40 protein-coding genes and 1 pseudogene are annotated in these 55,590 nt (G+C 42.6%); 18 read left to right on the top strand and 23 right to left on the bottom strand.

The features are described 5' to 3' along the window. Positions 1 to 437 precede the first annotated feature (437 nt). The 3 genes from RMY27_RS25610 (at position 438) to RMY27_RS25620 (ending at position 2,799) form a co-directional block, all read left to right on the top strand. On the top strand, positions 438 to 647 hold the full coding sequence (locus RMY27_RS25610; RefSeq protein ID WP_322667687.1) for a hypothetical protein: 210 nt from the start codon (positions 438 to 440) through the stop codon (positions 645 to 647). Between the two features lie 119 nt (positions 648 to 766). After that, on the top strand, positions 767 to 2,362 hold the full coding sequence (locus tag RMY27_RS25615) for an alkaline phosphatase D family protein (protein WP_322667688.1): 1,596 nt from the start codon (positions 767 to 769) through the stop codon (positions 2,360 to 2,362). A 113-nt stretch (positions 2,363 to 2,475) separates the two neighbouring features. Continuing rightward, positions 2,476 to 2,799, top strand: coding sequence for a hypothetical protein (locus tag RMY27_RS25620; protein WP_322667689.1), 324 nt, complete (start codon positions 2,476 to 2,478; stop codon positions 2,797 to 2,799). 83 nt (positions 2,800 to 2,882) lie between these two features. Here RMY27_RS25620 and RMY27_RS25625 read toward each other — a convergent pair whose 3' ends face one another. After that, positions 2,883 to 3,209, bottom strand: coding sequence for a DUF3140 domain-containing protein (locus tag RMY27_RS25625; RefSeq protein WP_322667690.1), 327 nt, complete (start codon positions 3,207 to 3,209; stop codon positions 2,883 to 2,885). A gap of 9 nt (positions 3,210 to 3,218) precedes the next feature. After that, positions 3,219 to 3,434, bottom strand: a complete 216-nt coding sequence (locus RMY27_RS25630; RefSeq protein WP_094348753.1) for a DUF2945 domain-containing protein — start codon at positions 3,432 to 3,434, stop codon at positions 3,219 to 3,221. 245 nt (positions 3,435 to 3,679) lie between these two features. Between RMY27_RS25630 and RMY27_RS25635 the strand changes: the two genes are divergently transcribed. Then, positions 3,680 to 4,381 carry an ATP-dependent Zn protease gene (locus tag RMY27_RS25635; RefSeq protein ID WP_322667691.1) on the top strand — a complete coding sequence of 234 codons (702 nt, stop codon included), beginning with the start codon at positions 3,680 to 3,682 and terminating at the stop codon, positions 4,379 to 4,381. A 93-nt stretch (positions 4,382 to 4,474) separates the two neighbouring features. Here RMY27_RS25635 and RMY27_RS25640 read toward each other — a convergent pair whose 3' ends face one another. Next, complete coding sequence (locus RMY27_RS25640) at positions 4,475 to 5,671, bottom strand: glycoside hydrolase family 10 protein (RefSeq protein WP_416212366.1); 1,197 nt, start codon at positions 5,669 to 5,671, stop codon at positions 4,475 to 4,477. Between the two features lie 507 nt (positions 5,672 to 6,178). Between RMY27_RS25640 and bchI the strand changes: the two genes are divergently transcribed. Further along, a complete protein-coding gene (gene bchI / locus RMY27_RS25645) occupies positions 6,179 to 7,303 on the top strand; it encodes a magnesium chelatase ATPase subunit I (protein WP_322667693.1) in 1,125 nt (374 codons plus the stop codon). Between the two features lie 162 nt (positions 7,304 to 7,465). Next, complete coding sequence (locus tag RMY27_RS25650) at positions 7,466 to 7,762, top strand: hypothetical protein (protein WP_322667694.1); 297 nt, start codon at positions 7,466 to 7,468, stop codon at positions 7,760 to 7,762. Positions 7,763 to 7,852: 90 nt separating this feature from the next. Here the strand turns inward: RMY27_RS25650 and RMY27_RS25655 are convergent, their stop codons facing one another. The 3 genes from RMY27_RS25655 to RMY27_RS25665 all read right to left on the bottom strand — a co-directional run bounded on the left by RMY27_RS25655 (position 7,853) and on the right by RMY27_RS25665 (position 12,289). Then, positions 7,853 to 8,941: a DNA polymerase beta superfamily protein gene (locus tag RMY27_RS25655; RefSeq protein WP_322667695.1), complete on the bottom strand. Its 1,089-nt coding sequence runs from the start codon at positions 8,939 to 8,941 to the stop codon at positions 7,853 to 7,855. Positions 8,942 to 9,425: 484 nt separating this feature from the next. Further along, a complete protein-coding gene (locus RMY27_RS25660) occupies positions 9,426 to 9,659 on the bottom strand; it encodes a Nif11-like leader peptide family natural product precursor (protein WP_322667696.1) in 234 nt (77 codons plus the stop codon). Between the two features lie 785 nt (positions 9,660 to 10,444). Beyond that, positions 10,445 to 12,289 carry a tetratricopeptide repeat protein gene (locus tag RMY27_RS25665; protein WP_322667697.1) on the bottom strand — a complete coding sequence of 615 codons (1,845 nt, stop codon included), beginning with the start codon at positions 12,287 to 12,289 and terminating at the stop codon, positions 10,445 to 10,447. 536 nt (positions 12,290 to 12,825) lie between these two features. On the opposite strand from RMY27_RS25665, the gene rplU reads away from it, so the two are divergent. Together rplU and rpmA are read left to right on the top strand one after the other, a co-directional pair. Then, a complete protein-coding gene (rplU, locus tag RMY27_RS25670) occupies positions 12,826 to 13,233 on the top strand; it encodes a 50S ribosomal protein L21 (RefSeq protein WP_322667723.1) in 408 nt (135 codons plus the stop codon). A 29-nt stretch (positions 13,234 to 13,262) separates the two neighbouring features. Further along, positions 13,263 to 13,559: a 50S ribosomal protein L27 gene (rpmA, locus tag RMY27_RS25675; RefSeq protein ID WP_322667698.1), complete on the top strand. Its 297-nt coding sequence runs from the start codon at positions 13,263 to 13,265 to the stop codon at positions 13,557 to 13,559. Positions 13,560 to 14,460: 901 nt separating this feature from the next. Here rpmA and RMY27_RS25680 read toward each other — a convergent pair. From RMY27_RS25680 to RMY27_RS25690, 3 genes are all read right to left on the bottom strand, one after another. Beyond that, positions 14,461 to 16,197 (bottom strand): diflavin flavoprotein, encoded by a 1,737-nt coding sequence (locus RMY27_RS25680; RefSeq protein ID WP_322667699.1) that lies wholly within the window; start codon positions 16,195 to 16,197, stop codon positions 14,461 to 14,463. A gap of 50 nt (positions 16,198 to 16,247) precedes the next feature. After that, a complete protein-coding gene (locus RMY27_RS25685; protein ID WP_322667700.1) occupies positions 16,248 to 16,760 on the bottom strand; it encodes a phosphate-starvation-inducible PsiE family protein in 513 nt (170 codons plus the stop codon). A gap of 116 nt (positions 16,761 to 16,876) precedes the next feature. Beyond that, the gene (locus tag RMY27_RS25690) at positions 16,877 to 18,607 is read right to left on the bottom strand and encodes a diflavin flavoprotein (protein ID WP_322667701.1); all 1,731 of its coding nucleotides are present in this window, start codon (positions 18,605 to 18,607) and stop codon (positions 16,877 to 16,879) included. 219 nt (positions 18,608 to 18,826) lie between these two features. On the opposite strand from RMY27_RS25690, the gene RMY27_RS25695 reads away from it, so the two are divergent. Next, positions 18,827 to 19,822 (top strand): 1-aminocyclopropane-1-carboxylate deaminase/D-cysteine desulfhydrase, encoded by a 996-nt coding sequence (locus RMY27_RS25695; RefSeq protein ID WP_322667702.1) that lies wholly within the window; start codon positions 18,827 to 18,829, stop codon positions 19,820 to 19,822. 108 nt (positions 19,823 to 19,930) lie between these two features. Further along, positions 19,931 to 21,712 carry a GmrSD restriction endonuclease domain-containing protein gene (locus RMY27_RS25700; protein ID WP_322667703.1) on the top strand — a complete coding sequence of 594 codons (1,782 nt, stop codon included), beginning with the start codon at positions 19,931 to 19,933 and terminating at the stop codon, positions 21,710 to 21,712. Between the two features lie 42 nt (positions 21,713 to 21,754). Here the strand turns inward: RMY27_RS25700 and RMY27_RS25705 are convergent, their stop codons facing one another. The 4 genes from RMY27_RS25705 to RMY27_RS25720 all read right to left on the bottom strand — a co-directional run bounded on the left by RMY27_RS25705 (position 21,755) and on the right by RMY27_RS25720 (position 26,409). Then, the gene (locus RMY27_RS25705) at positions 21,755 to 22,912 is read right to left on the bottom strand and encodes a cysteine desulfurase family protein (protein ID WP_322667704.1); all 1,158 of its coding nucleotides are present in this window, start codon (positions 22,910 to 22,912) and stop codon (positions 21,755 to 21,757) included. Between the two features lie 5 nt (positions 22,913 to 22,917). Then, entirely contained in the window at positions 22,918 to 23,544 is a 627-nt protein-coding gene (locus RMY27_RS25710; protein ID WP_322667705.1) for a type I restriction endonuclease, read from the bottom strand. A 109-nt stretch (positions 23,545 to 23,653) separates the two neighbouring features. After that, a complete protein-coding gene (bcp, locus tag RMY27_RS25715) occupies positions 23,654 to 24,133 on the bottom strand; it encodes a thioredoxin-dependent thiol peroxidase (protein WP_322667724.1) in 480 nt (159 codons plus the stop codon). A gap of 524 nt (positions 24,134 to 24,657) precedes the next feature. Next, a complete protein-coding gene (locus RMY27_RS25720) occupies positions 24,658 to 26,409 on the bottom strand; it encodes a serine/threonine-protein kinase (protein WP_322667706.1) in 1,752 nt (583 codons plus the stop codon). Between the two features lie 244 nt (positions 26,410 to 26,653). On the opposite strand from RMY27_RS25720, the gene RMY27_RS25725 reads away from it, so the two are divergent. The 3 genes from RMY27_RS25725 to RMY27_RS25735 all read left to right on the top strand — a co-directional run bounded on the left by RMY27_RS25725 (position 26,654) and on the right by RMY27_RS25735 (position 29,281). After that, positions 26,654 to 27,508 carry an FAD-binding domain-containing protein gene (locus RMY27_RS25725; protein WP_322667707.1) on the top strand — a complete coding sequence of 285 codons (855 nt, stop codon included), beginning with the start codon at positions 26,654 to 26,656 and terminating at the stop codon, positions 27,506 to 27,508. Beyond that, positions 27,505 to 27,933 carry a hypothetical protein gene (locus tag RMY27_RS25730; protein ID WP_322667708.1) on the top strand — a complete coding sequence of 143 codons (429 nt, stop codon included), beginning with the start codon at positions 27,505 to 27,507 and terminating at the stop codon, positions 27,931 to 27,933. Before RMY27_RS25725 ends, RMY27_RS25730 begins: the two co-directional genes overlap by 4 nt. 1,027 nt (positions 27,934 to 28,960) lie before the next feature. Continuing rightward, a complete protein-coding gene (locus RMY27_RS25735) occupies positions 28,961 to 29,281 on the top strand; it encodes a hypothetical protein (RefSeq protein WP_322667709.1) in 321 nt (106 codons plus the stop codon). 162 nt (positions 29,282 to 29,443) lie between these two features. Here the strand turns inward: RMY27_RS25735 and RMY27_RS25740 are convergent, their stop codons facing one another. From RMY27_RS25740 to RMY27_RS25765, 6 genes are all read right to left on the bottom strand, one after another. Further along, on the bottom strand, positions 29,444 to 29,788 hold the full coding sequence (locus RMY27_RS25740; protein WP_322667710.1) for a DUF2103 domain-containing protein: 345 nt from the start codon (positions 29,786 to 29,788) through the stop codon (positions 29,444 to 29,446). Between the two features lie 12 nt (positions 29,789 to 29,800). Further along, positions 29,801 to 30,127, bottom strand: a complete 327-nt coding sequence (gene clpS / locus RMY27_RS25745) for an ATP-dependent Clp protease adapter ClpS (RefSeq protein ID WP_322667711.1) — start codon at positions 30,125 to 30,127, stop codon at positions 29,801 to 29,803. Positions 30,128 to 30,413: 286 nt separating this feature from the next. Then, positions 30,414 to 32,444, bottom strand: a complete 2,031-nt coding sequence (locus RMY27_RS25750; protein ID WP_322667712.1) for an FAD-dependent oxidoreductase — start codon at positions 32,442 to 32,444, stop codon at positions 30,414 to 30,416. Between the two features lie 501 nt (positions 32,445 to 32,945). Further along, positions 32,946 to 36,929, bottom strand: coding sequence for a DUF4912 domain-containing protein (locus RMY27_RS25755; RefSeq protein ID WP_322667713.1), 3,984 nt, complete (start codon positions 36,927 to 36,929; stop codon positions 32,946 to 32,948). A 326-nt stretch (positions 36,930 to 37,255) separates the two neighbouring features. Continuing rightward, a complete protein-coding gene (locus RMY27_RS25760; protein ID WP_322667714.1) occupies positions 37,256 to 37,408 on the bottom strand; it encodes a hypothetical protein in 153 nt (50 codons plus the stop codon). Between the two features lie 22 nt (positions 37,409 to 37,430). Further along, positions 37,431 to 38,537 carry a precorrin-8X methylmutase gene (locus tag RMY27_RS25765; protein ID WP_322667725.1) on the bottom strand — a complete coding sequence of 369 codons (1,107 nt, stop codon included), beginning with the start codon at positions 38,535 to 38,537 and terminating at the stop codon, positions 37,431 to 37,433. 180 nt (positions 38,538 to 38,717) lie between these two features. Between RMY27_RS25765 and RMY27_RS25770 the strand changes: the two genes are divergently transcribed. The 5 genes from RMY27_RS25770 to RMY27_RS25790 all read left to right on the top strand — a co-directional run bounded on the left by RMY27_RS25770 (position 38,718) and on the right by RMY27_RS25790 (position 47,802). Further along, positions 38,718 to 40,658 (top strand): heavy metal translocating P-type ATPase, encoded by a 1,941-nt coding sequence (locus tag RMY27_RS25770; protein ID WP_322667715.1) that lies wholly within the window; start codon positions 38,718 to 38,720, stop codon positions 40,656 to 40,658. Between the two features lie 377 nt (positions 40,659 to 41,035). Next, the gene (gene rsmI / locus RMY27_RS25775; protein WP_322667716.1) at positions 41,036 to 41,896 is read left to right on the top strand and encodes a 16S rRNA (cytidine(1402)-2'-O)-methyltransferase; all 861 of its coding nucleotides are present in this window, start codon (positions 41,036 to 41,038) and stop codon (positions 41,894 to 41,896) included. 363 nt (positions 41,897 to 42,259) lie between these two features. Further along, positions 42,260 to 42,538 (top strand): GlsB/YeaQ/YmgE family stress response membrane protein, encoded by a 279-nt coding sequence (locus RMY27_RS25780; protein WP_322667717.1) that lies wholly within the window; start codon positions 42,260 to 42,262, stop codon positions 42,536 to 42,538. 59 nt (positions 42,539 to 42,597) lie between these two features. Continuing rightward, positions 42,598 to 43,512: a hypothetical protein gene (locus RMY27_RS25785; RefSeq protein ID WP_322667718.1), complete on the top strand. Its 915-nt coding sequence runs from the start codon at positions 42,598 to 42,600 to the stop codon at positions 43,510 to 43,512. Positions 43,513 to 44,199: 687 nt separating this feature from the next. Further along, positions 44,200 to 47,802 (top strand): response regulator, encoded by a 3,603-nt coding sequence (locus RMY27_RS25790; RefSeq protein WP_322667719.1) that lies wholly within the window; start codon positions 44,200 to 44,202, stop codon positions 47,800 to 47,802. A gap of 21 nt (positions 47,803 to 47,823) precedes the next feature. Here the strand turns inward: RMY27_RS25790 and RMY27_RS35615 are convergent. The 4 genes and pseudogenes from RMY27_RS35615 to RMY27_RS25815 form a co-directional block, all read right to left on the bottom strand. After that, positions 47,824 to 48,622: pseudogene (locus RMY27_RS35615) on the bottom strand (Uma2 family endonuclease). A 223-nt stretch (positions 48,623 to 48,845) separates the two neighbouring features. Beyond that, positions 48,846 to 49,862: a ribose-phosphate pyrophosphokinase gene (locus RMY27_RS25805; protein ID WP_322667720.1), complete on the bottom strand. Its 1,017-nt coding sequence runs from the start codon at positions 49,860 to 49,862 to the stop codon at positions 48,846 to 48,848. Between the two features lie 1,001 nt (positions 49,863 to 50,863). Then, positions 50,864 to 53,638: a response regulator gene (locus RMY27_RS25810; protein WP_322667721.1), complete on the bottom strand. Its 2,775-nt coding sequence runs from the start codon at positions 53,636 to 53,638 to the stop codon at positions 50,864 to 50,866. A 2-nt stretch (positions 53,639 to 53,640) separates the two neighbouring features. Continuing rightward, positions 53,641 to 55,590, bottom strand: a 1,950-nt coding sequence (locus tag RMY27_RS25815) for an ATP-binding protein (RefSeq protein WP_322667722.1), incomplete at its 5' end; no start/stop codon positions are given.

A 55,590-nucleotide genomic window follows, 5' to 3' on the forward strand; every position in this document is an offset into this window, starting at 1 on the left:
CCCGAATTCAATAAACGACTACCCGAATTCAATAAACGACCACCCGAATTCAATATATTTATTGCATAAATTCTCAAAACCTCACCTGAAAACTGATTTACTAAGGTTTTAGCTTTAGTTTTACCCCACCCTAACCATCACTGCGATTAAGTAGGTAATGTTTGGGATTTAAGAAGAAATTCGACTTGTGTGTACACGGTAGCTCCCAACCTGGGAGAGGGGCTGGGGGTGAGGGCAAAACGTTGTCGCCAAGTGGGTTTCACCTTAAGTTGACACCAATAGGCATTGCCATGCCCTTACCAGCATATTTGTATCATTAGTAAAGTGAAATGGTATTAAACAAAGCGATCGCTCAAGACTTATTTTTCACATTAGCAGATACCACTACAGATTTTTTGGCTACAAGTTCTAATTCCAAGTTTTTTGAATAAACTGGATTGAAAACTTTTTCCTTTACTCTACTAACTGATAATAAATATACTTTAGATGTTGGGGTTGTAGATGTAGGTGAACCAACAATAATTTCAGGGTTACTTGTTGAGCGGGCGCAAGCTATTCCCGAAACAAGTTCAACAATTAGTCTGCTAATTTTGGGAGTTTTAGGAGTATTTCCTGCGTTCAAGCATATCCAAAAATCGCGCTATTAGTTCAGGTAAAACAATTAGGTTTGCGTTTGAATAATCAACCCTTAACCTGATTGCAAATAAGCATTAAAGTTGCGCTGTTACACTTCGCTATGATTCAAACGCGGTAATAAGGAAAATATATGCAAAACTTCAATATTGAGCGCTTGCTATCAAGTCGGCTGAGACGGCGACAAGTTTTAATTGGGACTGGAGCCTTAACTGGTTTTGCGATCGCCAATCAATGGTCTAACAAAGTTCAAGCCCTGCCCCGATTTTCTAATTATCCCTTTAGTCTAGGTGTTGCTTCCGGTGAACCACTTCCAGATAATGTAGTACTGTGGACGCGTTTAGCCCCCGATCCGCTCAATGGTGGTGGGATGCCCCCATATAATGTTCCAGTGCAGTGGCAGATTGCTAGCGACGAAAAGATGCGGCAAATTGTCCGCAGTGGCACACAGATGGCTACTCCAGAATTTGGACACTCTGTTCATGTAGAAGTGCAAGGATTACAACCTGCACGATGGTACTGGTATCAGTTTAGGGTGGGCAATGAAGTTAGTCCAATCGGGCGGACTCGCACAGCTCCTAACCCGCGCGATCGCGTTAATCGCTTCCGCTTTGCCTTTGCTTCCTGCCAAAACTGGCAAAGTGGTTATTATGCAGCCTACAAAAATATGGCTCAAGAGGATTTAGACTTAGTGGTTCATCTCGGTGATTATATTTATGAAGGCCCACCGAGTACAACTGCGCTGCGATCGCACGATGGCAATGGTGAACCATTTACCTTGCAGGAGTACCGTAACCGCCACGCTCTGTACAAGACTGATCCACACCTACAAGCAACTCATGCTGCATTTCCTTGGCTAGTCACTTGGGACGACCACGAAGTTGACAATAATTGGGCGGATGAAATTCCTCAAGATCCAGAAAAACAAACACGCCAAGCTTTTCTAGCTCGTCGTGCTGCTGCTTTCCAAGCATACTACGAACACATGCCACTGCGGGATTTTTCCAAACCTAGAGGTATTGATATGCAGCTGTATCGACGCTTAAACTTTGGTAACTTGGTTGAATTTAATGTTCTCGATACTCGTCAATATCGTAGCGACCAACCTTGTAATGACACTATTGAACCACGCTGTCCAGAAGCTTTTGATCCAAATGCCACTATGACTGGTACTGAACAAGAGCAGTGGTTGTTCCGCAATTTAGAGCGTTCTGGGGCACGCTGGAATGTTCTTGCTCAACAGGTTGTCTTTACCCAGCACGACTGGACAGCAGGCCCTGAGACTGCCTTTAATATTGATGCTTGGGACGGCTATGTAGCTGCCCGCAACCGTATTCTCAACTTTCTTGCTCAACGTCAGCCAGCCAACCCAGTTGTCATTACTGGTGACACACACTCCAGTTGGGTAAGCGACCTGAAAGCTGATTACAATAACCCTAACTCTGCTACAGTCGGTACTGAGTTTGTTGGCACATCGATTACCTCAGGCTTTGGCGCTAGTGACCGAATTGAGAAGGCTTTACCAGAAAGTCCGTGGGTAAAATATTTTAATGGTAGACAACGCGGTTATGTTGTTTGTGACCTCAATCATCAGCGTTGGCGTAGTGACTATCGACTACTAGCTCCATCTCCAGAGACTGGGCCTACTGTGCCTAACCCAAATGCCCCAATCATATCGACAGTCTCGTTTGAATTGCCGAATCAGGGAAAAGTAGAGCGGGTTCAATAGGTTCAAGGCTTTTTTAGATCAGGCTGGCTCCACATGCCAGCCTTTGATGCGATGCCTACGGTGGTAACAGAGCTTGCCATAAAAGCTACGCTTAGGGCGCAGCCTCTCGTAGAGTGGATGGGCAACAAGATACAGGAATAAAGCAAAAAATTATTGAATCAGGGTTAGCAAAGTTTGCAGAATCACAAGATAAAATAAAAGAGCAAATAAACCAATATATTAGTTCAATTTTTGAAAGCAAAATTAAATCGTTTTCTGCTGTAATTGCAGAAGCGATCGCACTTTACGAAAACCTCCTAGAACAGCAGGAAAAAGCTCACAACGAAACTCTAGAACAACGTGAGGCTGAAAAAATGTGGATTTACCAAAAGCGCGAAGAACTTGAGCAGGTACAGAATGGGTTGGAAGTGATTCTCAGTAAATGCACTATTGTTTAATTGCCTTTTTTACAGGCTTCAGTTCTTAACAAGAGCTGCGATCGCAGGAATTTGCCCACCTAGATGGCGGGCTAAAAAGTACTTTACTTAATTGGGTCGTGTCCCCAATTCTTCAAAGAATAGCACCAACGTGTGTGTTCCAAATCACCCGATGGCTTCTGTGCAAGATGACGATGGACGTAACTAATAACTTTCTTCATGTGCGAAACGTCATCGTCGGTGTAATCATCCTTTTTCTGCAATAGCTGGATGATACGCCGTCCAGATTGATGACCGATTGACTCATCGTCGCCATCCTTTTGTCCGACAGTTTGTGACTCATCCGTATCTAGCCAAGACTCTAGTTCTTTAGGTGTCATATTGACAGCTTGATGAAACTCGTCAATCACCGCTTTAACATCTTTACTCATTACTAGGCATTACTCCTCTACTTTCTTCAGAGCATCAGGCTTGTGAGCAGCTTGTTTTCCTGTCTTATCGCTTTCAACTAAGTATTCAGGGTTATCTTCACTTGCAGCAATATGATGTTCTTTAATATCTGTAGGTGAAGTCAGCTTCTTTACAACTTTGCCAGTTGTCTTACCTTGTGAAGTGTTCCATTCAACCCGATCGCCTTTTTTGAATTGTTCAGCCACATTCATCTCCTGTTTGATATTTTATACCTACTAAGGTCACATTATGTCTGCGACTGGAAAAGCAGCCATCATTCTAGTGATAGAGAAAACATCCATTATTAAGCCAGTAGTTGAATTAGGCGTGAGATGAAAAAATTAGGCGATCGCTACAACTATCTTGATACAAAAGCGGTACTGCATCTATGCCCGTCGTAGACATTGCCTCATAATAAAGAAAGATTAAGCAGATTGTCAAAAAACTCTCAATGAGCCAAACTAGCCTAAATTTAGTTGCAATATCTATCTTTCTCATGACCCTATCGGTACTGGTGGGGCCATTCTTCAACTTATCTCCGGCAGTACCAGCACTTGCTACTTTCACCATCTTAGGCATAGCGACATTAGATAGCTTCAGCTTGCAAGGCAAGGGTGGTACTATCTTTGTAGATTGGATTGCTGGTTTTTCAAAAGAACACCGCGATCGCATCGTCCACCACGAAGCAGGGCATTTTTTGGTTGCTTACCTGTTGGGTATTCCCGTTACTGGCTACACACTCAGCGCTTGGGAAGCCTGGAAACAGGGGCAACCTGGACAAGGCGGCGTTAGCTTTGATGATGGCGAATTAGCATCTCAATTAGAAGTGGGTAAAATCAGCGCCCAAATGCTAGACCGCTACTGCACTGTTTGGATGGCGGGTATTGCTGCTGAAACCCTAGTTTTTAATAATGCTGAGGGTGGAACTGATGATAAAAGCAAGCTGATAGGAGTCTTGACAATGTTAGGCTTTTCTGAATCAGTTTATGAGCAAAAACTGCGGTTTCATGCTCTCCAGGCAAAAACTCTACTGCAAGAAAATTGGTCTAGCTACGAGACTTTAGTTAGTGCTATGCGACAACGCGCTTCGGTAGAAGATTGTCATACTGAGTTAGGAGTAGGGAGTGGGAAACAGGAAGTTATATCAAGTTAGTAATGAAGAGTTTGTAGTAAGCAGTTTAGTGCTTAAAAAAGAAGGACTAAAGTCCTTACTACGAACTCATTAACATCATCTTAAACAGAAAAGTTATTCAACTCTGGCGCGGAGTGCAGGAGATGGAAAAAGATTTTCAAATCCAGCTTGTCGCTCAGTTAAAGATTCTAGAGCATCGTTCCAAAGACTTTCATAATAAAAGAAGGTTACGCCTAGACCGCGTTCTTGGGCAGCCCGCACCTGAGACTTAATTTGCTGCATAGGAACAGGGTTATTTCGTAACCCTGTCATAATGCCAACTCCAGTTGGAATTGTTTGTTGCGCTTCTTGAATTTCTGCGCGAGAAATATTGTCCACAAAACTTTTCAGATCCGGACGATAAATTTGCACAATTAACTCGTCCACAATATTTTGCCGCATCCAACCTAGCCAATCTTGCAGGTGAAATTTGTAAGCAAAATCATAGTAATTAGGAGAAACAGAGAAAATCGCCTGGGGTTTTCTCTGCTTCACAGCTTGGTTAAGTTTTACCATGAACGCCGTAATCTTATCTGCCCGCCACTTTACCCATGCCGCATCTTGGGGATTCTTTGGGGGAGCATTTTTCGTTTCTTTGGTGTACAAAGCAACTGTATATTGATCGTAACCAAATTCGTGAGGCAAACTCATGTGATCGTCAAACTGAATGCCATCGGCATCATATTGGGTAACAGTTTCCAGCACAAGATTGGTGATGAATTGTTGCACTTGTGGATGAAACGGATTGAGCCACATCACCTCACCAGCTGCACTGTTTGAAGTTTGGCTACCATCCCGCTTTTGTGTGAACCAATCTGGGTAATTGATTGCTAGTTCTGAGGTTGGGGGAGCCATGAAACCAAATTCAAACCAGGGAATTACTAGCAATCCTTTGCGATGGGCTTGGTTAATCAGGTCTGCGAGAATATCATGTCCATCTGAACCTTTGTAGACAAAAGGTTGAATGCCTGCACTTTGTGCGATCGCACTGGGATGCATTACATAGCCAGAATTCCACACCACAGGATAGATTGTGTTGAAGTTCATCCGTCGTAATTGGCTCACCGCATCCTGCACTTTGTCCCGATTTTTGAGGGTGTCAAAATCATTAGTGGTCATCCAAACCCCGCGAATTTCCTGACGAGGTAACTGTGCGATCGCAGGGGTGAAACTGTCCACCAGCAATACACTAACAAACGATATTAAAATGAGAATGGGAAAAAAAGACTTGAGTAGTCGCCGCCAACTTTGGACAATAAAAGATGATTTCATAAATTTGAATGATGCATTAGCTACCCACACACGCCATTGTTCGCTTTTACGATTGAATCTACTAACCATATAGTCTACAAGTATTTATGCTTAGTACAGAATTGATGAGTTGGTAGTTGTTCGTTCCTTGCTTATGGAACTTTTGCACCAAAAAACTAAAACAGACAAATTAAGATAGTTGACGCAGCTAATAAGCATTTGTGCCCAATAAATATTGGTATGGGAAATGAGTGCTGAGTGCTGAGTGCTGAGTGTTGAGTGCTGTTGGTAGCGGGGCGTTTAGCCCGTGCTGAGTGCTGAGTTAGGAGTTAAGAGTTAAGAGTTAAGAGTTAGAGTTTTGTTTATCTCCTTGTCCCCTCATCTCCCCTGCTCCCTTGCTCCCCTGCTCCCCTGCTCCCCTGCTCCCCTGCTCCCCTGCTCCCCTGCTCCCGATCTTCACATTCCCCCATGCCCTACCTGTGTCACAATAAAGAACTGTAATAAGAAAAATATTGTTAAGGTAATTTAGTGAGTCCAACTGCTCAATCCACGGCAAGTGCGCGTCGCGTAGTATTTCCTTTTACGGCAATTGTGGGCCAGGAAGAAATGAAACTGGCGCTGCTATTGAACGTGATTGACCCCAAAATTGGGGGTGTAATGATTATGGGCGATCGCGGCACCGGGAAATCCACAACTATCCGGGCGCTGGCGGATCTGCTACCAGAAATTTCTGTGGTTGCTAATGACCCATTCAGTAGCGATCCTAGCGACCCCGACTTGATGAGCGATGAAGTCCGCCAACTGTTAGAACAAGGGGCGGAAATTCCTGTAGCTCACAAAAAAGTCCAAATGGTAGACCTGCCGCTAGGAGCTACAGAAGACCGAGTTTGTGGCACAATCGACATCGAGAAAGCTTTATCTGAAGGTGTCAAAGCTTTTGAACCGGGACTTCTGGCAAAGGCTAACCGGGGCATTCTTTATGTGGATGAAGTCAACTTACTAGATGACCACCTTGTAGACGTGTTACTCGACTCCGCTGCCAGTGGATGGAACACTGTAGAAAGAGAAGGTATTTCTATCCGTCACCCAGCGCGTTTCGTGCTTGTGGGTTCTGGAAACCCCGAAGAAGGCGAACTACGCCCCCAATTACTTGATCGCTTTGGGATGCACGCAGAAATTCACACAGTCAAAGAACCAGCTTTGAGGGTGCAAATCGTGGAACAACGGGCGGATTTTGACCAAAATCCCCCAGTATTTCTCGAAAACTATAAAGCCCAGCAAGAGGCATTACAACAGCAAATTGTCAATGCTCAACAGCTTTTGCCAGAAGTGAAAATCGACTACGATCTGCGGGTGAAAATTTCTGAAGTCTGTTCAGAACTAGATGTAGATGGTTTGCGGGGTGACATTGTTAGTAACCGCGCTGCCAAAGCGTTAACAGCTTATGAAGGACGCACTGAAGTTACAGTTGATGATATCCATCGCGTAATTACGCTATGCTTGCGTCACAGACTGCGGAAAGACCCTTTAGAATCGATTGATTCTGGCTACAAAGTCGCCAAAGTTTTTAGCCGCGTCTTTGGCGTCGAACTACCAGAAAGTGATACTGCACAAAAGAACGGCACAGGTCAAAAATTAGGAGCTAGAGGTTAAAAGTTAGGAGCGGAGCCGGAAACGCTCCGCCTCCGGTGAAGAATTAATAGTTAAGAGTTTTGAATGGAAAGCTGCTTCATATCTCACAATTTTATTTAATTCCTCACTCAGCACTGACTATATATAACTCTTAACTCCTCACTCATTACTCAGCACTCAGATATGAGATTTTGGTCTTTTTGGTTCAACAGCTTTGTTCTATCTAGCCAATACAACCCGCCCAGGTTTGTAGAATTATTGATGCTCTTATTAGCGATCGCAATGCTGGCAATAGCCAGTATTTTACCCGATATGCCCTATTTAATCTTAGGCTTGAGCTTAGTAGTTGGGGCATCGATTTCTATTTTAGTGCGGGAAGCGATCGCACCCTCACCCCAAACACGAATTACCCAACTAACAGCATCCCTATTACTCATCATCAGCCTCTATGGTTTTGCTGATTTAATGTACACTCTTTAAAATTTAGTTAGGAGTTAGGAGTTATGAGTTATGAGTGAGAAATTAATTAGAAACTCCTAACTCCTAACTTTTAACTCCTAACTTTTTAAATCACCAATTCTGCATTTCCACCAATTCCATACATAACTCATTAATTTGCTCCAAATCAGGTTTATGAGGTAGGGCAGATTGTTCGCAAACAAGTTCCATTTCAGCGACCAAATCTTCTGCTATTTTCATCACCTGTTCATAAGAATACTCACCTTTTAAAATAGCTTTTAAATCTTCAACATCACCAGCTATTCTCCTATCTACAATCACTTCACCTCGCCGCAATATTTCTACTCCACTGCGTAACAATCTAATGCAGTGCATTCCATGTTTGAGGTCAAAACCCGACTTTCTTTCCATTTCTGCTCTAGCTGGATTTCTATTCTCCTGCCAAGATAAGTAAGCCTTCCATTCTCTTAAAGCTATTTGATAGCTTTGACTTTTCTGAAGCAGACGGATAAAATCTTTACGGCTATTGGTTAACTTTTGGGTATATTCCAAAGTTTCATCTGGTAAAGTATATTGTTTTAACACTCCTTTAAAATCAATATCTCCTGTGAGCAATTGATATAATTGTTCTGCTTCTTCCAAAAACTCAATCCGTCCTCTGATTAAGTTATAAAGATACTCCAGAAAAGCATTTAGCTCATCTTTGCTCAGAGGTGCTTCGTCTTCTATAGCGAAGTCAGATGGTATCGGTTTTTTTTGCGGTGGCTTTAACAACCACTTCCGATGAGTTTCCATCTTTTTGATTTGAGCAAAGGCATAACCAGTGTAAGTATGTTTTACCTTCTTGCTCAAAAATAACTGTTTATGATTAATTAAATGCTGTCCGACAGCGCTTAAAAAAGGATAATTATTTAACCAGAGTAATTCTAAAACATTGGGGTTCGCGCCAGCTAATAACTGGAGGATTTTTCTTAATTCATATATAACCGTGTCTTTGTTACCATCAACGAATGGAAATATCCCTGGTTCATCCCAACCAGTATCTTTTTGTTCTATCCGATCAAATCCCAAATAGTACCTTTTGGGTGCAATAAATACTCCCCGATAATCAAAGTCGGAATCAGGACGATTTAAACCATAGCCGTGGCTACCAGCCAAACCAATTAAAATAGTTCTTTGCTCAACTTCTATTCTTTTCATATCACCTGATTAAAATATAGTCATCCTAACTCATGAGTTAAGCAGGTGGCGAGATGGAGAGTAGAGAAAGGGTTTTTAACTCAATACGGTTCAGTTAAAGAAAATTGTAGGTTGGGTTAAGCAAAGCGCAACCCAACAAAGCCCCGAAAATGTTGGGTTTCGTTTCTCAACCCAACTTACACATTTCAAGGTTTTTGGCACTAACTGAACTGTATTGGTTTTTAACTATCTCAGATATTACATATTTCCAGAAATTATATATCTTCCAAAACTGGATGCTCCCCAGATAGATGACGATTAGTACATAACAGATTTGCTTAATCATTTGCAAACAATAAGATCCCCGACTTCTCTAGGAAATCAGGGATTTGAGCCTTATGTTTAACAAAAATACCTCTAAAGGAGATGATGCAACAGTATCCCCTTGAGGAGCAAAACTTGTCAATTCAGTTGTTTCTATACTTTCGGTTTCCTAGAACAGAAATTATCTAGGATTAATGTGGCGTCTATTCCCCCATCCTGGGTTGACAATGGCAGCTAAATCTTCTTCAGATAATTTGCTGATTTCACTATCCAGTTCTTTAGCGTCGAAATCATAGCCACGCTCATGAGCAATTTTGATGAAGGCTTCTGGATCGGCTGTTGCTTTGAGTCTTTGCTGTAACGCTTGATCTTGTTTTACAGCTTGAAAAAGTCGGGCAGCATTTTGCTGTGTCATGATAATCAATCTCCTGTTTGAAATATCACGTTTTAATGTGATAGTTTAACTCTTGAGGATTCACTAACTTTTGTAAAGAATTTCTAAATGAGACACCTGTATATTTCATCTTAAAACAAAGAAGAAAAATGTGTTGATTTTGATAACAAAATATAACTTTTAAGCTAATACTAACTAATGTTAATTTTTGATAAATTCAGTCCTAAGAGAGTAGCAATTTTTTGTAAAAAGTATCTTTTCTGACTTTTTGGAAATACAATTTACATTCGTGCGAGTGGGCGATGTCTACGACGGGCTACGCCTATACTGAATGGCACTAAGTTAAGCTGAAGGAATAATAACTTTTATCTCAAACACGAGAGCAGTAAATAACGTGAGTTCGACAGACCTCTCCCTCCCAGCCTCCCTCTCCTAAAAGGCGAACGCGTTGCGTCTCCGTAAGGAGAGGGAAGAGTAACGAAATTAGAGGGTTTTTGCTCCCCTCTCTTCTCTTTTAGAGACGCTAACGCGAACGAGACGCGCAAGGGACGTCGGAGAGGAACTGGGGGAGAGGTCAAAATAGCACTCGTCGAACTCAGGTTAAATACTTCATTGTGGTCGATCAAGGACGCTATTTCGCAAATTAAGTCGAAGAATATAGTAAATTAGCTAGTTTTTTCATCTTTAAATCCGCCAGACGCAATACTAATGACCGATACGGTGTTAAGTGCATTTTCAGTATTTTTCACTTCAACTCCGTCATTCCCAGTCTATCAACGCTCAATAGCATTGAAATTGGTATCAGATCAAAGCTTAATACCAATTTTTTTGCAAGTTCCTAAAGCTTGCCGATACAAGTTTAAGGATCTGGGATTTTGATTATAGTTAGTGTAAATTGCTCCAATGTTTTTCAGGGTTATGCATTCACTCCTAACAGAACCGGTTTGTTTGTAAATGACTAAAGCTTGCCCAAAAAACTCTAAGGCTTTTTTGTACTGACGCTGTTTATAGTAAACTGCCCCAATACTGTTGAGAGTTATACCTTCTTTTGACTTGCTGCCAATTTCTTTATTAATTGCTAAGGCTTGCCCAAAAAACTCTAAAGCTTTGGGATACTGACTCTGGCTGTAGTAAAATGCCCCTATATTATTGAGGGTTGTACCTTCCCCTACTTTGCTGCCAATTTGTTTGTGAATTGCTAACGCTTGCTCAATAACCTCTAAGGCTTTAGGGTACTGCTTCTGTCCATAATAAACTGACCCGATACCGTTGAGAGCAGAGGCTTCCTCAGCTTTGCTACCGATTTGTTGGTAAATAGTTAAGGCTTGCTGGTAAAACTTTAAGGCTTTGGGATACTGACTCTGACTATGGTAAAATCCTCCCATCCTTGCCAGATTTGCACCTGACCCCTGTTTGTCGCCAATTTGTTTGGTAATCTCTAAGGCTTGCTGGTAAAACTCTAAGGCTTTGGGGTATTGACCTTGAATGGAGTAAGCAGCCGCAATGTTATTGAAGGTTTTACCTTCTCCGGCTTTGCTGCCGATTTGTTGGTAAATAGCTAAGGCTTGCTGGTAGAACTCTAAGGCTTTTTTGTACTGACGCTGGCTAGAGTAAACTGATCCAATACCTTTAAGGTTTGCACCTTCTCCCTCTTTGTCGCCGATTTGTTTGGCAATACTATTTGCTTGCTCAAAAAACTCTAAGGCTATGCCATACTGGCTTAGGTCGTCATAAACTGCCCCAATACTATTGAGGGACTGAACTTCCCCTTTCTTGTTGCCGATTTGTTTAGCAATGCCATTTGCTTGCTGGTAAAACTTTAATGCTTTGGCGTACTGACTTTGGCTAGAGTAAAACTTTCCAATACTATTGAGGGCCTGACTTTCCTCTTTTTTATCGCCGCTTTGTTTGGCAATGGATAAGGCTTGTTGATAGAACTCTAAAGCTTTGGCATACTGACTCTGCCTAGAGTAAACTTCTCCAATACTATTAAGGGTTTGAATTTCCCCTTTGTTGTCGCCGATTTGTTTAGCAATAGTATTTGCTTGTTGATAGAACTCTAAAGCTTTGGGGTACTGACTTTGTTTATAGTAAAGTTCCCCAATACCATTGAGTATCTTACTTTCCTCTTTGTTGTTGCCGATTTGTTTGGCAATGGATAAGGCTTGTTGGTAGAACTCTAAAGCTTTGGGGTACTGATCGATGTTGTTGTAAACTGACCCAATACCTCTAAGTGTTGCACCTGACCCCTGTGTATCACCGATTTGTTTAGCAATAGTATTTGCTTGCTGGTAGAACTCTAAAGCTTTGGGGTACTGACCGATATCGTTATAAACTTCCCCAATGTTATTAAAGGTCTTCACTTGGTGAGAGCGATCGCCAATTTCTTGATAAATAACTAAAACCCGTTGAAATGTCTCTAGGGCTTGGCTCAACTGACCTTGATTATACTGCTGTTCGCCTAGTTGGTAGAGACGTAAAGCTTCTTCTGTGCGCTTCTGGAGTGTTTGTGTCTGTGCTGATGCACTTAATATTCCTGAATTGGTTACAAACAATGGTGAGATCAAAGTTAGAGAAACTAACACACTTGCACTCAGTAAGCTCTGGCGATGAAGTCTATTTTGCAACCAAGTGCTAAAAAAATAATGCATAGAAATACTCCTTGCTCATTTCAAGCAGAGATATTTTCCTTTAGTTTTATATCACTCTTTTTTTGAAAAAATTACGCAGATATTGCAATATCAATAAGTGTTATATATTGGTTAAAAATATAATACAGATTCTGAACACAAGAATTACCTTGACTTGCAATTACGGGAGTAACGACAGCATGGAAGTATTGGGTTGTCCCGTTTTTGAACATTCTACAAAAGATGGTATGGACAGTGAATTTGCTGACAAGGTTGTCATGAAATAAGCAGAGCCAACCTTTGCTAACAAGATACAAAAGCCATACCTTTATCTAAAAATTTTACATAGTCTACACTTAAATTAATAATTATTCTCATGAGGATAATTACCAAAAAATCCTATTAGAGCTTGACTTGACGTCTATTAATAAAATATTATGTTAGATTGTCTGTCTAATTCCTGCTCGGATCAGGTAGACATATTACAAAAGCTGGCAAAAGCATCTCTACAGGAGATAAAAACCAGCTACCTGTACGGCAACCTCAAGGACAATTCCATGACCTACGCGATTATTGAAACTGGCGGCAAACAAATACGAGTAGAGCCAGGGCGGTTTTACGACATTGAACTGCTGGCGATCGAACCAGATGAAAAAGTTACAATAGATTCCGTATTACTCGTGCAGCACGATGGCGAAGTCACTATTGGACAGCCATTAGTAACAGGTGCAACTGTAGAAGGGACTGTACTGCGACATTACAGAGGTCGTAAAGTCCTGGTATACAAAATGAAGCCGAAAAAGAAAACCCGCAAAAAACGGGGGCATCGTCAGGAAATTACCAGACTTATGATTGACTCCATCACCCTCAACGGTGCAGTATTTGCTGCCCAAGGAGAACCGGAGAAGGAAACCCCCGTTCTAGATAACACCGCTGCTGAAGAAGTTGAAACTGCTGCTGAATAGTAAAAGAAGTAGATACACAAGAGGAAATCATGGCTCATAAGAAAGGAACAGGTAGTACACGCAACGGTCGTGATTCTAATGCTCAACGTCTGGGTGTCAAGCGTTATGGCGGTCAAGTTGTACGTGCAGGAAACATTCTCGTGCGTCAACGCGGTACCAAATTCCATCCTGGTAACAACGTCGGTATTGGCAGCGATGACACTTTGTTTGCCTTAATTGACGGTGTTGTAACGTTTGAAAGAAAGGGCAAAACTCGTAAAAAAGTTAGTGTTTATTTACCTATAACTGCTGCTGAGGCAGCCCCTGCTGAAGCAGTAGCAAGTTAGAGTATTAGAGTGGGCATCTGCCACTGGTGTCAAGTGGAGGCATCAGCCCAGATGTCAACAAAGTAAGCAGCCGTTCGTCAGTAATTTTGACGGACGGCTTTAACCAAGGCTATCGAACAATAATGTTCGACAAGGCTCAAAATATTTTCAATGTGATATCCAATCCCCAGTCTCCAGTCTTCTAGAAAGTAAAAGTAGTGCGAAGTGCGCCTACAATTGCTGTGTTATTAGCACTAAAGCCTTCCGGGCTAAAGATGAAATAGACATCATATCATGTCCGCCAAATTACCCATAATAAAAGAACCCCACCCCCAACCCCTCCCCGCCTGCGGGGAGGGGAGACAAAGCACAGCTTTGGCGGGGTGGGGTTCTTCGGGTTTAATAAGCAATCAAGCGGACATGATATCAGGGGTAATGGAGATAAGTAGGTTGGCACAATTAAACCGAACTATACAAAGTTTTGTATGGGTAAAGGGAAAAGGTTAAAGGGTAAAGGTTTTTCCCTTTTACCCTTAACCTTTACCCTTCTTAATTTAGTTGTGTTTTTTAGCACCTACTTACTTATTGTCATTAACCCGATAGTTATAAAACGTTTCTAAATGGTAGGGAGTCGCGTCTTCTGGACGAGAAGCAATTCCTGCTACAGATTGTCGCTAAAGTGGCTGTCCAAAAATGACGGCGGCGGTGTTTCCTTTATGGAATATATCTCTAAGATGCAACCCAGCCGACCAGCTACTAAAGGTTGTAGAGGCATCTACATTAGACATCTTGCAAAAGTAATAAATACCAAGATGTTGGGGTGCATGTTAAAGGTTACTGGGTTTGGGAAAATTCCATACCTTTACTCCTTTAACCCTGCCCCTTATCCCCACTTCTGCAAGAAGTCTAGTGAACAGTCAGATTAATAATAGCTGCCAGATTTCCGATGTTCTAAAGCAGTGACACCTTCATTTTCCAACACTTCACCGTGATCGATGACGGCATAAATTAACCATCGATCGCCACATTCAAGCTGATTTTGCACCGTACATTCTAAATAGGCTAATGCCTCATTCAAAATCAAACAACCATTAAGAGCAGTTTTTGTGTCAAGATTCGCAAAGGGATTATCGCCTAAAGTGCTGTGACGAGAAAAATACCGTCGGACATTTCTTCCTTCTTTAAGGATATTCAGCACAAATTTATCACCAGGATGATGCATTAAATCTGCATTCTGCTCGTTAGCGATCGCAATCATAATTCCTGGCGGGTTAAAAGTTGCCTGCGATACCCAAGAAGTTAAAACCCCTTTGTGAGTTTCTTCATCACGAGTTGTCACAACACACAAAGAACCAATGATCCGCCCCACCGCTTGTTCAGTACGATCTACATGGGCTTCTGTCACAATCTGGCGGGAAGAACGCAGTTTTTTAGTTTTCTTCAAGTTTTGGGCAAAGGAAGCACCTGCTTCTTGACACTGCTGAAGAATCTCAGGAGTAGGACTGAAACGCACCCGAATTGTTTCAAATCCTAGTTGATAATTAGCATCTTTAAGCTTGCTTTCTATTGAATCTATCGCCTCTCCACTCCAACCGTAAGAACCAAACACCCCTGCTAACTTAGTTTTAGCGGCCACCGAGAGAACTATTCCTAAAGCAGTTTGAATTTGAGTTGGTGCATGGCCGCCTAAAGTGGGTGAACCGATAATCAAGCCATCGCAAGTTTCTACAATGCGGTTAATCTCCGCAGAATCGGCTAGTTCACAGTTAATTGATTCTACATTAACTCCATTTTGGATCAAACCTTGAGCGATCGCATTCGCCAGAATTGCTGTATTTCCATAAGCAGAAGCATAAAGCAAAGCGACACTCAATTCTTGAGATTTTTGCCCTTGACACCATTGACGGTAATCATAAGTAAAACGGCTGAGGCTGTAACGGACAACTGGCCCGTGTGCTGGGGCATAACATCTAGCTCCCAAAACTGACAGTTTATCTAAGGCTACTTCAACTTGTTTAGCTTGGGGCGCATGGAGACATTCAAAATAGTAGCGACGTTCCGCATCTAACCCCTTCCAATCTTCATCAAACAAAGTATCTTCGCAAATATGAGCGCCAAAAAGTTTATCTGTGTAGAGAATTTTTGTTGCAGCATCATAAGTACAAAGTCCATCTGCCCACCGGGGAGTTGGTACGGTAATAAATGATAGATGATGTCCTTGTCCTAAATCTAGAGTATCCCCCGATCGCATCGCTTGAATAGGTGATTCAAATTCGGGAAAGGCAGTTTTGAGAGCATTAGCAGCGGGGCGAGAACAAATTAAAGTCGCTTGAGGAACCAGAGAGAGTAATACTTGCAAGGTTGCTCTGCGGTTCGGATTGACATGACTGAGAACAATGTAATCGAGGGAGATGAAATCTAGACGTTGTGCAAGTTGCTCAAGGTAAATTTCGGTAAAAGATTCGCCGGGAGGGTCAATTAAAGCCTTTTTATCAGCTTGAATCAGATAAGAATTCGCTGTAGTTCCCCGTTGACGGGAATATTCAACCTCAAATTTTAATCTGTCCCAAGTTCGCGAGCGTAGAATTAGAGTATTTTTACCAATTTCAGCAACTTGTACATCTCTAGGATGGCTGGTAATTAAAGTATTTGCAGACATAATAACCTCTGTTAATCATTGAGCATGGCGGAAGATTCTACTCCCTATTCTTAATGGCTATTGGTTTGTGTTAATTCAGACTTAACTCGGCTTCTATAGCGTTTAGATACTTCTTGTTCAGGATCGATACCTTCAAAAGTAGGGGGTAGCCAAACTCGGAGAAATAGTAGTACTCCCAGCACTAATAAAAAGGCACAAGTTGCTAAAACTTGACTCCAACTTGTTTCTAGAACACCTTTAACAATGACTTCTCGCAAGGCGGAAACGATGGAAACTTCAACAGCTACCCCAATAGATACTCGATGTTCTTGCAGGTAAATAATCAGCAGTCTGAATAGCTCAACTAAGATAAGTAAAAAGAGAATATCGGCAGTAACAGCATGAAAATCTAGAGGCGGAAGTAAGGAGAGAAACATATCTCTCACCTGAAGCACCATGAAGCTAAATAACCCGATACACAAACAAATCACAATCACATCTTGGATAAATTCCAAGGTTCGCACGACGCGCCCACGATTGATTTCGTACATTGTAATCGGGGTATTTTCAACAGATTTATACATAGTTTTTTGGGAGACGCGATGAATTGCGTCTGTACAAGAGTGGGTAAAGACGCGATTCATCGCGTCTGTAGGAAGCAGGGGAAAATAATGACCAATGACAAATGACAAATGACTAATTAGTAATGATTGCCAATTTTGCGGTGGTGAGCGGCAGTAAGTGCATGTAAATTAGCAACTCTTCCAGTTTGAACTGTGCTATAAATTACCCAATGATCGCCACAATCCATGCGGCTAGTAATTTCACATTCCATGTAAGCTAGAGCTTCAGCTAAAACGGGCGATTCATTTTTCGCTGGATATGTTTTCACACCAGCAAAGCGGTCTGCACCAGGAGGAAAACGTTTCAGGAAATGTTTCATTAATCCTTGATATTTGCCTTCTTCTAAAACGTTTAAAACGAAGCGATCGCCAACGTGCATCAAGGATTCAATTGCCCGATCTTTGGATACTGCGATCGCTACTCCTAAAGGCTCAAGACTCGCTTGTGTCACCCAAGAAGCCAACATAGCACTCTGAATTTCTCCTTTTTTAGCGGTGATAATATACAATCCTGTGCTAATCCGCCCTAAAGCTTTTTCTAGCTCCGTATTAATAGATTTGATTTGTTTTATAGTGCGATCGCGGGTCAACCATTGACCCATATCCGTCCCTGCTTCATCACAAAGCTGTTCCGTTGATTGAGTAGGAATTTCCTTAACTAAGATAGGAGGAAAAGCTTCAGTTAACCCCAGCTCTTGAAACTTATTACGTAAAGGATAAACAGGTTCATCTTCTCCCCCTCCTGACTCTAATAAACCAATTGCCTGCTTTTTGTGAACAGCAGCCAAAATTGTACTTAAAGCAGCTTGAATCATCACCGAAGATTGGGGTGGCATTGCAATTACTAAACCAGAAGCTTGTGCAACTAATTCTCGAACTTCTTGAGGCTCGGCACTATTGAGGTCTACTAATTCTATTGCCACGCCTGTTTTCGCGCATCCATGAGCTATTGTACGGACTAAATGTTCGCTATGCCCGTAATCTTCAACATAAAATAGAGCCACTAAAGTCTCTGTTTTTGTTTGTTCTAAACTCCAGTTTTGATATCGTCCGAGCCATTCAGAGATATAGTGTTTTAATAAAGGGCCATGTCCTGTAGCAACAGTTGCTATTTCTAACTTTTCAATCCGCTTTAAAGCTGCCAAGACAGACCGAGCATTTGGGCCCATGAGACAATCATAGTAATAGTGAAAATCTTCCTCTATTAAAGTAATATTTTCATCATAGGTGTGGTCATCACAGTAGTGCATCCCAAACACATCACAGGTGTAGAGAGTGGAAGTTTTGTGGTCATAGGTCAAGATTGTGTCTGGCCAGTGTAAGTTTGGTGCAGAGATAAATTCTAATTCGTGTCCGTTACCTAAATCTAATCGCTCTCCACTTTTCACCTGTATTGATTTAAAAGGCTGGTGAACCATATTTTCTAAAAATTGAATAGCCACCTTTGCACCAACAACAGTAATGGAAGGAGCTAATTGCAAAATATCTTTCACTAAGCCACTGTGGTCTGGTTCTGTGTGACTGATAATTAAGTAATCTATCTTAGCCGGATCAATTAATCCCGCCACCACCTCAAGATATAATTCCTCAAACTTGCGGTGAGATGTGTCAACTAAGGCAATTTTTTCTCCTTGAATTAAAAAAGAATTATAGGTTGTTCCATTCCGTAAACCAAACTCGATATCAAAACGTTCTCTATCCCAATCGAGACAACGTATAGCAGTCGTTTGAGGAGCAATTTCAACAGTTTCAATCGTCAAACGTCCAGGATTGGAAATAACTTGAGTAAGCTGTGTGAGTGCAACCATTTCTTTTCTCCAAAAGAATATTATCTGGAGCGAGTGTTATGTTTCTTATATTTACCTGAAACACTCAATTAGTAAAATGCCAATTTCTAAAGCTAATCATTAGAAAGATTTATTTATCATTTAGCTTGACTTACCATTGAATTACTCAATGTTTATCATTACTTTTATATTCGATAATGAACGTGAGAAAATGCAAATTCTAAGTTAAAATCTTGACAGATGTCGTTAACCTTTATTGCTCCACCTCTACAACAAATCAACAGCGAAATTGCCCGCCACGCTGGTGTTGATTTGTATGTGTTGCGCCTCGATCTCATGCACCCGTGGGTGAACGGCAACAAGTGGTTTAAGCTGAAATACAATCTTTTAGAGGCTAAAGAGAAAAATTTCACTACGCTGTTAACCTTTGGCGGCGCTTATTCCAATCACATCTATGCAACTGCGGCGGCTGGTAATCTTTTCGGTTTTCGCACCATTGGCGTAATTCGTGGCGAGGAGAGGCTACCATTAAACGCAACGCTGAGTTTTGCTGTACAACAGGGTATGCAGCTTGTGTATCTGAACCGTGAAATGTATCGACAGCGCAACACACCAGCGTTAGAAGAATATCTGCGACAAAGTTTTGGTGAGGTGTTTATCATTCCCGAAGGTGGGAGTAATTTAAATGGTGTGCGCGGTTGCACAGAAATAATTAGTAATGCGATGCCTACGGCAGTCACTGAGCCTGTCCTGAGCGTAGCCGAAGGGCGCAGCCGAAGTACTGGCTACGCCTACGCATTTGATCATATCTGCGTAGCCTGCGGTACAGCTACCACTCTTGCAGGTATTGCGCTTTCGTTGCATGAAGGACAAAGAGCGATCGCTTTTCCCGTATTGAAGAACGGCGCATTTCTCGCACAAGAAATCGAAAGCTTATTGACAAATTACCTCGCCTCTGGTTCACCCACACCATCTAACTGGGAATTAATGTGTGATTACCACTTTGGCGGTTATGCAAAAGTCAACGATGAGTTGCTACTGTTCAGCCAACAGTTTACACAGGAACATGGCGTACCCCTCGATTACGTATATACCGCCAAAATGTTTTACGGAGTGATGGATTTACTACAGCAGGGATTTTTTTGTAAAGGCGACTCCTTGTTGCTAGTACACACAGGCGGCTTACAGGGCAACGTTGGCATGGAAGAAAGGTTGCAGAGGTTTGCTAAAATCTGAGTTGCCACTTAATTAAATATCAGTTACCTTTGTATGGAATTTTACTGAACTAAGTAAAATTCACATATCAATCTTGATATTTACTCAACGTTAGGTAAAGTAAAGTTAATGTTTACATACGCTGATCGCATTAAGCCAGATGGTCACAGTATTACTACCTATTTAGAAAATCTCCTAGCTAAAAGGTATCAAATTCCCACTTTTCAACGAGATGTTGTTTGGGAGAAAGAGAATGTAAAAAAACTCTGGGATAGTATTTATAAGTTTTACCCTTTAGGAAGTATTTTAATTTGGAAAACCAGTACTAAGCTAGAAAGTCATAGGCAAATAGGAGGTATCAAATTTGCTGATGATTTTCAGTCTAATGAATATCAGTATATTTTAGATGGTCAACAAAGAACGACTACTCTTTTAACATCAATCTATGGAGGAAAAATTGAGAAAAAGGAGAACTTTGATCCAACGCTATATATAGATTTTACAATTGAATTCACTGAGATCACAGATAATACAAGTTACACAAAGCGATTTTTATTTTGGGCTGAAATTGATGATAATGATGGTCAAATAAAAGCAAATAGTGGCAAGAAAAAACGTCACGAAGAAAAACTCATTGTTAGTTTAAGAGATATCATTAAAAATCCTGTGGAAATAGAAAGAAATCTTCACAAAAATGGATATGGTGACTTTGAAAATCCTTATATGCAACAATTCAGAAGGATTAGGGAAGCCTTATATAGTTATCAAATTTCCTTTATTGAGTTAAGAGGTATTGAAGTTGCAGAAGTGTGTCAAATATTTGAGCGGATTAATCAAGCTGGTAAACCCTTGGATATCTTTGATATTGTGGTTGCTAAGACCTTTCGTTCTGAAAATAAGACAAATAATATCTCTGGATTTTATCTTCGTGAATTATTTGATAAATTTAAACAAACTATTTCTAGCAGTCAATATGTCAATATTGATAATTGGACATTGCTACAGATGCTAGCTGTAGTGGTAAAACTTGAATTTCCCGAAGCTGGGATACAAAATATTACTGATATGTATCTTAATAAGCTAAAAACAGAACATATTGAAGCTGTATGGTCTAATTTTAAAATAGCCGTTGCTAAAACTTTTGATTTTTTTGATAATATTTTGCATATTAAAGGTGGAAGATTAATCCCTTACCGATATTTTTACCTGACTATTACAGCATACTTTTATCGAAATGAAAAACCAGATTATAGTTTTTTAAATAAATATTTTTGGTATTATAGTTTTCATAATGCAGATTTACTAACAAACACTACTCATCTCTGGGAACATATATACTTTGTTAATCAACAAAAGGCTAATAATACTTACTCGTTCAATAAATTTGATATTGATAAGAATTCTCTCAGGAAATCTTTCTACAGTTATAGAGGTCGCTTATCCAGAGCAATACTATCACTTTATGCAAACCACAAGCCGCAAGATTGGGCAAAACCCCATAGAGATATTTTGTCTGATGTTTATTATTTGCTAACAGACAAACCTAATTTACATCATATATTTCCAGTTAATTTTATTAAGCAAAGTTGCATTGCTAGCCAAATAGAATGTGACAGCTTGATGAATATTGCCTATCTGTCTCAAATAACTAATTTGCAAATTAGCGATAAAAATCCGTTACATTATCTCAAAGAATATGACGACCCTAGTTTAGAAACAGTGTTAAGTTCTCATCTTATACCGAAGATCATTCTTGAATGGTCAAGAGCCGATGCACTTCCTGAACAGGCCCTAAGCATTTTTATTGAAGAAAGGATAAACCTATTATTAGAAGCTTTGAGGCTGAAGTTAGAAGGAATTGAATTTAATGTTTTTGATATGGGCAATCGTACAGATAATATCTCTTCCTAAATATACGATTGCCCAAAAAAGAGGCTTTGCTGGCTTTTATGCTTACCGTTTATTTTGTAAACTTTGAATAGTAGCGATCGCATGTTTCGCCACAATATCAATTTCCTCTTCTGTATTAAACCTGCCAATGCCAAACCTTATTGAGGCATAAGCTAGCTGTTGGGGGTGTCCCAAGGCTGTGAGAACATGGGAAGGAGCAGTATTTGCCGACGAGCAAGCAGAACCAGAAGATATAGCCATTACTGGCTGCAATCCTAGCAAAAGTGCGGCTCCATCCACTCCCTCAACACTGATACTCAAGTTTCCCGCCAATCGCTGTTGGGGATGTCCGTTGAGATGAATTCCTTCAACTTGCGAAAGCTGTTCCCATAATCTTTGTCTTAATTGGGTGAGGCGTTGGGTTTCTGTTGCTTGTTCAGCCAAAGCAATGTCTACAGCTTTGCCAAAGCCGACAATTTGCGGTGTATACAATGTACCAGAGCGTATCCCCCGCTCATGTCCGCCGCCGTGCTGCTGGGGAGCCAGTTGTACTCTGCGATCGCGTCTGCGGACGTATAGCGCTCCAATGCCTTTGGGGCCATATACTTTATGTGCTGTTAGCGACATCAAATCAATTTTCATCGCTTGCACATCTAAAGGAATTTTACCAATAGCTTGGGCGGCATCGGTGTGAAAAATAATTTGGTGTTCATGGCACATTTCCCCAATTTCGGCTATTGGCTGTAACACGCCAATTTCGTTATTTGCAGCCATCACCGATACCAAAATTGTCTCAGGACGTAAAGCTTTTTTTAACTCAGTTAAATCAATCAATCCATCTTGTTTAACGGGGAGAATAGTAATTTCAAAACCAAGACTTTTTAAATAATTATAAGGATCGATTACTGCACTATGTTCAGTGGCAACAGTAATAATATGCTGACCTTTTTTAAAATAAGCTTCAGCAACACCTTTAATAGCTAAATTATTCGCTTCTGTTGCCCCACTGGTAAAAACAATTTCTTCAGGAGTGGCGTTAATTGCTGCTGCTAAAATCTCTCGCGTTTGTTTGACACCAGCTTCTGCTTCCCAACCATAAACATGACCGATACTTGCTGGGTTGCCAAATTTTTCTGTGAAGTAGGGGAGCATTGCTGCTAATACTCGTTCATCTACGGCTGTAGTAGCGTGGCAATCAAGGTATATAGGACGAATAGACATAATTATTAACTCAAACTTTGACTCAAATTTTTTAATACACTTAGAACTTGATACAATTCACTTTCTCGTTTCAAAAGTGTAAATTGGTCAGATACACCATACTTTGGCTGATTATCTTTGGTAAGTTTCAGGAAAATAAAATCACTACCATTGGTTACTAATCCAAAAGTAGGTTTGTCTTGAGTAGGATTAGCCAACAGATAAACAAGTGCTTGAGGTATGGCTTCTAAAAGAGAAAAGCTAGACCTTTTAGATTCAATTACTAATAACCAGAATTGTTCTTGAATCACTAAAATATCAATTCTACCTCTAGTGATTTCTCCTTCATCTTCCGCAGAAATTTCTATTGATTCCTCGCCTCTTATATAAAAAGGCTCATCATAAAACCCAGCTAAATTAAGTAAAGGAGATAAAACTACTAATTTAACCGTTTCTTCTGACGAAGGAGGACGCTTGACTAAACGGAGAAAATGAAGTTTTATTCTGTCTAAATCTTGCTTTTCTAAATTTGTAATTTCCGGTAAATTTTCAAACCATTCTGTGAAGAATGCCTCATCTTCGGTTAGCTGTAGGCTAAATCTTTCTTCCAAATAGGCAAGCCCGACATTTTGTGCTTCGATAAATTGAACCATGTTTATTTAAAACTGCAAAAAGTATAATTATTTACTTTAATCATCACGCTGGCAGTTTCTAGAGCAATATTATGTAGCATTGGTGTAACTATACCTGCATTCAGTTGCATTAGGTAGCTGCTAATTCCCGTAATTTAGTTAAAACTGCTTGAGCGTGACCTTTGGTTTTCACATTAGGCCAAGTATAGACAATAATTTTATCAGGTGAAATTAGAAAAGTTGAGCGAACAACACCCATATATTCTTTGCCCATAAATTTTTTTAAGCGCCAAGCACCGTAGGCTTCTGTCAAAATATGTTCTGGGTCACTTAAAAGGGTGATTGACAAGTTATGTTTGTTGATAAATTTACAGTGGGATTTACCTGAATCTGGACTTACGCCTAAGATTTTTGCTCCCAGTTCGCTGAAGTCTTGATACAACTCGCTGAAATCTTTCGCTTCAGTGGTACAACCGGGTGTGTCATCTTTAGGGTAGAAGTAGAGGACAACCCACTGACTGCTGAGGTCGTCGAGAGTGACTGCATTACCATTTTGGTCAGGTGTGGAGAAATCTGGCGCTGGTTGTCCGGCTTGGGGAATGTTGCTCATGATGGGGGTGTAAGAGATTGTGTAGGCGTAGCCTGTCCTAGCGATCGCTTTAGAATTGTACATAAATTAGGCTATGCTTTTTCCCATGAGCGATACTGTGCATATATATAGGAATCATATTTGATTATTGAAAAAATATAAGTACCAGTAGGATGTGTTAGACGGAACGTCGTAACGCACCATAAACTTGGGATGATGCGCTACGCTAACGCAACGCCAGTTGCTACAACAGATAGCGCAGCGTAAAACCTGCGGCATGGCAACTCTTAGAGACGCTACGCTACGCTTGCTTCTCCGTAGGAGTACGCTTAGAGCGAGTCAGACGCTACGCACAGTCGCTAACGCAAAGCTTACGAGCGTCGGGACCTCCCTTCGGGTTCACCAGTCGCCTACGGCGGGAAACCCGCCTACAGCGCTGGATTCACCGCAACGCACTGGCTCCCCTACGTATATTTCAAAAATCAAATAGGAGTCTTATATTATTCCTACACTTGAACAAAGAAGACAATACTTTATACAACAAGCTAACGCTTAAATAAAAAGGTTTGGATACTTGCTTCAAAAGCTGGTAAATTCTGTTCAAATTCATCTGTACGAGCAGAAAATAATACAGTCCAAAGAGTACCATCATCTTTAATCATATATTTTAGCTGTTTGCTGTTTTTACCTAACTGGATTATTCTTCCTATATGGTAATTTTCAACTTTATAGGTCTTCGTATCTAATAAACTAAACTCATTAGGAACAGAGTTGTACAGTATTTTTTTAAAGTTAGTACTAGGAGAAACTTGCTCATTTATTACGAGAACCATATTACCAAAAGACCTGGAATTAGCAGTTTTTGTGTCAAAAGCCCAAATGGAAAATGCTGAAGGATTTTGTTTGACTATTTGAGCAAATCTCTCAAGGTCTAGATTATTATTTCCTAAACTTGTCCTGAATTCGTCTAATCTTTCGCTTAAATTACCACCTTCCCAACTTGGAGGCAACCACAATTCTGCACCACCACCCTCAAACTTATTCCAACCAGATGGAACACCTAAAGATATATTTTCCTGGGGTATAAAAGGTTGTTTACTCGTTGAATCAGTACTTGCTTGCTTAGAATTACTTGCTTGTAGCTCAGTTGGTGTTGAAGTTACCACTGGCTGACTTTGATGAGAATCAAATAACTTATAAATTCCGCCACTACCGAATTTAATTAAAAAAAGTATAACAAAAGCAATTATTCCGCCTGTGAATTGAGCAGTCTGGCTAGAGAATATATTTGTTTGAGTTTTTGAAGATTGAATTTGAGTAGTCGCTAACGTTTTAACTGGCCTACTGTATTTAGGCTTTTCTATTTCGGTAGGTGGTAATTGTGATGCTGAAGAAGGGGAATATGACTGTACAGTTGAATTAAGCTCTGATAGACACCTCAAAATCATTTGGGCATTTTGAGGACGCTTGGCAGGAAATGCTTCCATCAGGTAATCAATCAAACCAGCTACCTGCTTAGATATTTGTGAGGCACTGTCTCGCCACATTAACTTACCAGTTCGCGGGTCTTCAGAAAATTGATCTGGAGATTTGCCAGTAAGTAAATAAACAAATGTGCGACCAAGAGCGAAAAAATCTGATTGTGGTACGGCTTTACCATTGGCTTGTTCTAGTGGTGTATAACCAGGTGAAAAAATCCCTGTTATATTCTGCCCTGCTGCTTTTTGATGATAGGTTGATGTAACTTCTCTTGCTGTACCAAAATCTATCAAAGCCAGATGTCCATCGGCTTTGAGCATAATATTTGGTGGCTTGATATCTCGATGAAAAAAGTTCTGCTGATGCACTTCATGCAAAATATTTGCCAACTGAGTTAGCCATAAAAGTGCTAACTTTTCATCAATGGGGCGATTACTTCGTTGTTCCATATATTGATACAAGTCCAACCCCTCGATTTTCTCCATTACCAAGCAATGCAGTGGCGCTTGGCTATTTTTGGGACAAAAGGTAAAATACCCATCTCCCTTTGGAATCCCTGGATGATTGAGATGGCTTAAAACTTGTGCCTCTTGCTGAAACAGTGATACTGCCTTGGCATCATCCAGCATCAGAACTTTTAAGACTTTGAGGGTGTTAGCGTGGTTGACTTCAAATGTCTTGGCAAAACCACCAGCACCTAATTGGCGAATCACTCGATACCGTCCTTCCAAGAGCAATTCTGAGCCACAGGCTTGACAAAACAGTATATTTTGAGAATTTTGGGGTCTTGGGCAGTGGGGATTAATGCAGAGGTTCATGGTGTTTTTTGCAACACAGTTTGCCCTGACAGTCTAGCCTTACTGGGATATTCACGTCACCAGTGAAAATTAGGACAATGAACACTGCTTGCGATTATTGCTAGGCTACGCACCCATTCATCTTTGCTTACCACGAAAAAAGTTCTCTCATAAGGTTGAGAGCGATCGCTTATATTTATTCGCGATAATAATGACTTAACCTACAGGTATTTTTGTTTATCTATTCTTACTCTTCAAAGTTCACATGCCTAAAGATATGCAACGCGAATTTACCAACCGCGATGAGTTGGTAGCCTACCTGCGCGAACAATTCCCAGGTGCAGCAGAACGCGATGACCACATCAGCGAAACTCTAGGGGGACGCAAAGCGGCACAAACAGCGCTGCAAAAAATCGATCCTCTTCGCTACGCCCAAACACGTAATTTCTTCGCAGGTGCAATCACGCGTCTTTCGCCTTACATCCGCTATGGCGTTTTGAGTTTGCGAGAAATTCGAGATTATGTCCTTGACCAGGTACAGCACCAAGATGATGCTACGAAACTAATTAACGAGTTAGGTTGGCGCGACTATTGGCAACGGTTGTATATAAAGTTAGGGAATGAAATCTGGAAAGACCAGGAAGATTACAAAACTGGTTACACTGTGGGCGAATATGCACCCGAATTGCCGCAAGATATTAGAGAAGGAACTACAGGCAGAGTTTGCATTGACAGCTTTAGTCATGATTTGAGAGAAACTGGCTATTTACATAACCACGCACGAATGTGGCTAGCGGCTTATATTATTCATTGGCGGCGTATTCGTTGGCAAGCAGGAGCCAAGTGGTTTCTTGAGCATCTTTTAGATGGAGATCCTGCTAGTAATAATATGTCATGGCAGTGGGTTAGTAGCACTTTTAGTCAGAAACCATATTTTTTCAACCGTGAAAACTTAGAACGCTACACTAAAGGCCTTTATTGCCAGAAATGTCCTCTTTACGGTCATTGTGATTTTGAAGGCAGTTATGAAGAATTAGAACAGCGACTTTTTCCCAAAGGGGAATTTAGCAAACAAGCCAATAGCCAAAGTTGGCAGCGTGGAAAGAAAGGTAAAAAATGAATAAACCAATTGTTTGGGTACATGGAGATTGCCTCAGTCCAAATAATCCCGTATTGCAAGAATACCCTGATGCTCCAGCTATCTGGGTTTGGGATGAGGCTTTGATAGAAGAATGGCAATTGAGTCTTAAACGTCTAACTTTTATCTACGAATGTTTGCTAGAGTTACCTGTTGTTATCCGCCGTGGCAATGTGGCACAAGAAGTTTTAACTTTTGCTCAAGAACATGATGCTAATTTAGTTGTCACAGCCGATAGTCCCAGTCCCCGATTTGATGATATCTGTAATCAAATCGAGCGTTCTATAGCAGTAGAAGTGTTAGAGGTAAAACCATTTTTTGACTATGACGGCTATATTGATTTGAAACGCTTCTCGCGCTACTGGAAAGTGGCTCAAAATTATGTTTATCAAAAGCCCTCACCCTAAATCCATCTTCTAAGCTTGGGCTACGGTGTGTACACATCTTGGTACTGAAGCGCAAACCCTGGGTTTTCCCCCTTAATCCCCCCGATGCATTGGCTACGGTGTACACACATCTCTATGCCAAGTGCAAAATGTGGTTTGATCCCCCTAAATCCCCCGATAAATTGGGAGACTTTGATTCTAGTTCCCCCCTTTTTAAGGCCACTGTGTATACACAAGTTTGAAGTAGTTGATAAATATCGATTTTACCCCACCCTAACCCTCCCCTTGCAAAGGGGAGGGAACCAGAAATCTTATTTCCCCCCTTTCCAAGGCTACGGTGTACACACAAGTCTGGAGTCGTTTACGAATCTGGTTTTTACCCCACCCTAACCCTCCCCTTGCAAAGGGGAGGGAATTAGATTTCCGGCTTCCCCCCAATGCATCGGGGGGATTGAGGGGGGTAATTCGACTTGTGTGTACACCGTAGCTTGCAAAGAGGGGAAATATCCGGTTCTCCCCCTTGCCAAGGGGGAGTTAGAGGGGGTGCAGCCCAAATCGGAAGAAGGGGTTGGGGGATGAGGGCGGTTAATTTTACTTCAAAAATTTTGATTGATTTTTTAAGTAAGATTAACTCATAAGTGAATTACAACAAATGTTGCAATCATTTAAACGTTTCTTATACATGGAGGAGCAATTGTTGCAAAGTATTAAGCCTTTCCAGCAATTGTTTATATATTTCTTAGAAAGACTTAAACCTTTCTTATACATGGAGGAGGAATTGTTGCAAAGTATTAAGCCTTTCCAGCAATTGCTTATATATTTCTTGGAAATACTTAAACCTTTCTTATACATGAAGCAGTAATTGTTGCAAACGCTTCAATTTTGGCAACTACTGTTGCAGATTAATGGAGTTACAAATGCTAAGTTGCAAGTGAGATTTTTCACTCAGCACTCTTCAATCTATTGAGGTTTGTAAATAATTTGTAGCTCCGCAAGGAATATTCCTTTAGACTGAGTTTCAACTGAAAAAATGTGGGAATAAACACAAATGCATTCGTTAAATATATTTTGTCACGAATCTGTAGTTGCTGTTTCCTTTGTCGCTTGCATTATTGGACTGTTGTTACTGTGGGATTGTAAGCAGCAAACAAATGAGATGGAAGAAACAGAGCGAATTCTGTTTAGAATGAGCTTTAGTTACTGGCTGGTTTACTGTGTAGCTTTTGGCATCGAAAAAATGGTTTTACCTGGCTGGGAATCTGTAGCCATGACTTTGAAAATAACTACAGCTCTGTCATATTTCTTAACTTTCTCTTGCATCGTTAGTCTGCCGCTACACAAATTTGCAGTACATCGAGTTGAGGAATAGTTATTGGGCATCCCTTCGGCTTCTCTACGAGACGCTACGCGTAGCTTCCCCGGAGGGGTACGCTCAGGGCAAGCGGGCATTGGGTAAAAAAGTGAGATTCCCAACTCAGCACTCAGCACTCATAACTCCTAACTCAGCACTCAGCACTCCTATCAGGTATGATTAACATCTCATGGCGATCGCTAATGCAGCTTCTAGTTGATCCTGGGATAAAGTCGTTAAAATAAAGACCTCTTGTACCGTTTTCCCCTGCCGTGCAATGACTTTATAGCCGCCGCGAATGGGTACTGAGACGCGTAGTTGCATTTTTGGACAGTGACCCTTCGATCGCCCAATCACTCCCGGCGTCACAGTTTGGATACCGTCTTGCTGACAAAGACGTTCTAAAATGGGGATAAGGCCAGAAAGGTGTGTTGAGTGATTCCAAACCAGCCTGGCAGCTTTCTGTGTTCGCGTAGCGTCTCGTAGAGAAGCCGTGCGGAGGGGATCTACGGAGGGTTTGCCCATAATAATTTAAGGTTAAGCTGCTTCTAGAGGTGCCATTGTCAAACCTGCTCGCCGCAGCTGCTGGTGATAGAGTTCCGCAGGTTCTTGGGGCCCGACCCAGACGATCGCTTGACCTTCATAGTGTACCTGATTAGTCAGATCCCACGCGCGATCGCCACTCATTCCCGGAATATATTTCATCAAACATTCAGACACGTGTTGGAATGTATTAAAATCATCGTTTAATACAATCACTTTGTAATTCGGATAAGTCTTACGGATAACTTGATTAGACCGTTCAGGAGCTATAGTTGGTGCCGTGGACATCCCGTAAACATCTGCTGAAAGTGTGATAACCATAAACCAATTGGTCAAGATAATTTTACAAAACTACACTACAAATAATTAGTTTAGTTCATTGTTTAGTAGTCTGTTGTCATTTGTCCGTTGTCCGTTGTCATTTGTCCCTAACCAACGACCAATGATATCGTGTCCGGCTAAAGACTTATCATTTAGACCTCAGTTATTGCTGGGGGAAAAGGCTTTTGGGATTTTTGCACAGATTCGGTAATCATAAGTGATTAACCGGACTTGATATGACAAATGACAAATGACAAATGACAAATGACCAATGACAAATGACAATCTATTTCCAATTATCCCAGTTTTCGTTAAAAATAGATGTATCTGGGAAGGCGGTAGGATTACCATTTTGTTGCAAAAGCCGCTTGAGTGCTTCTAGTTGTGGCTCTTGTTTAGGTAAGTCATCAACTAGTTGGTAAGGTGCGATCGCATTTTTGAGTGCAAAACTAGCAATAGTTCCCGCAGCTGCGCCAGCCGACCATTCAAAGGAGTGTACCCGATAGGCAGCAGCGGCAATATGACTAGTCGCAATACTTTTGCCACCTACAAGCAAATTATCAATTTTCTGGGGAATCATTGCTCTCAAAGCAATTTGGAAGGGATAAGCAAGACCCGCACCACGTCTTTCACCTGGACGTTCTGTGTTACCAGGGGCTTCTGGGGGACTATTCACCATGCAAGGATGGAAATCTATGGCGTAGTGACCAATACCCACAGCATCGGGGAAGATGGTAGAACGAGTCCGTCGCATTGCTTTGTCTGGTGGAACTTTACCCTCAATTACTGATACTGCTTCTAAACCTGCAACTGCTGCTCGTAGGCGACGATACATATCTGCTGGCAGAGTCTTGGAGTAATACTCGTCATTATAATCTCGGCGGGAAATATCAATTTCCCAGATACCAAAACCTCCGGTTTGTCCCCAACTAGGGCGGCCAATAATCCGCCGTCCTTCTCGCATATAAGGATATTTTGATAAACCATGCGCTGTCCCCATTGGTGAATTTAAACCGGAAACAAAGCGGTTATTAGTTTGTGGCTGCTTGACACCATCCCCTAGTTGAGAATCCGTAGTTCCAGCTACCAACCAGTAATAGAAAGATAAGGCATTTTCCTCAGCCTTGCGGAGCGCTTCTGTCCGCAGTCCTCCCATCCAACCCCCTGGTTCTAACTGTCCAGTACCTTGTAACTGTTGCCGAGTATAAATTAGGTTATCCTGGGCTGTTCCGGGGCGGTAGTCGTTACCCCAAGTCCAGTTTTGCATGGAGATATCCCCTGGTGTAGCCGCAGTAAAGCTTACACCGCCAAATTTTGCTGGTTTCCCTTTGTTTGGACTCCAAATGCGACGATAGGTAAAAACTAAATCAAAGTTAGCCAGTCGCTTCAATTCATAGCTGAAATATGGCGCATATTGTGGATAAAATGCAGGCATTGTCTGCGGTTGCGGTTCCTTAGTGGCCTCCATTGCAAAGGTGTAGGTAAAGCCTTGAGGACAATAGGGGTCATTATTAGCACTGGAAGCAGAAGGTTCTAAGTAAGAACGGGCATCAATACCTAATCGATAAGGGACATCAGCAAGGGCAATAATTTCTCCAGTTTCGCTAGCGTCTATGACATACCATTTAGCAGCATCCTCTTTCGCTGGCTTAGGGATGAAACGGACAATAGTTTTAGTAAACCGAGATGAGTTTTCGTAGCGATAGGCATCTTCAATACTTTGAGATAACGTAAAAGTATTGAGAGGTGGTGCGCCTTTTGGTGGTTGAGATTGAATTGCGATCGCACCATTAATTATTTTGCCATCAGCAGCGATTTCTAAATCCTTAATTACTGTGTTGGGAAACCATTGCAACTTCCCTTTGCCCTGCTTTTCGGCATCTTTAAGCATCTGGGTCAAAATAGTGTGAGCATCGCGGGGAAGAAAACACGAGTCACTTACCCAGCAATCACCAGGGTTAAGCTCACCGTATTTGCGCTCAATGCGGTTTCGCAATTCCAGATAGCCACGAGAATAGAATTGTTTAGAACGTTGGGTTGGTCGTTCATCTAACGCAGATGTCCCTTGAGCAGAAATTTGTCCTCCCAGCCAGTCAGTAATTTCTGTAAGACAAACTGTTCGTCCTGCTAGCAAACCCTCGTAAGCTGTGGCTACACCAGAAAGTCCACCACCCACAACTAAAATCTCGCAATTTACACTTTTGTCTGGGGTTCTCGGTGGCGCTGCGATGGCCTGATTAAATGCGACTAAGCTAGAGATTAAATTAAGACCAATCAACGATGTTAAGCTAAAAGCTATTTTGTGTCTATGCTTCATAGTTAAAAAAACCGTTCCAAATCCTGTGTCACCTTGTAGACGTTAGCATTTAAAAAATCTCTAACTCAAGAAATTTTTCCAGAGCAAGAGACGCGATGAATTGCTGTCTTTACAATACAGACGCGATGAATCGCCGTCTCTACAATACGCGATGAATCGTGTCTTTGTGATGATTTATCAAATTTTTGCGATCTATAATTTTCATTAAAAAACTTTAATCGAATCGTATTGTAATCACTCCCTCTAACAGGGATGAAAAGGAAAGTTGGCATAATAAAATCCCCTCTTCCTACACTCTCTCAAAACGGAGAATCGGGTTAGAGGGGAATGCCATTGCTTTGACTGGTTCCCAGCCTCTAGGCTGGGAACCCATTCTGGGAGGCTCCGCCTCCAGTAGCCTGACAAGAGGCAGAAGCCCACTTTAAATACATTCCCAGCCTCCAGGCTGGGAACAAGATGACACAAGCCTTTGGGCTTTTATTGGGATAACTCAGCGTAATGTTAGCTTTCGGAAGTTTCCTGAGAGAACTTTTTATGAATAGTTCTTGTGGATTCCCCATCAGCAGCTACCGTGATCAGATAGTCCATTAAACCATCTGAAAAGGGGAGACGTAGGTGGAAAGTACCATCGGGTTTAACTTTGATGGGATGTCCGCCAATGTTTACGTTGGTATTTGGTTGAGTTGCTCCGTGAATAATTAATTCAGCATCAGCGACAAACCAAAAATCTCCGTGGGGACGACTGAAAACCCGGACGTTAGCGGAACGAGCGATAAGTAACCAACGATCGCCATCAGCAATATAGCCAATTTCAACCATGTAATCGCGATCGCTCACGGGAATCGCCACAAAGCGATCGCGTGCTACTTCTTCAGATTCATACTGCTGGACAAGCTGGGGACTTTGATAACTCAAGTCAATGCCGGTGACATCATAGAGCCGCACTACTAATTGGAAACCGCCCTGTTGTCGCAGTGCTTCCGCCTGAGTTTTGGAAATGTGCCAAGAAACATAAGCCCACTTGGGAGTGCGGGGTGTGAGGACAATACTGCTCTCTTCTGGGGCAGTTTCTGCTTCTACATCTGCCAAAGCAATAGCGGTTTCGCTTACTAATGCTACATTTTCAACGACGGGATCTTTTGTCGTCGGCTCTGTAGGCACTGGACTAAAGACACGAACGATCGCAGAACGGGCAATGGATAACCAGCGTAGTTTACCGTCGTAGACATCGCCATCAGCGACATAGCCAATTTCAGCTATGTAGTCGCGATCGCTGATGGGAATTTCTACAAAGCGATCGTGTGCTGTCTCTTCACATTCATACTGCTGGACAAACTGAGGATTTTGATAACTCAAGTCTATTCCAGTCACATCATACAGCCGCACTACCAATTGAGAGCCGCCCTGTTGTCGCAGTGCTGCTTTCTTCGCTTCGGAAATCTCCCAAGAAACTTCAGCCCATTGGAAAGTGCGGGGTGTGAGGACAATACTGCTCTCTTCTTGGACATCTACCAAATCAACATCTGTTTTATCCGCGATTGCGACATCATCAACTACGGGATCTGGATTCACCGGACTGGAGACATGAATGATCGCAGAACGGGCGATGAATAACCAGCGTTCGCCATCAGCGAGATAGCCAATTTCAGCCATGTAGTCGCGATCGCCCTGGGGAATGTCCACTAATCCTTCGTTTTCTGTTTCCTCAGATTCATACAGCTTTACAAGCTGCGGAGGTTGATAACTCAAGTCAATGCCAGTCACATCATACAGCCGCACGATCAATTGAGAACCGCCTTGTTGCCGCAGTGCTGCTTTCTTGGCTTCGGAAATCTGCCAAGAGACATGAGCTGATCCATCAGTATCGGGTGTGAGTAAAATACTGCTTTCTTCTTGAGTATCTACCAAACCAATAGCTGTTTGGGCTGCCATTGCCACATCATCAACTATCGGATCTGGATTCACAGGACTGAAGACACGAACAATTGCAGAACGAGCGATGAATAACCAGTGTTCGCCATAAGCGATATAGCCAATTTCAGCTATGTAGTCGCGATCATTGAGGGGAATTTCTATAACGCGATCGTGTGCTGTCTCTGCACATTCATACTGCTTTACCAGCTGCGGGGTTTGATAACTCAAATCAATGCCAGTCACATCATACAGCCGCACTACCAATTGAGTACCGCCTTGTTGCCACAGTTCTGCTTTCTTGGCTGGGGAAATTTCCCAAGAGACATGAGCCGATGTATAAGTATGCGGTGTGAGTACAATACTACTTTCTTCATCTGCATCAACCAAACCACTAGCTGTTTCGGCTGCGATCGCTTCATTTTGAGTATCCGATCCGAAAGTGCTAGCCCAAGCGCCAACTCCTGCACCCGCTGCTAAAGCTGCGGCTGCGGCCAAATCTGTGGAGTTAGCTTCCCCAATCGGCTCGGCGGGAAGTTCTGACTCTGGCAAAGTTAAAGTGGGTTCGGCTGCGTCCGCTACTACATTCAATGCATCTTTACTCAATAAATCTTCTGGAAATTCCGGTAAATCCAGCAGTGAGGATGTATCTGTCTCTGATGCTTCCACATCGGCTGTCACTTCCTCAGACTCTGCTAAGGGCAATTCATCTACTGAAGCTGTATCTTCAGTTGAGGTGATACTCTCTAGCCAGTTCAATTCTGCCTGAAGTTCCTCATCTACCTCATCTTCACTAATTGCTGTGTCCCAATATCCAAAATCAGATGATGCTTGTGGCACATCTGGTAATTCCGGGAGTGGGGCTGTCACCTCAGATGAAGGCAGTTCCACATCAGATACCTCTTCTGGAAGATTACCTGGGTAAGGATATGAAGTATTTACTACAGCCGCCGGGGCTTCTATATCCCATGCAACTTCATCAGGCTCAGGAGTGTATGTTTCCGTATAATTACTGTGATTTACAGTCTCATCAATGGCGTCTGTTTCTGTTTCTTTGTTGTTAAAGGTAGACCAAGTAGCTGCCCCGATGCCTGTTGCTATAGCTGCACCACCTAAAGCTGCGGCTCCCAAATTGTTATTTTCTGAGCCATTAGCTACGCCCGATGTCGCGCCTTCATAGAGGTTAGAAGTACCATTACTTGTCTCTTGTACTAAATTTGCTGCCTCCTGAGTACCATTTTGGTTCAAGTCAGATTGTGTTTGAGCATAGATGTTGAAAGGAGTGCGATCGGGGGTTTCTTGCTCTTGAAAGTGCGGTACTGCCTGCTCTTCCAGCGTCGCTCCATTCAGGGAGGAAGTTGTGCTAGCATCAAGCGCCGCCGTTTCTCCATTGGGTGGATGAGGATTTGATTCTGGTAAATTGTCTGTTTCCTCGGTGGGCGATGGGCGTTTTTTCACAATCCACCACAGTACAGATCCACCTACAGTTAGAAAAAAGACAGGTAGCAGCAACCACAGTGGTGTTTCTTTATCTACAATTGGAGCGCTTTGTGCAGGAGCAGCCACAAAAGGCTGTTCGGCAAATGCAGAACTAGTGGCATTAGGGGAAGACGTAGGCGCTGGTGTCGTTTGGACACCTGGTGAAGCCGCAACAGCAGGTTGTAAGACGCTGGCTGCGATCGCCTCAGCTTCGGCAGCTCTACCTTTTTCTATAGCCTGTTGTCCTGCGGGTGCTAGGGTAAAGCCCAGAAAATCTACTGTGGTTAAACTCTGATCTTTTTTGTAAACGTAAACTAAAGGTTGCGAGAAGGGATATCTCGCATCAGCTGGCAAGGCTTGATGTAATTGCAGAACTCGCACACCTTTCAACTTCGACACCTGATTAGCTAACACATAGCTAATGCCATCTTTGCCCAGTTGTTTGATGATTTCTGCGGTATTGTCTTCACTTACTTGGGTAGCATTAGCCCCTGTAGCAAATTCAGCAGTTTTAAAGGCTGGATAAGTACGAAAAGTATTGCGAGTTTCACTCGTATTCGGGTGATCAATTAACCGAATCTTGGCTGAAGGCCCTCCCAGTTGTGACCAATTTGTAATTTGCCCCCGGAAAATCCGGGCAAATTGCCTACTAGTCAAGCTTCCTTTGAAAGGATTGTCTGCACCAACCACGATCGCAATCTTTTCACGCTGCAAACGAATTTGCTCTAGTCCTTGAGCTTTTTCTGCTGGCGTCAACCCGCGCCCCATTGCGACTATATCGATTTTGCCATCTAGTAAATCTTTCAGTGCTGTCTCAGTGCCGTTTGCAGCAACTTCAACCTTTTTACCGACAAACTGTTTTTCAAAACTTTCTTTCAGGCTTTGGTTGATTGCACTCAAGCTACTGGAACCGTCAATCCGTACTATCGGTTCATTCTGCACTGTTTGTGGCAGTGGCGAAGAGGTAGTTTCAGGTGTAGATTGTGCCAGCATCGGTGCTGATACCACCAGAGATGCTGCCATTGGGGTTGTAGCTAAAGCAACCCATAATAACAGCTTGACTATCGAAGTATCTTTTTTTTCTTGTTGCCACATAAGCCCCTTAATTAAAGTCAAAAATAGAAAGCCTGCCAGTCCTAAATCGCGATCTTTATAAAGATTATGGAGGAGACGGGCTAATTATACATCTGAGTTATCTTTAGTTCTAATTACTTCAAAGCACTTATGCTGATTTATACTTCGCTGCAACGTGGATAGCATGATAATTTATACTCTAATTGCCAAAGTCTGTTTACTATAAATTTTTCTAAGTTATATTGCAACTTATACCAAGTTGGTAGTTTATGACCGCGATTATGAATTATTGAATTACTAAAACTGGTAAAGTGTAGCAAATTCAATATTATTTAACAATATTATTTTTAGTAGTGCTGAGTTGTTAGTGCTGAGTGCTGAGTGCTGAGTGCTGAGTTGTGAGTTGTGAGTTGTGAGTGGTGAGTTGTGAGTTGTGAGTTGCGAGTAAATATCCTAGTTACTAGAACATTTTCATGCAAGGCTTTTGAAACTCGTTTCATTAAGACTGGTTTAAGTGAATACTTATTTGAGATAACAATGACAATCTGGCTTATCTATTAGTGACTCAACCAAAGCATTTAAGGCAGTGGCAGCTAATGCGCCACCTCCCAAAGTTCCTTCAACTGTAATATAAGGTATCCCTTGTTGCATCAATTGCCGCTTGGCTGCGGGAGCATGGCTAAAGCCAATGGGCATTCCAATTACTAATGCAGGCTGAATTTTTTGGTTGGCAATGGCTTCGCAAGTTTCCAGAAGTACTGAGGGAGCATAACCAACTACCAGCACACAACCCTTACTTACTTGCAGCAATTTTGTTCGCCATTCTTGATGTTGCCAAAAGGCGAGTTCTGCTTCAGTGGCAGTAGTAATATGGGGATTATCAATCAAGGTTTCGGTGCGGCATCCTAAGTGAAGTAATCGGGTTTGATCTAAAGCAGCAGCAACCGTTTGAGTATCGACAACAATTTGACAACTTGAAGATAAAGCTTCTCGACTAGCTGCGATCGCATCTCGACTCAATTTCACAAAGGATACTAAACTGACATCGCCACAAGCCAAAACCAACTGAGAAATTAAATGTTGTTCAATTTCCGAACGGTGAGACAAATCAGGTAGTAAGCGTTGTAGCGATTCGGTAAAAGCTTCTGAATGGGTGTGAATTTCAGCATCCAAGCCACTCCAAAGATTTTCTAATCCCCCCAATCCGGCTTGGGTTTCAACATCAAGTAACTTCAGTTGCGCCAAAACTTCTGCTTGGATAATTTGACAATGGCGATCGCGCCCCAACAATCCTTCTAATGCTGATGCTGTTTGCCGCAGTTGAGAAATTTGTTGCATCACGGCGCGATATTGCTGCTGGAGTTGCCCCATAAGGTTAACCGTTGTATCCGCTTCTGGTTCCACCTCCAAAATATTGCGGATATGGTTTAGCTGAAACCCTTGCTGCTTAAGTGCGACAATCCTTTGCAACCGCAGAACATCTTTTTTGGTGTAGAGACGATAATTGCTACGCGATCGCACTGGTTGCGGTAGCAATCCCAACTGATGGTAATGTCGCACCATCCGCGGAGTTAAACCACCGCCAACTGCATCAGTGAGTTCTTTAATAGTTAAGCAACCAGCATTCATCATTTACTCCAAAAACAACACAGATAAAGATTTAACTTTGCGTACCTCCGCGCTTCCTAGCCTGCGGCAAGCCGCAAAAGCGTCTACAGCGCCCCTCTGCGTTTCAAAATTATTATAAGGCTTGACATTAACATCAATGTCAAGGTTTAGCGTGAGAGAGTCCTTCTTAATTCATCTTTCATGCTCTACCCCCAACGTTTGGGCCAATTCACCAGAGAACACGCAGATACTGTAGCCGCCCTTTTATGTGGCTTACTGTTACTTTTCGGATGGTTTGCCTTGCATCTCGGTTGGTTGGGATTGGCGTTCCTGCTGCTACCAGCTGCTTATGTAATTGGCGGTTACGAAAGTGCGCGGGAAGGATTGACTACTCTCTTTAAAGAAAAAGAACTCGATGTAGATTTGCTGATGATTGTGGCGGCTATTGGTGCTGCTAGTCTCGGCTTATGGCGAAGAGAATATCATCTAATTATTGATGGGGCAATTTTGATTCTGATCTTTGCTATCAGTAGCGCATTAGAAGGCTATGCAATGGCGCGAACTGAGCGGAGTATCAGGAGTTTGATGAGCCTGACGCCAGATACAGCAAGGGTTTTACTTCAAGGAAGGGAAGAAGAAATTCCGATCAATCAGCTAAAACTGGGTGATGAGATTGTCGTTAAACCTGGAGAGCTAATTCCTACTGATGGGATAATTTTATCTGGTTACAGCGCCCTCAATCAAGCTGCAATTACAGGCGAGTCTTTACCTGTAGAGAAAACAGTGGGCGAAGAGGTATTTGCTGGAACACTCAACGGCTATGGTGCATTGCAAATTCAAGTACACAAACCAGCCCAAAGCAGTTTGATTCAGCGTGTGATTCGTTTGGTAGAACAAGCGCAGACAGAAGCACCACCTTCCCAAGAGTTTATCGATCGCTTTGAGAAAGGATATGCCAAAGTCATTGTAGTAGCTGGAATATTACTGGCAACTTTACCGCCATTTCTTTGGGGCTGGGATTGGGAAACAACAATTTATCGCGCTCTTACTTTCCTTGTAGTGGCTTCTCCCTGTGCGCTGATGGCTGCAATTATGCCCACCCTGCTTTCAGGAATCGCCAATGGTGCAAGACAAGGGATTTTGTTTAAAAATGGGGCGCAGTTGGAGAAGATTGGCAAAGTCCGAGCGATCGCATTTGATAAAACTGGTACTCTAACAATAGGACAGGTGCAGGTATTCCAGGTAGTTTCAGTTAGTAAATACACTAATGATGATGTATTAAAAACCGCCGCAAGTATCGAAGCATCTTCCGAACATCCCATCGGTAAGGCAATTGTGCAGGCGGCTGGTGATTTGGATTGGATTGCTGCAATGCAAGTGCAAGCTATACCGGGACAGGGAATTGTCGGAATTGCTCAAGAACAACAGGTAATTGTTGGGAATACAATTTTTTTACAAAAGTATGTAACAAATTTACCTGAAGAATTGCGAGAAATAGTTCAATCTTGGGAGCAAGAAGGTAAAACTGTGGTTTGGGTAGCACAGGAAAGAAGGGGAGCAGGGGAGCAGGGGAGCAGAGGGGCAGAGGTGATGGGTGTAATTGCGATCGCAGATGAGGTGAGAGTCGAAGCAGCCGCAACCATTAGCCGATTAAAGAAACTGGGAGTTGAACAAATTGTCATGTTAACCGGGGATAATGAAGAAACTGCTCACAGTGTCGCCAAAGCAGTCGGAATCGATCGGGTGTATGCTCAACTTTTACCAGAAGATAAGCTGAATGTTATCCGCCGTTTACAGCAACAATATCAAACAGTTGCAATGGTAGGCGATGGAATCAATGATGCACCAGCTTTAGCGCAAGCATCTGTAGGTATAGCGATGGGAGTATCTGGGAGTGATGTGGCATTGGAAACCGCAGATATCGTACTGATGGCAGACAGACTAGAAAAAATTGCTGTAGCGATGCATTTGGGCAGGCGATCGCAACTCATAGTAAAACAAAATATAGTTGTAGCGTTGAGTTTCATTATGTTGCTTTTAATCGGCAACTTTCTCGGAAATATTAACCTACCCATCGGTGTCATTGGTCATGAAGGTTCCACAGTATTAGTTACCCTCAGTGGACTAAGATTATTGAAATAAGATAGCACGCCAGATCAGCCCAAAACCCAGATGTAGAGACGCGATTTCTCGCGTCTTCAAAGACCATAAATACCCGAAATCGCTGAAAATTGATGAATGATATCATGTCCGCTTGATTGCTTATTAAACCCGAAGAACCCTACCCCGCCAAAGCTGTGCTTTGTCTCCCCTCCCCGCAGGCGGGGAGGGGTTGGGGGTGGGGTTCTTTTATTATGGGTAATTTGGCGGACATGATATTAGAAACTCTCATCGGGTCAAAAAACAAAATTTGAGTATGGAGTGTTACCAATACTCAATTCGTATTAGACGTAAATTATTATTTTGACTTCTTAACTCTTAACTCCTAACTGTTAACTCTTAACTCTTAACTCTTGCTCATGCAAACCGATCCAAAACCAGGAACACTTTACGTTGTCGGCACACCAATTGGCAACCTGGAAGATATCACCTTTCGGGCAGTGCGAATTTTGCAAACTGTAGATATCATTGCTGCGGAAGACACGCGTCATACGGGGAAACTGCTACAGCATTTTCAAGTTAAAACACCCCAGGTAAGTTACCACGAACACAATCGTACTAGCCGTATTCCAGAATTATTAGAGCATTTAGTTAATAAAAAAGCGATCGCTCTGGTGAGTGATGCTGGGATGCCAGGTATTTCCGATCCTGGATATGAACTGGTGAAAGCCTGTATTGAGGCGGGAATTCCAGTAGTTCCCATTCCTGGGGCTAGTGCAGCAATTACCGCTTTGAGTGCAGCCGGACTACCAACGGATCGGTTTGTCTTTGAAGGCTTTCTCCCGGCGAAAACCCAACAAAGACAAGAACATTTAGAATCTCTGCAAACAGAATCTCGCACTTTGATTTTCTATGAATCGCCGCACCGTTTGCGAGATACTTTGCAAGACTTAGCTCTGGTTTGGGGAAGCGATCGCCAAATTGTGCTAGGGCGGGAGTTAACTAAATTGTATGAGGAATTTTGGCGGGGGACAATTGCCGAAGCGATCGCTTACTACAGCCAACGAGAACCCCAAGGTGAATATACATTAGTAGTCGCGGGAATTCCAGCCAGTCAGCCCCAACTGACAGAAGAAGAATTGAAAGCCGAATTGAAACAGTTAATTAGTCAAGGAATATCGCGATCGCAAGCTAGCCGTCAGTTAGCAAAATTTACTTCCCTTCCCCGTCGCCAATTATATCAACTAGCTCTTTCTATAGTCTCCAGTCCTGAGCCTTGAACGGCCGATATCGCTTTTTTGAAAATCAAAAATTTTCTTTCTTCTTTTTGTGTCCTTCTCTACGAGATGCTACGCATAGCCATATAAGGACACAAGCTACACGTAGTGTCTCATATAGAAGGCGGTTAGCTTGCTTATTTAGATTTTTTATGATGTCAAATAAGACAGCTATATAAATACTTCAATGTACAGAATGTTACTAATTTGTATATTCATCCTCAAAGACGACTTGGTGAATATTCAAATAATACCTAAAGATTTTTGATATTAGTTCTCTAGATAGATCGGAAACTTTGGAGGCAAACTTTAATATGAAATAGTCAAATGCAAACAAATACAGATTTTCAGTGAAGGAGAAATTCGATGACTAGCATTATTGCTTGGTTGGTTTTGGGTTTAATCGCAGGTGCGTTAGCTAAGTTATTTTATCCTGGAACCCAAGGTGGCGGTATTATCTCTACCATTATATTAGGAATCCTTGGAGCCGTATTCGGTGGTTATTTGGGTCAAGTATTGCTAGGAAGTGGTTCAGCAGCAGCAGCTGCATCTGGAGCTTTATCTCTAGGAAGCATTTTATTTGCTGTTATTGGTGCAATGATACTAATTTTCCTTTGGGGTTTAGTTACTCGTCGAGCTGTGTAATTACCTCAATTTGAGGTAACAATTTTGGGAATCACTTCTAACTGCAATAAACCAGTAAAATGACATTAGAAAAAGAGCGAAGAACTATAGGAGTTTTCGCTGGGTATTCCGATGCACAATTGGTACTTCAAGAACTAAAAGCTTCTAATTTCCCAATGCATAAAGTTTCTGTTATTGCACGGAATACAGAAGAAAAAACTGATATTGCTGGTGTTGAAATCATCGAAAACACTGGCAATACATCCTCTGAGGAGGATACTGCTGGAGCCGTTACTAGTGATGCCTTAGGCGGTCTTACTAGTTTATCAGTCGATCTAGTCCTCTTGGTAATTCCTGGTATAGGGCCAGTAATCTTAGCCGGAGCGGAAGTAACTGCGATCGCTACCACTTTAACAGGTGGTTTGTCTGCTTTGTTCCTAAGTTTAGGAATTTCTGAGAAGCAAGCACAGGGTTATAGCGATCTTGTCTGTAAGGGTTACTATTTGGTGATAGTAACCGGTATAGACATAGAAATTCGTCTTGCCAAGAGGATTTTTAATCGCCGTGATATTCAACAATGGGGAGTCTTTGAACCATACTCGACCCCAAATAATCGTTATAAACACGCGCTTGGCGTTTTTTATCGGCGTCAAGACGCAGAAAAAGCGCTTACTGAACTGAGAACTGCTGGCTTCCCAATGAGTCAAGTATCAGTAGTTGCTAAAAATACAAGTAACCTAAGTGAGATATCTGAAGTAGACATCAGCAGTTTCCAAAATAAATATACTTCTTTAGGAATTTCTGATGAGTTAGCTAGAGATTATGAGCATCATTTGACTCTTGGTCATTACTTATTAGTACTCAAAGGTACTGATATCTATGTAGCAGGCGCCAGAGCTATTTTAGAGAGTAACAAGATTCAACATTTTAGTATTTATAGTCAATCCGAGCTTGATGTAGCTAGAAGCGATCGCCAGGTAATTACCAACTTCTAGTTAATCCTCAAGTTAAAATTAATAGTTTTTACGACACATCATTATTGTGCATATTACTAATAATTTATCGTCCAAGCAATACAATTGTACTATAAATTATATACTTCTATGGATATAGGTTGTGTTTTGAAATCTTAACTTTCATGTGGAATGAATGCTGCTTGCAATCCCCAAGGTTACGATTGCTCTGTAGATTGATGTACAATGGCATAGATGTTATGTCCAACCGCAAAAGCCACTATATTTTAGTATTTAAATAAATTGTGTTTTCATTAATTTAATTTTTACTATTCGGCTGTTTAATTTTACTATCCAGCCTTTTTGTGAAGTTCAAAGAACTTTGAACTTCACAAAATAATTTTAAAAAATATCATTTTGTGGTAAAAATTAGTAGTTAATAAAATTATAATTTCAGCATAATTTATTAATTATTCCCGGCGAGATTTAATTACAAAATTAGGTAGTTGCTTATTAAGTTATACTATCAAATATTTTGTTAATAAACTTATCAAAGTTTTCAATAAAAATATTATTATTTAAACTAACGTTACATTGGGAAAAATGTTGGTATGCAAAAAACTGTGCATATTCTAACATAAATTAAATATCCTCCATTGATTTGGGATAGCCGAAACATAATCAAAATAGTCTCAAAAACAGAAATAATTTGAATACCTGTTTGGAATAATGTTTAACCGTTTGAAGATTGGAACCAAGATTGGAGTAAGTTTTGCTTTGAGTTTGGCAACTCTGACCACCATTGGTCTAATCTCCTACCAAAGTACCAATGAGCTAATTGAAACTTCGGGTAAAGAAAGCCATACTTACCAAGTGTTAAGTAAGCTTGAAGACCTCAACTTGCAACTGACAAATGCTGAGACTGGGCAACGCGGTTACATTATTACTGGAGAAAAGCGCTATTTAGAACCTTATAACGCTGCCATTCAAGTACTGAATCAAAAAGTTAGGGAGCTTCAAAGATTAACGGCAGATAACCCCAATCAACAAAATCGGCTTGATATTTTGCAGCCACTACTAACCGAGAGAATGGCTGTAATGAAAGAAGTCGTAGAGCTACGCCAAAGCCAGGGTTTAGAAGCTTCTCAGAAAGCTATTTTGACAGACCAGGGTAAGCAGCTGATGGATAATATTCAGAAAGTTCTCCAGGCGATGAAAAAAGAGGAGAATGCACTGCTAAAACAGCGCTCTGAGAAGGCACAAGCAGCTGGTCGGCAAACGCTCGCCAGTATTGTCTATAGTATTCCCTTCTTTTCTTTGCTCTTAGCTTTAATCGGATTCACACTGACCAGACATATCTCAGTACCGCTGAAGCAAGTCTCTGATTTGGCAGAAAAAATGGCGGATGGGAATTTATCGGTAAGTTTACCAAATAGCGATCGCCAAGATGAAATTGGCGTGTTGACGCGCACCTTTAACCAGATGATCGTTAATCTGCGAAACACAACTCAAAAAAATGAGGAGCAAAACTGGCTCAAATCTAACTTAGCTGAATTTACCCAGATGCTCCAAGGGCAGCGAAATCTGGAAAGCGTTTCTAATCTAATCTTGTCGAATTTAGCACCACTAGTTGGAGCATCACAGGGCGTTTTTTATGTGATGGACTCCATAGACGACCAGCCTGTGCTGAAGTTGCTGAGTGGTTATGCTTATAAAGAGCGGAAAAACTTAGCAAATCAGTTTCGTTTGGGTGAGGGATTAGTGGGACAATGCGCCCTAGAAAAACAAAGAATCCTCCTCACAAAAGTTCCCAGTGACTATATCCGCATCAGTTCCGGCTTGGGAGAAGCACCACCGCTAAATATTATTGTGTTGCCCATACTATTTGAGGGGCAGGTAAATGCTGTAATTGAACTTGCCTCTTTTGGGTCATTTAGTGAGTTACACCTGACATTTCTAGAACAATTGAGTGAAAATCTAGGTGTATTTTTAAATAACATCGCCTCACAATTCCAAACCCAGCAACTACTCGAAGAGTCTGTTGCTTTAACAGAAGAACTGCAAACCCAGCAAGAAGAACTACAGCAAAGCAATCAACGCTTGGAAGAACAGGCGCACGAGTTGGAGGAATCACAATTTCTTGTTAAGCAATCTAACGAAGAATTGCAACAACTAAATGAGGAGCTAGAAGAGAAGGCAGAATTATTAGAAGTTCAAAATCGAGAAGTGGCTCGCAAAAACCAGGAAGTTGAGCGGGCGAGGAAGTCTTTTGAAGAAAAAGCTGAACAACTGGCCTTATCTTCCAAATATAAGTCAGAATTTCTGGCGAATATGTCCCACGAACTACGGACACCGCTAAATAGCCTGTTAATTTTAGCAAGGCTACTAGCAGATAACTCTCTCAACAACTTGACCGACAAACAGGTAGAGTACAGCCGAACTATTTACTCGGCTGGAACTGATTTGCTGGAATTAATCAATGACATTCTAGATTTAGCAAAAATTGAGTCGGGTACTATGTCGCTTAATATTGAGCAAATTGCTCTTGCAGATTTGGAGACATCTCTAGAGCAGACTTTCCGGCAAGTTGCCCACAATAAAGAACTCAGTTTTACTATTGAACGGGACAAGAACTTACCACCGACAATTTATAACGACTCCAAACGTCTGCAACAAGTGCTAAAAAATCTCCTAGCTAACGCCTTTAAATTTACAGAAGAGGGAGGCGTGAAGTTACAAATATTCCAAGTTGATAATTCCACGATCGCTTTTGCCGTCAGCGACACGGGCATAGGCATTGCAGCCGAAAAGCAGAAGGTTATTTTCGAGGCATTTCAGCAAGCAGATGGTACCACCAGCCGCAAGTACGGCGGGACTGGCTTGGGCTTGTCCATCAGCCGTGAATTAGCTCAACTGTTGGGAGGGAGAATTGAACTACTCAGCCAACCAGGACAGGGAAGCACCTTCACCCTTTACTTGCCCAGGCAACAGGAAAAGCATGGGCAAAATATCACTACACCACCCCTTGAGCCAAATACCATAAAAGAAGTGTCACTGGTGGAAAACAGACCCATAACTGTGGACATCTCTCCATCAGTAAAAGTGCTTCCCAGCTTACCCCACGATATTCCAGATGACCGGGAAATAATTCAACCAGGCGATCGCATTTTGTTAATTATCGAGGATGACGATAAATTTGCCCGTATCTTACTAGATATGGCACGTCAGCAAGGCTTTAAAACCATCGTTGCTTTACAGAGCAAACAAGGTCTAGCACTAGCAGAACAGTTTAAACCCAATGCGATTATGCTAGATATCCACATGCCAGAGATGGATGGTTGGACGGTGCTGGATCGTCTGAAGCATAAACCAGATACCAGACATATACCAGTACACATACTTTCTGTTGATGAAAGACAACAACGGGGATTACAGCTAGGAGCAATTACTTATCTACAGAAACCTGTATCTCCAGAAGCGCTAACTCAGGTATTGACTGAGATTAAAGGCTTTATTGAGCGTCAGGTAAAAAATCTCCTAATTGTCGAAGATGACCCCGTACAAGCCCAAAGTATTATCGAACTGATTGGTAATGGCGATGTCCAGAGTACAGCAGTGGGTACGGGGGCAGAAGCCCTCTCGATTTTGCGATCGCATCATTTTGATTGTATGGTACTCGATCTCGGTCTGCCCGATATGAGCGGGTTTGCCCTAATTGAGCAGATAAAACTTGAACCCAGGCTTTTGAAACTGCCGATCATTGTTTACACCGGCAAAGAACTCAGCCGGCAAGAAGAAACCCAGCTGCGGGGACTTGCTGAGACAATTATTATTAAAAATGTGCGATCGCCAGAGCGATTGTTAGACGAAACTGCCCTGTTTTTGCATCGAGTGCAAGCAAATTTGCCCACACCAAAGCGGCAAATGTTAGAGCAACTACATCAAACTGACCCGGTGCTGGCTAATCGGAAAATTTTGATTGTAGATGATGACCTGCGAAATATTTTTGCCCTGACCAGCTTTTTAGAAAGTTATCAAATGCAAGTGCTGTTTGCCGAAAACGGCAGAGATGGTATAGAGAAGCTGCAAACTAATCCTGAAATTAATATAGTTTTGATGGATATCATGATGCCAGAAATGGATGGTTACGAAACCACCCGCGCCATCCGCCAGCAACAACAGTTTCGCTCACTACCAATCATCGCTTTAACTGCCAAAGCTATGCCAGGCGACAAGGAAAAGTGCATCGAAGCTGGAGCCTCTGACTACATCACCAAACCTGTAGATACTGAGCAATTGCTTTCACTACTCCGGGTTTGGCTGTATCGGTGAGATTATAGAAAACTGCTGTATTTATTCCCTCTTTCCCATATTCTCATTCAACTTTTGCATAAACTCTTGATGTTCAGTGGCAGCTAAACCTGCTTGCAGGACAGATAACACCGTTTCCATTTCTCCTGACAGCAAGGCAGATATTGCCAACCACAACCCCGGAAACACCTGAGAGCGAATAATTCCCTGCTCATCGGTTGGTAGCAAAACATATTCATCTGCTTGCAGCCTAAACCAATCCAACTGATTATCTAATGTTCGCCAGACAATATACTCCTGTACTCCATTCCGTCGATAGCTGCGTTTTTTATCATGTATAGCTAAGTGCTGAGTGCTGAGTGCTGAGTGCTGAGTAAAAATCCAGTTTTTTCAAGACTTTGAGCAATCAACACTGTCCTAATCTGTGTGACTACGGCTATAAATCGATGGCTGCACTGCTTGCTGCCACTTCTATCACTAGTTCGGGTGCGCCTTGGATATAATCATCCTCACTAATCAATGCCTGTCTGCCCGGAATAAATAGTACCGCGTCAGGCTGTGGTTCATTATCCGGATCTAAACGCACTGTGGGTTCAATTCCCAGAACAAGGCCAGGCGTTGCCGTTTTATAATTCCACAACCACCCGATCAGGTTTCCATGTGGTTCCCCATGACTTTTAATTCTGGGTGGGGATGCCATAATATACACAACTCCTTCAACCAGTTCAGCTTTTCTTAAATGCGGCATTGCCTGATAGCGCCGCTCAAATTCGCAGCGAGATAAGCGATCGCCATTTTCCAGAGGTAAAACTGAAATCATGTTTTTAGGAGTTGCAACCATCCTTTTGTCCTCTTTACCCAAATTGTCCAAACTTAATCAAAGCATTCTAATTTGGCAGTGCTGCATCCATTTTACTACTGCACATCAAAAAGGTCTTGGGCAGCGATTAGGGGTTTCGCCGACAAGGGACATTAGTGTTGGCGTAATAACTAAAAGCAAAAGCCCACACTGCACCCGATCAAGGAGTCAATGTGGGTAATTTATCCCTGTAACGGGAATGTAGTTAGCGGAACATACTACTTACTGAAGTATCTTCATGAATTCGCCAGATAGTTTCTCCCAACAGATTAGCTACTGACAGCACCACTAGTTGTGAAAAACGATTATTTTCTGGTATGGGAATGGTATTGGTGACAATAACTTCCTCAAACAAGCCACTAGACAACCGCTCCATCGCTGGTGGAGAAAATACCGCATGAGTTGCACAGGCATATACCTGACGCGCTCCTTCTTCACGCAGTAATCGCGCTCCTTCTGCGATCGTTCCCCCAGTGTCAATCATGTCATCTACTAACACTGCCGTTTTGCCTTTAACATCGCCGATGATATTTAACACTTCGGCAACATTATGTGCCTGACGACGTTTGTCAATAATTGCCAGTGGGGCATCATTAAGTTTTTTGGCAAATGCTCTGGCACGCGCTACACCGCCAACATCGGGGGAAACAACCACAAGATCGGGCAGTTCTTTGCTTGCTAGATAATCCAGCAATACTGGCGAACCGTAAACATGGTCAAAGGGAATATCGAAATAGCCTTGAATCTGAGCCGAGTGTAAATCCATTGCTAGAACGCGGTTGGCACCGGCTTCGGTGATCAAGTTAGCAACTAGCTTGGCGGTTATTGATTCTCTTCCTGCCGTTTTGCGATCGGCACGAGCATAGCCATAGTAGGGAATTACTGCCGTTACCTGTCGCGCAGAAGCCCGACGACAGGCGTCAACCATAATCAATAATTCCATCAAATGATCGTTGACGGGTTGACAACATGGCTGGATTAAATAGACATCACAACCCCGAATTGATTCTTGGATTTGAACGTAAAGTTCTCCATCCGCAAATCTTTTGCGAATCATTGGTCCCAAGTCCATGCCCACATAACGAGCGACTTCTTGAGACAGCTGTATATTAGCAGAACCCGAAAACAGCCGCAGGCGATGATTCTCGTTCAGCCCTGTTGTAGATGGTTGCACTTTGAAAGTTGCAGAACTGAGCACAGCAGATCCTTTATGTGCATTCATAGCAATATTATCATTAGAGATTTAATAGATCTAACCAAGAAATAGCCTAAAAAAACATCTGTAAGTTTTATTGAAGCTTCCATACAAAATTTAAACATTTTTGCATAAAATTACTATCCGCTAACTACCTAGTTTTCTTGGCAAACAAGCTATTGATAGCTTAACTGACATCAAGTTCATACACTAGGTCTGTAGTTAAATTTTTTGGTTGAGGTAAATAACCCCAATCGCTTAAACATTATTGGTGTGGTAGGTTCTTCTAGTTACCTCATTGATAGCTGATAGTAAGCATTGACAACTTTAGTGATATTAAAGAGTTTGTTCTCACACAGTATAGCACCTCTAGCTAAGTAGTAAAAATGTAATTTATTACTCCACACCATACGTATTGACAAAAATGATAATCATACAGCCTAGAAGCCGCTAGCAGTGGACAAAATTATTCCACCTGCGTACAAGCACGTTTTTAGACAAAGTTTGAATAAATATTAAATAAACATATTTTTTTGATACTAAAACATTGCTCAAAAAAATACTTCTCTCTAAGTAAATTTATATAAGTATTTTGACTTAATTTTTTTAATTAAATCTAGAAAAGTTATATCATGTTTGCATAATTAGTTATGATTTCCACAGTCATTGCACCCCACACGCCAGATGCTCCACTTGGGGAGACCCCAAGACCGCACTGGCTCCCCTTAATCCCCTCCCCGCTCTTCGGGAGGGGAGACGAAGCGTAGCTTTGGCGGGGTGGGGTTCTTCGGATTTAATTAAGTAATCAAGCGAACATGATATTATTCAATATCAATAACATTGTAAATGCTTAACCTGAACCTGAGCATTCTGTCAAGTGTAAGCTCCCAATTGCCGCTGAATTAGTTAGCATCCGTATTGCTGCCGGAATAAAATTATTACTGTTGGGTGTACTCTAATCTTTGGGTGGTTGCAGCACCTGCCTAAATTCATGCCCCTGTTCTGCAACGCCGAATTTTGAATTGGTATTAGTTGTGTTCTAGCAGCTTGACAATCTTACTCACTAACTCTTCTGGTTCTAATGGCTTGGTAATGTGAGCTTGAAACCCAGCAGTTAAGGCTTTTTGCTGGTCGATATCTGTGGCATAACCAGTAAGTGCGATCGCCGGAATCGTTCCTCCCTGATTCGGTGGGCGCAAACGAATCTGCTGAATCAGCATGTAGCCATCCATATCAACCATACCTATATCACTCACAATTACATCGGGAATGAAACTATCAAGTACTTGCAATGCTTCTAGCCCAGATGCAACAGCTGTCACTTTTGCGCCATTTTGTTCTAGCAAAAATGCTTCAAACTTGCGTGAAAACTTATCATCATCCACGAGCAAAATTTGCAGGTTGCTTAAGGGAGTCTGGGCGCTTGATGTTTCAGCCTCGGTTTGCTCAAGTACAATTTGTGCTGATTGGTTCAAGATCGGTATTTGAACTGTAAAGGTTGCGCCCTGATTCTCACCCAAGCTTTCTGCCTTGACTGTGCCACCGTGCAGTTCGACAATTTGGCGGACGATCGCTAGCCCCAAACCCAAGCCACCAAATTTGCGTGTCGTTGAGCTATCCTCTTGTCGGAAATAATCAAACACATGTGGTAGAAATTCCGGTTGAATGCCAATGCCTGTATCGCTCACCCGGATCTGAGCCTGCCCTGCAATTTGCCTTAATTCAATGATTACTTGCCCGTTATTTGGTGTAAATTTGACGGCATTGGTAAGCAAGTTCCACACCACTTGCTGCAAGCGGGCAGCGTCACCAGAGATAGGTGCAGGCGGATCGAGATCGATCTGTAAGCTAATATTCTTTGCTTCTGCTGCTAAACGCACCGTTTCCAGGGCAGCAGAAATAACAGAGATTAAATTAAGGGGAGCCACCTTTACGGACAGCTTGCCCTGCATAATCCGCGAAACGTCGAGTAAGTCTTCAATTAATTGTGATTGCAGTTTGGCGTTGCGCTCAATCGTTAGTAGTGCTTCGCGTTGACGGGCGGCATTGAGCTTGCCTTTTTGCAGCAGTTGTGACCAGCCCAAGATCGGGTTGAGGGGCGATCGCAACTCATGAGATAGCACCGCTAAAAACTCGTCTTTAATTTGGTTAGCTCGTTGCAACTGTTCTGCCTGTTGCTGAATCGAAACAATTAGGTTGGCTCGGTCGAGGGCGATCGCTATTTGCTCAGACATTAATTGCAGCAAATCAATTTCTTCTGAGGTAAAGCGAGTCCGGGTGCAGCTAGCAAAGCAGATAGTTCCCAATAACCGTTCTTGGACAATTAACGGTTGACCGACATAAGCGGTGGCACCCAGGTGGCGGTGGGTTTGGGCATGAGGATGAGTGGCAATTTGGGCGCGATCAAGAACGACAGCAACTCGTTCTTGAGCTACCCATCCACAAAGGTCTTCACCGAACTCAAGCCACTCGATCGCCTCTGCCATTTCTTGACTAATGCCCTCATAGTTTTGCAAATGCAGTCTGGGGTGGTTGTCTTTTGACTCGACGATGTAGTTGTAGTAATAGTCCAACCCTAGCTGGGGTGAGAGTTTGCTAAATAAATTGTGCATCAGCGTCATCGGTTGCTCAACCGCAAGTAAATTGCTGGTGATGTCATAGAGCAACCGCAAGCGTTCATCGGCTTGCCTCTGTGAGGTTACGTCGCGCATGATTTTGATAAATCCTTGCACGTCGTCGGCTTCATCGCGTAAGGGCATAATAAAGCCACTACCCCAAAAGCGGCTACCGTCTTTTCGGATATGCCAGCACTCATTTTCTGCCTGTCCTTGAGTTTGGGCGCTCTGCAATTCCCTCCCAGCGCGGTCTTGTACGTTGTCTTCGGGGCTGTAAAGGCAGCGACTGTCACGGCCAATGATTTCTGCTTCTGAATACTTGAATAATTGTTCAGCACCAGCACTCCAACTCGTGATCGCAGCATTGGAATCAACAGTTAAAATGGCATATTCTTTTGCACTTGCCACCATTAACCGAAAGCGAGCTTCACTTTGTTTGAGGGCAATTTCGATTTGTTTGCGAGCGGTAATGTCGTAGGACATTGCCAGCACAGCATCAACTTCACCGTGAGCATTGCGTAAGGGTGTGCCATGAGATATGTAGTAGCGATCGTGGCTGTTGTGTTCTAAGGTAAATGATTCGCCATTGAGAGCTTGACGGAAGTAGGGTTCGTAGCTGTCTGCTAGGGCGGGTTCGACGGCTTCCCAGAGTGTTTTGCCGACAAAGTTTTCTGTAGTCATACCGACCCACTCTAGCGCTTCGCCTTCTGCCAGCTGGTAGCGCAAATCTCGATCCACAATGAACACAGCGCCATGAGGCAGTTTGGCCGCAACTTGACGCAGGCGAGCTTCGGCAAGTTGGCGATCGCGCTTTTCTTGGGCTTCTCGCAGCGCTCGTTGGACACAAGGCACTAACCGCCCTAAGTTGCGCTTTAGCACATAGTCGGTGGCTCCCAGTTTCAGCGCTTCAATCGCCAATTCTTCGCCCATACTGCCAGAGACGAAAATAAAGGGCGTGTCAGGACACAAGTTTTGGGCAATTCCCAAGGCGGAAATGCCATCAAAACCAGGCAAGGCATAGTCTGCCAAAATCAAGTCAAACGCATTGGTTTCTAATGCTTTTACAAACTCAGCGCGAGTTTCTACCCGGAGCAGTTCACAATCAGTGCCGCCATCGGTCAGGGTGATATGTATCACCTCTGCATCAAGGGGATTGTCTTCCAGCAAAAGAAAGCGCAGCCCTGTCATAACTACACCTCATGTTTCGGCAGCGAAAAGTAGAACGTTGCGCCTTGGTCGATTGCGCCTTCTGCCCAGATGCGTCCGCCATGTCGATGAATAATCCGCCGTGCAGTGGCAAGCCCGACTCCCGTGCCAGGAAACTCTTCCTGGGGATGCAGCCGTTGAAACATGCTAAATAATTGATCGCAGTATTTCATGTCGAACCCTGCACCATTATCTTTGATAAAGAAAATCACTTCTTGCTCCTGCTCAATCCTACCAATTTTGATGGCGGCTTCGGTGTTATTGCGCGTGTACTTGACGGCATTCGACAGCAAATTTTGCAGTACTAGCCGTAGCAGTACTGGGTCAGCCTCTACCCTTGCCAATGGCTCGATTTCCCAGTGGAGCGATCGCCCGATTAGTTCCGGCTGCAATTGTGCTTGTACTTGTTGTACCAATTGACTGATATTAACAGTAGTCAAATGAATTTCTGTCTTCCCCAGGCGGGAAAATTCCAGCAGATCGTCTACCATTTTTTCTGCTTCAAGAGCAGATTTGGTGATAATGTTGAGAGTTTGCAAACTGGATGCATCGACGAGGGTTGCATTGAGCTTGCCTTGCAATCGTTCGGCAAAGCTGCTGATGTAGCGTAGTGGCGTTCGTAAGTCGTGGGATATAGAGGAAGAAAACGCCTCCAGTTCTTGATTGATGGCTTCTAGTTGAGCCGTCCGCGCTTTCACCTGTTGCTCTAAGCGTTCATTGAGCGTTTGTACTGCCTGCATTACCTGTTCGCGGTAGACTGCTTCGCGTCGCAGTTGTGCCAGTTGGAGGTTGGCATTAACTCGCGCTAACAATTCCCGTGCCGAGAAGGGTTTAATTAAGTAGTCATCTGCGCCAGTTTCTAAACCTTGCACCCGTGATTCTTCGCCAGCACGGGCAGAGAGCAAAATAATCGGGATTGTCTGGGTATTTGGTGAAGCCCGTAGCGATCGCAGCAACTCAAATCCATCCATTCTGGGCATCATCACATCCGCTAGCACCAAGTCATAGATGACATTTCCACCACGCCGGATCGCAGTCAGTGCGGCTAACCCATCATTTACAGCTTCCACCTCATAGTACTGGTTTAACAACCGCCTGAGATAGCCGCGCATATCGGCGTTGTCATCCACTAGGAGAATACGCGCCCTCTTGGAGCTTTGTGCTTGAACCTCCGAGCTTTGAGCGTGAACCTCTGAGCTTTGAGCGTGAACCTCTGAGCTTTGAGCGTGAACCTCTGAGCTTTGTGCGTGAATATCTGAGCTTTGTGCGTGAATATCTGAGCTTTGTGCGTGAATATCTGAGCTTTGCTGAGTTTTCACGTCATCTGGAAAAGCCAACGGAAAACCTAACCCCCCAGCCCCCTTCCCTACAAGGGAAGGGGGAGAAGTCAAAGCCTCTCTCCTTGTAGGGGAGAGGTTTGGAGAGGGGTTTTCCAAATCTCGTGAAAACTCAGCCGAGTTCTGAGCTTGAACCTCCGAGCTTTCTTCAGGTAGCCAACGCAAGGCTTCTTCAACAAAAGCGTTTGCAGTTACAGCCGTCGATGCCAGTGTAGAGGCAACCCAAATTTGGTCGGCGGGTAGATGGGCGGTTCCGGTGGGGATGGTGACGGTGAAAGTTGTGCCTTGGTCTACTGCGCTCGTAACCGCGATCGCGCCGCCGTGCCGCTTGACGAGTTCCTGCACCAGAGACAAGCCAATGCCTGAGCCTTCATAGCTGCGCCCCTTCGCGCCTTTGACTTGATAGAACCTCTCAAACAGGTGAGGCAGTTCGGAAGCGGGAATACCTACGCCCGTGTCGCTGACTGTCAATTCAACGAAGAGGCAGGGGGCATCGATAAGAGGCAGAGGGGCAGAGGGGCAGAGGGGCAGAGGAGAAGAATTGCTCCCCTGCTCCCCTGCTCCCCTGCTCCCCTGCTCCCCTGCTCCCCTGCTCCC

The organism is Nostoc sp. DedQUE09, from assembly GCF_034530915.1.
Taxonomy (GTDB): Bacteria; Cyanobacteriota; Cyanobacteriia; order Cyanobacteriales; family Nostocaceae; genus Nostoc.

Bases quoted from the DNA above. Each gene is read 5' to 3' on its own strand.
- RMY27_RS25635 (WP_322667691.1), top strand. From the start codon at position 3,680: ATGAGCCAAACTAGCCTAAATTTAGTTGCAATATCTATCTTTCTCATG.
- RMY27_RS25780 (WP_322667717.1), top strand. From the start codon at position 42,260: ATGACTAGCATTATTGCTTGGTTGGTTTTGGGTTTAATCGCAGGTGCG.
- RMY27_RS25750 (WP_322667712.1), bottom strand. From the start codon at position 32,444: ATGAAGCATAGACACAAAATAGCTTTTAGCTTAACATCGTTGATTGGT.
- RMY27_RS25755 (WP_322667713.1), bottom strand. From the start codon at position 36,929: ATGTGGCAACAAGAAAAAAAAGATACTTCGATAGTCAAGCTGTTATTA.
- rsmI (WP_322667716.1), top strand. From the start codon at position 41,036: ATGCAAACCGATCCAAAACCAGGAACACTTTACGTTGTCGGCACACCA.
- RMY27_RS25655 (WP_322667695.1), bottom strand. From the start codon at position 8,941: ATGAAAAGAATAGAAGTTGAGCAAAGAACTATTTTAATTGGTTTGGCT.
- RMY27_RS25770 (WP_322667715.1), top strand. From the start codon at position 38,718: ATGCTCTACCCCCAACGTTTGGGCCAATTCACCAGAGAACACGCAGAT.
- RMY27_RS25700 (WP_322667703.1), top strand. From the start codon at position 19,931: ATGTTTACATACGCTGATCGCATTAAGCCAGATGGTCACAGTATTACT.
- RMY27_RS25680 (WP_322667699.1), bottom strand. From the start codon at position 16,197: ATGTCTGCAAATACTTTAATTACCAGCCATCCTAGAGATGTACAAGTT.
- RMY27_RS25760 (WP_322667714.1), bottom strand. From the start codon at position 37,408: ATGAAACGAGTTTCAAAAGCCTTGCATGAAAATGTTCTAGTAACTAGG.
- RMY27_RS25765 (WP_322667725.1), bottom strand. From the start codon at position 38,537: ATGAATGCTGGTTGCTTAACTATTAAAGAACTCACTGATGCAGTTGGC.
- RMY27_RS25650 (WP_322667694.1), top strand. From the start codon at position 7,466: ATGAGATTTTGGTCTTTTTGGTTCAACAGCTTTGTTCTATCTAGCCAA.
- RMY27_RS25705 (WP_322667704.1), bottom strand. From the start codon at position 22,912: ATGTCTATTCGTCCTATATACCTTGATTGCCACGCTACTACAGCCGTA.
- RMY27_RS25805 (WP_322667720.1), bottom strand. From the start codon at position 49,862: ATGAATGCACATAAAGGATCTGCTGTGCTCAGTTCTGCAACTTTCAAA.
- RMY27_RS25690 (WP_322667701.1), bottom strand. From the start codon at position 18,607: ATGGTTGCACTCACACAGCTTACTCAAGTTATTTCCAATCCTGGACGT.
- RMY27_RS25720 (WP_322667706.1), bottom strand. From the start codon at position 26,409: ATGAACCTCTGCATTAATCCCCACTGCCCAAGACCCCAAAATTCTCAA.
- RMY27_RS25640 (WP_416212366.1), bottom strand. From the start codon at position 5,671: ATGAAATCATCTTTTATTGTCCAAAGTTGGCGGCGACTACTCAAGTCT.
- RMY27_RS25740 (WP_322667710.1), bottom strand. From the start codon at position 29,788: ATGGGCAAACCCTCCGTAGATCCCCTCCGCACGGCTTCTCTACGAGAC.
- RMY27_RS25625 (WP_322667690.1), bottom strand. From the start codon at position 3,209: ATGAGTAAAGATGTTAAAGCGGTGATTGACGAGTTTCATCAAGCTGTC.
- clpS (WP_322667711.1), bottom strand. From the start codon at position 30,127: ATGGTTATCACACTTTCAGCAGATGTTTACGGGATGTCCACGGCACCA.
- RMY27_RS25685 (WP_322667700.1), bottom strand. From the start codon at position 16,760: ATGTATAAATCTGTTGAAAATACCCCGATTACAATGTACGAAATCAAT.
- RMY27_RS25725 (WP_322667707.1), top strand. From the start codon at position 26,654: ATGCCTAAAGATATGCAACGCGAATTTACCAACCGCGATGAGTTGGTA.
- RMY27_RS25665 (WP_322667697.1), bottom strand. From the start codon at position 12,289: ATGCATTATTTTTTTAGCACTTGGTTGCAAAATAGACTTCATCGCCAG.
- RMY27_RS25790 (WP_322667719.1), top strand. From the start codon at position 44,200: ATGTTTAACCGTTTGAAGATTGGAACCAAGATTGGAGTAAGTTTTGCT.
- rplU (WP_322667723.1), top strand. From the start codon at position 12,826: ATGACCTACGCGATTATTGAAACTGGCGGCAAACAAATACGAGTAGAG.
- rpmA (WP_322667698.1), top strand. From the start codon at position 13,263: ATGGCTCATAAGAAAGGAACAGGTAGTACACGCAACGGTCGTGATTCT.
- RMY27_RS25660 (WP_322667696.1), bottom strand. From the start codon at position 9,659: ATGACACAGCAAAATGCTGCCCGACTTTTTCAAGCTGTAAAACAAGAT.
- RMY27_RS25710 (WP_322667705.1), bottom strand. From the start codon at position 23,544: ATGGTTCAATTTATCGAAGCACAAAATGTCGGGCTTGCCTATTTGGAA.
- RMY27_RS25735 (WP_322667709.1), top strand. From the start codon at position 28,961: ATGCATTCGTTAAATATATTTTGTCACGAATCTGTAGTTGCTGTTTCC.
- RMY27_RS25615 (WP_322667688.1), top strand. From the start codon at position 767: ATGCAAAACTTCAATATTGAGCGCTTGCTATCAAGTCGGCTGAGACGG.
- RMY27_RS25730 (WP_322667708.1), top strand. From the start codon at position 27,505: ATGAATAAACCAATTGTTTGGGTACATGGAGATTGCCTCAGTCCAAAT.
- RMY27_RS25695 (WP_322667702.1), top strand. From the start codon at position 18,827: ATGTCGTTAACCTTTATTGCTCCACCTCTACAACAAATCAACAGCGAA.
- bcp (WP_322667724.1), bottom strand. From the start codon at position 24,133: ATGAGCAACATTCCCCAAGCCGGACAACCAGCGCCAGATTTCTCCACA.
- RMY27_RS25785 (WP_322667718.1), top strand. From the start codon at position 42,598: ATGACATTAGAAAAAGAGCGAAGAACTATAGGAGTTTTCGCTGGGTAT.
- RMY27_RS25810 (WP_322667721.1), bottom strand. From the start codon at position 53,638: ATGACAGGGCTGCGCTTTCTTTTGCTGGAAGACAATCCCCTTGATGCA.